Genomic DNA, 57,025 nt, shown 5'->3' on the forward strand with positions numbered 1-57,025 from the left:
AGGTGTCGGCGGCCAGGGTGTCGAGGGCCCGCTGCCAGCCGTCGATGTCGTTGTTGCCCAGGAACAGGTGGGTGGCGTGGTAGACGAGGTCCTGGGCGACCAGGATGCCCTGCTCGGGCAGTCGGACGACGAGTTCGTCGGCCGCCTCGCCGCCCGTCACGGCCTCGAAGACGAACCGCACGCCGTCGATGACCTCGGTACCGGGGCTGATCCCGACGGTCGGCGTGACGTCGGTGACCGGGACGAGCGTGCCGGTCGGGTCCTGGGCGTCACCCTGGGCGGCGATCTGGTCGCGCACGGCGGGCAGCGCGTGCACGGGTGCGCCGAAGCGGGCCGCGCCGTGGAAGTGGTCGGGGTGGGCGTGCGTGACGATCAGCCGGTCGATCGGCTTGCCCAGCCCCCTGGCGTAGGCGACGACCTCGTCGGCGTACCCCAGCGCGTACTGCGCGTCGACGGCCACGATCCGGCCGGGGGTCTCGATCAGCTGGGTGGTGACATTCAGACTGTCGTCCGGTGCCATGTAGCTGTGGACGCGGACCGTGCCCCTGTCGATGACCGTCACCGTGCCGTTCATGCCGCTCTACTTCCTGTTCAGGCGGTATCCGAAAACCGTCGTTGCCCCCACTGTCGCCCGCGGGTCATGGCCCGGGCGAGATACGCTGGAGACTCCTGATGGTCAAAGACGGACATGAGCGGGGTTTCCCATGTCGGCCTCCGATGTCGCCGCCGCCACCCGTGACGGGTCGATCCCCGGGTTCGGCTTCAACCCGCCCACCGCGCCGGTCGCCGGGTTCGAGCTGACCGAGCTGGCCGCCCTGCACGAGCGGATGGCCGACGGCAGCCTCCAGCGGGTCCACCGGGTCGATTTCCACACGGTCACCCTGATCACCGAGGGCAGCGGGGAACACACCGTCGACTTCGTCACCCACCCCTGCCGCCCCGGCACACTGCTGTGGATCCGCCCCGGCCAGGTCCAGCGCTTCGACCGCCCCGGCACCATGACCGGCACCCACCTGCTGTTCACCCCGGCCTTCCCGCCCCGCCCGGCCGGCGCCGACCGCCTCGGGCGCGAGTGGTACGGCCCGGTCTGCCGGCAACTGGGCACCGGCGAGGACCACGCCGCCCTGTCCGCACTGCTGGACAGGGTGCGCGCCGAGTTCACCCGCCCGGACGGCAGCGTGTCGCGGGAGATCCTCCGGCTTCTCCTCGGCGCGGTGCTGTTGCACATCGATCGGCTGCCGCAGCCGGAGGCGGACGGCGACCCGCACGCCGGTGGCGAGGTCTACGCCCGTTTCCGCACCCAGCTGGAACACTCCTACGCCACCACCCGGCGCGCCGAGGACTACGCCCACCGTCTGGGCTACACGGTCAAGACCCTCACCCGCGCCTGTCTCGCCGCCACCGGACAGCCCGTCAAACAGGTCATCGACGCCCGCGTCGCCCTCCAGGCCCAGCGGCTCCTCGCCCACACCGACGAACCGGTCGCGGTCATCGCCCGCCGCCTGGGCTTCTCCGAACCCACCAACTTCGGCAAGTTCTTCACCCGCCACACCGGAACGACACCGGGCGCCTTCCGCCGCCTCCACCACACCACCCGGTGAACCGTCACGGGCCCCGGCCCAGGCCCCGGAGCAGCGGTCCGCCCCCTACAACCCCACGATCGTGTTCCAGCGCTTCGCGAACTCCACCCGTTCCGTCGACGTGATGTCCCGGGCGACCGCGAGCCGCTTGCGCATCGCCGTGTTCGGGAAGATCAGGGGGTTGTCGGCGAGGGCCGCGGTGTCCTTGTCCTTGGAGTCGGCGAGGACCTGCTGGGCGGCCGGGACGGGGCAGACGTAGTTGACCCAGGCGGCCAGTTCGGCGGCGACCTCGGGCTCGTAGTAGTAGTCGACGAGGCGTTCCGCGTTGGTCTTGTGGACGGCGCGGTCCGGGATCATCAGGGAGTCGGACCACAGCTCCGCGCCCTCCTCGGGGACGACGAAGCGGATGTCGGGGTTGTCGGCCTGGAGCTGGATGACGTCGCCCGAGTACGCCTGGCAGGCGAGGACGTCGCCGCTGACCAGGTCCTTCGTGTAGTCGTTGCCGGTGAAGCGGCGGATCTGGCCCCGGTCGACCTGCTGCTGCACCTCTTCGCAGACGGCGTAGAAGTCGTCGGCCGTCCACGTGGTGATGTCCACGCCGTTGCCCTGCATGAGCAGCGCGAACGCCTCGTCGAGGCCGGAGAGCAGCGTCACCCGGCCCTTGAGGTCACTGGCCCACAGGTCCTTGACGTGCCGGATCTCGCGGCCCAGCTTCTTCCGGTTGTAGGCGATGCCGGTGATGCCCGACTGCCACGGCACGGTGTAGAGGCGGCCCGGGTCGAAGGCGGGCGAGCGGAGCAGCGGGTCCAGGTACTTCGCGACGTTCGGCTGGTGGGCGCGGTCCATCTTCTGGACCCAGCCCAGGCGGACGAAGCGCGCGCACATCCAGTCGCTGATGACGATCAGGTCGCGGCCGGTGGACTGGTGGTTCATCAGCGCGGGGCTGATCTTGCCGAAGAACTCGTCGTTGTCGTTGATCTCCTCGATGTAGTCGACGGAGATCCCGGTGCTCTTCTCGAAGGCGTCGAGGGTGGGCCGCTTGTTCGGGTTGTCGTCGTCCACGTCGATGTACAGCGGCCAGTTCGCGAAGACCAGCCTGTGGTCCGTGGCGGACAGGTCGGTCACGGCACGGTCGCCGGCCTTGACGTAGGCGGCGGGCACCCCGCAGCCCGCCAGCGCGCCGAGCGCGGCGGTGCCGCCGAGCGCGCGCAGCAGGGAGCGACGGGAGAGCGCAGGCGTTCGAGAGGGATTCTGGGGCACCTCTGAAGCATGTCCCGCCAACCCGCCACCGGGCAATCGACGCTGCGTCGAGCGACCTGACGCGGACCGGACACCCTGTCGACTCCGCTCAGCGCAGCGCCCCTGAGGGGCGCGGGGAACTGCGCGACCAGCCCCTACGCACCCGCAGCCGAACTACCGCCTACGACCGCCGCCTACGACCTACGCGTCCAGCGACGTCATCACGTGCTTGATCCGCGTGTAGTCCTCGAACCCGTACCCGGACAGGTCCTTGCCGTACCCGGACTTCTTGAACCCGCCGTGCGGCATCTCCGCGACCAGCGGAATGTGCGTGTTGATCCACACGCAGCCGAAGTCCAGCTTCTTGGACATCCGCATCGCCCGCCCGTGGTCCTTCGTCCAGACCGACGACGCGAGCGCGTACTCGACTCCGTTGGCCCACTCCACGGCCTGGTCCTCGTCCGTGAAGGACTGGACGGTGATGACCGGCCCGAAGACCTCGTTCTGGATGATCTCGTCGTCCTGCTTCAGCCCGGAGACGACGGTCGGCGCGTAGAAGTAGCCCTTGTCGCCGACCCGCTGACCGCCGGCCTCGACCTTCGCGTGCGCCGGGAGCCGCTCGATGAAGCCGGAGACCTGCTTGAGCTGGTTCGGGTTGTTCAGCGGTCCGAACAGCACGTCCTCGTCGTCCGGCTGGCCCGTCTTCGTCTCGGCCGCCGCCTTCGCGAGCGCGGCCACGAACTCGTCGTGGATCGACTCCTGGACGAGGACCCGGGTCGCCGCCGTACAGTCCTGCCCGGCGTTGAAGAAGCCCGCGACGGAGATGTCCTCGACGGCCTTGGCGATGTCGGTGTCCTCGAACACGACGACCGGCGCCTTGCCGCCCAGCTCCAGGTGGACCCGCTTGAGGTCCTTGGACGCGGACTCGGCGACCTGCATGCCGGCCCGCACGGAGCCGGTGATGGAGGCCATCGCCGGGACCGGGTGCTCGACCATCGCACGGCCGGTGTCACGGTCGCCCGTGACGACGTTGAAGACGCCCTTCGGCAGGATCCCGCCGATGATCTCGGCCATCAGAACGGTCGACGCCGGGGTGGTGTCCGACGGCTTCAGCACGACGGTGTTGCCCGCGGCGATCGCCGGGGCGAACTTCCACACGGCCATCATCATCGGGTAGTTCCAGGGCGCGACCTGCGCGCAGACACCGACCGGCTCACGGCGGACGATGGAGGTCATCCCCTCCATGTACTCGCCGGCCGAGCGGCCCTCCAGCATCCGGGCCGCACCGGCGAAGAACCGGATCTGGTCGACCATCGGCGGGATCTCCTCGGAGCGGGTGAGCCCGGTCGGCTTGCCGGTGTTCTCCACCTCCGCCGCGATGAGTTCCTCGGCCCGCTCCTCGAACGCGTCCGCGATCTTCAGCAGGGCCCTCTGCCGCTCGGCGGGCGTGGTGTCGCGCCAGCCCGGGAAGGCGGCAGCCGCGGCCGTCATCGCCGCGTCGACGTCGGCCTCGCCGGACAGCGGCGCGGTGGCGTACGCCTCGCCGGTGGCGGGGTTGACCACCTCGGTGGTCCGCCCGTCGGCGGCGTCCCGGAACTCACCGTCGATGTAATTGCGCAGACGACGCAGCTCGGTGCTCACTGCCGGCCCTCCAAGTTCGGGTGTCCAATCACTGAGACACCCACAGTAATCCGAGATCCCACGTTTTCAACAGCCCCACCGCCGCCAAGTCTGCGAAATCCGCAATCCAGGCCACCTCAAACAACGAATTTCATCGATGCGGCCTTGCGGAACCGTCGAGACGTCGTGCACAGTGAGGTCGTGGCCAGTCGAAGCGCAGACCAGAGGGACTCCTCCCGCGAGTCCAGGAACGGCACCCCGCAGTTGGACGCCGTTTCCCTCGCCATCATCCAGCAGCTCCAGGAGGACGGCCGCCGGCCGTACGCCGCGATCGGCAAGGCCGTCGGCCTGTCCGAGGCGGCCGTGCGCCAGCGCGTCCAGAAGCTGCTGGACCAGGGCGTCATGCAGATCGTCGCCGTCACGGACCCGCTCACCGTGGGCTTCCGCCGGCAGGCGATGGTCGGCATCAACGTCGAGGGCGACGTCGAGTCGATCGCGGACGCGCTGACCGCCATGTCGGAAGTCGAGTACGTGGTGATGACCGCGGGCTCGTTCGACATCCTCGCGGAGATCGTCTGCGAGGACGACGACCACCTGCTGGACGTCATCAACAAACGCATCCGGGCGCTGCCCGGCGTGCGCTCCACCGAAAGCTTCGTTTATCTGAAGCTGAAGAAGCAGACCTACATGTGGGGAACCCGATAACCGTGACCCAGAAGGACCTCAGCCGCACCGCGTACGACCACCTGTGGATGCACTTCACCCGCATGTCCTCGTACGAGAACTCGCCCGTCCCGACCATCGTCCGGGGCGAGGGCACCTACATCTACGACGACAAGGGCAAGCGCTACCTCGACGGTCTCGCCGGCCTGTTCGTGGTCCAGGCCGGTCACGGCCGCACCGAACTCGCCGAGACCGCCTTCAAGCAGGCCCAGGAGCTGGCGTTCTTCCCGGTGTGGTCGTACGCCCACCCGAAGGCCGTCGAGCTCGCGGAGCGGCTGGCCGACCACGCCCCCGGCGACCTGAACAAGGTCTTCTTCACCACCGGTGGCGGCGAGGCCGTCGAGACCGCCTGGAAGCTCGCCAAGCAGTACTTCAAGCTTCAGGGCAAGCCGACCAAGTACAAGGTCATCTCCCGCGCGGTCGCCTACCACGGCACCCCGCAGGGCGCCCTGTCGATCACCGGCCTGCCGGCGCTGAAGGCCCCCTTCGAGCCGCTCGTCCCCGGTGCCCACAAGGTCCCGAACACCAACATCTACCGCGCCCCGATCCACGGCGACGACCCGGAGGCCTTCGGCCGCTGGGCCGCCGACCAGATCGAGCAGCAGATCCTCTTCGAGGGCCCCGACACCGTCGCCGCGGTCTTCCTGGAGCCGGTCCAGAACGCCGGCGGCTGCTTCCCGCCCCCGCCCGGCTACTTCCAGCGCGTGCGCGAGATCTGCGACCAGTACGACGTGCTGCTCGTCTCCGACGAGGTCATCTGCGCCTTCGGCCGCCTCGGCACGATGTTCGCCTGCGACAAGTTCGGCTACGTCCCGGACATGATCACCTGCGCCAAGGGCATGACCTCGGGCTACTCCCCGATCGGCGCGTGCATCGTCTCCGACCGCGTCGCCGAGCCGTTCTACAAGGGTGACAACACCTTCCTGCACGGCTACACCTTCGGCGGCCACCCGGTCTCCGCGGCGGTCGGCCTCGCCAACCTCGACCTGTTCGAGCGCGAGGGCCTGAACCAGCACGTGCTCGACAACGAGGGCGCCTTCCTCTCCACCCTGCAGAAGCTGCACGACCTGCCGATCGTCGGCGACGTCCGCGGCAACGGCTTCTTCTACGGCATCGAGCTGGTCAAGGACAAGGCCACCAAGGAGTCCTTCAACGACGAGGAGACCGAGCGCGTCCTGTACGGCTTCCTCTCGAAGGCCCTGTTCGAGAACGGCCTGTACTGCCGTGCCGACGACCGCGGCGACCCGGTCGTCCAGCTCGCCCCGCCGCTGATCTCCAACCAGGAGACCTTCGACGAGATCGAGCAGATCCTGCGCGCCACCCTCACCGAGGCGTGGACCAAGCTCTGATCATCGGATCAGCGGTCTGACCATCCGGCCCCGGCGCCGCCCGTTCGAGTGAGAACGGCGGCCCGGGGCCGCGTGCTGTCCGGGCTCCGCCGCCCGGCCTGCCTAGCGTGCACGTGACCGATCGGCCCAGCCTTTCGTTCCCCCGGACGTGGGAAGGCACGGCAAAACGGATCAGAACCGAGGTGTTACGCCCATGGAGGCCCCGCCGGACAACGACGTGCTGTGGGCACGCGCCCTGCACTTCCGCCACCAGGACGGCTCACCGGGTGTCACCGGCATCTCCCTGGGCGTGCGCGAGGGCGAGATCCTCGCCGTCAGCGGCCCGCGCGGCTGCGGCAAGACGACGCTGCTGAGGTGCCTGGCCGGTCTGGTCCCGGCGCAGGACGGCGAGGTCTGGTTCAACAGCAAGGCCGTGCACCGGATGGGCCCGTTCGCCCGCGAGCGGCTGCGCCGCGACCGCTTCGGCTGGATCGACCCGGCCCCGACCCTCGTCCCCGAGCTGAACGTCTGGGAGAACACGGCCCTGCCCCTGATGCTGCGCGGCACCGGCCGCCGCCGGGCCAAGGTGGCCGCGCTGGAGTGGCTGGAGCGCCTCGACGTCGGCGACAAGGCCCGCAGACACCCGGCCGAGCTCAAGCAGTCCGAACGCCAGCGCGTCGCCATCGCCCGCGCGCTCGCCCCCGCCCCCACGGTCCTCTTCGCCGACGAGCCGACGGCGCCCCTGCACCGCGCCGACCGCGCGCACGTGCTGCGCACGCTCACCACGGCGGCCCGCTCGCACGGCATCACGGTCGTCCTGGCCACGCACGACGCGGAGACGGCGGCCCTCGCCGACCGCAAGGTCGACCTCCTGGACGGCCGCCGGGTCAACACCGTCCACCTGCCGCCGGTCCCCGAAGCGGAGGGCCGGGCCGAGTGCTCAGTCTCCGTCTGACCGGCGCCGCCCGCCCGACCGTGCACCTGCGCCGCCTCCTGGTGGCCGCGGCTGCCGCCGGCACGGGCTTCCTGCTGCTGTCCGCCCTCGGCTACGGGCTGAGCCACCCGACCCACTCGACGGCGGCGCTCCTGCGCCTGTCCTGGTGCGCGATCCCGCTGGCCACCACGGTGCAGCTCGCGGTCGCGGTCGCCCGCACCGACCCCGGCGCCAAGCCGCGCCCCGGCCTCTCCGCCTTCGGCCTGGGCCCGGCCCGCCTGATGGCCGTGGCCGCCCTCAACACGGCCCTCGCCTGCACCCTGGGCTCCCTGCTGGCCCTCCTGGTCTTCCTCCACCTGCGCGGCGACCTCACGGGCATGCCCTTCGACGGCGCCGCGAAGGACTTCCTGGCGGCCGACAGGTCCCTGCCCGTCCCGGCGGCCCTGACCCTCCTGGCCACCCTCCCGGTCCTCGCCTCCACGACGGTCGCCCTGGCCCTGCGCCCCCGCGACCTCCCCCACCCCGACACCCGCACCCCCCGCGGCTACGGCCGCTTCGGCGCCTACGGCAGAACCCCCACCCCCGAAACCTTCGGCACCTACGGCCGCTTCGGCGCCCGCTTCTTCCGCGGCCCGACACCGGGCACCCACCCACCACTTCAGCCCACGAACGCCCCCCACCCACCGCTTCACCCCGCGGACGGCCCTCAGCCACCGCTTCACCCCGCGGACGGCCCTCAGCCACCGCTTCACCCCGCGGACGGCCCTCAGCCACCGCTTCAGCCCGCGGGCAGTCGTGCCGCTGGGGCGGCACGGGTGGGCGCGGACGGCACCCTGCAAGCGCCGGTAAGCGACACCCCGCCCCCGCCCCCGCCGGCCCCGGCCGACCGCACCGCCGACACCCCGGCCCCGCTGCCCGACCTCCCCGCCGCCCCACCCTCAGGGCTCCCCTGGGGCATCGCCGTCCTCGCCGCGGGCCTCGCCGTGGAGTCCTACGCCGGCGCCACCGAAACCGCCCCGCACACCACCCTCCCCGGCGGCCTGGCCACCGGCCCCGCAGGCGTCCTCGCCGGCTGGGCCCTCACCGCCCTCGGCCTGATCCTCGCCGCCCCCGGCCTCACCCACCTCTGCGGTCGCCTCCTCCAGTCCGTCCGCCCCGGCGCCCGCCGCCTCCTCGCCGGCCGCGTCCTGATGGCGGAAGCCACCCGCATCGGCCGCCCCCTCGGCGTCGTCTGCGCGGTGGCGTCGGCGGCCTTCGCGGCCACCGCCCTCCACGGCGGCGACGGCAGCGCCCCCGCCTTCGGCCCCCTCACCGTCCTCGGCGGCCTCGTGGTGGCCGGCTGCGCGGTCGGCACCCTCCTCACCGCCGCCGTCGAGGCCCGCCAGTCCCGCGCCGACACCACGGCGGCCCTGCTCCGGCTCGGCGCTCCGGCGACCGTGCTGCGCACCGCGGCGGCCCTGCGCACCGGTGCCCTGCTGGCACTCTTCGGCCCCCTCACCCTGCTGATCGCGGAGCTCGCCGCACTCCCGCTCGCCCGCTGAAAGTCCGTACGAAAAAACCCGGGACCCGGCGATGACTTTCGCCGAGTCCCCTGGTCTATCCCCGCGAACGGCACGACACCCGAGGGAGAGACCCCATGTACCAGCAGATGATCTTCGTGAACCTGGCCACCGACGACGTCGCCGCGTCCCGGAAGTTCTTCACGGAGCTCGGCTACTCGATCAACCCCCAGTTCAGCAACGACGACTGCTCCTGCGTCGTGATCAGCGACACGATCATCGCGATGTTGCTGAGCAAGCAGCGCTACGCCGACTTCACCAAGAAGGAGATCGCCGACTCGACGAAGACCAGCGAGGTGCTGATCTGCCTGAGCGCGGAGAGCCGCGAGAAGGTCGACGATCTGGTGGCGAAGGCGGTCGCGGCCGGCGGCACGGCGAACGACGACGTCCAGGACCAGGGCTTCATGTACGGCCGCTCCTTCGAGGACCTCGACGGCCACAGCTGGGAGGTCGTGTGGATGGACCCGGCCGCGGTCCAGGGCTGACGCCTACAGTGGGCGGGTGCATCCGACACCCGCCCAGCCGAACCCCCCGCAGCACCGGGCCGCCCGCGACCGTGAGATCGAGTCCCTCGCCGAGTTCGACGAGGTCGTCGCCGCGCACGGCACGCTCGCCCAGTACCGGGTCCAGGCCGTCGATCTGACGGACCGTACGGACGTCCTGCTGGCCACCGACACCACCGGCGCCGTCTTCCTCGGCTGCCCGATGTCCCCCGAGGCCGCCGCCCGGGCCGGCGCGTCCGGCGCCCTGGTGTTCCCGCCGGTCCCGGACCTCCCCTTCGATCCCTACCGCGCCTTCGTCTACACGCCCGCCGAGCTCTTCGACTCGCTCGACGCGGGGTACGAGGCGACCCCGGACGCCCGCTCGTACGCCTGGTTCCAGCAGACCAGGGCGGACGGCGACATATTCGGCTCGATGCTGCGCTCGATCCACGACGACGCGGTCTCCGACGCGCTGGACGAACTCCTCGTCGGCGCCCGGGTGGTGGGCGTGATGGGCGGCCACGCGATGGCCCGCGGCACGGCGGAGTACGCCGGTGCCGCCCGGCTCGGCCGGGAGCTCGCGCGGGCCGGCTTCACGGTGGCGACCGGCGGCGGCCCGGGCGCCATGGAAGCGGCGAACCTGGGCGCGTACGCGGCGCCCTTCGACGACGGGATGCTCGACGAGGCGCTGGAACTCCTCGCCAAGGCACCGTCGTTCCGGCCGTCCGTCACCGACTGGGCGCGCGCCGCCTTCGAGGTCCGCGAGCGCTGGCCGGACGGTGGCCCGTCGGTCGGCATCCCCACCTGGTTCTACGGCCACGAGCCGCCGAACGCCTTCGCCGCGCACATCGCCAAGTACTTCGCCAACGCCACCCGCGAGGACGGCCTGCTGGCCCGCTCCAACGCCGGTGTGGTGTTCCTGCCGGGCGCCGCCGGGACCGTCCAGGAGATCTTCGACAACGCGACGCCCAACTACTACGAGTCACGCGGCGAACCGACCCCGATGGTGCTCGTGAACGAGGCGCACTGGAGCGAGAAACTGCCGGCCTGGCAGCTGCTGACCTCGCTCGCGGGGGAGCGCGCGATGGCGTCCCGTATCGCCCTGGTTGACCGGATCGAGCAAGCTTCACAGGCGCTGAAACGTCTCAGCGATTAATGAGCAGGTAAAGTCAACGCCCGTGGACCGCATATGCATTGACACTCCTTACGGAGCACTTATAGACCTGTGAGTCTCTTGGGGAATCTGATGCCTGACCTCACGGTTGCGTCAACTCCCTCTCACCCCCCCGAAGTTATGCACTCAGTAAGGACAAACGTGTCCATATCCCGCCGCAGTGCACGTCGTTCCGTGCGCATCCTGGGTGTTGCCTCCGCGTCGGCCGCGCTGGCCCTGGGCGTCTCCAGCAGCGCCTTCGCGTGCAACATCTCCGAGTTCTCCGCCGAAGCCACCTGCGACGGCTCCAACGGTGTGATCAACGTCAAGGACGTCGACGCCTCAGGTACTCCGGCCACCATCACCGTCTTCCTCGAGAGCAACGGCGCCGACGCGAAGCAGGTCGGCGACGCCCAGACCGTCAAGGGCTCCAAGGCAGGCACGACGGTCAGCTTCTCCGAGGACTGGGCGCCCGACGCGACGTACCGCGTCCACGTCAAGGTCGACAGTGGCAAGATCCAGATCGACACGGACATCACGCCCAACCTGACCACCCCGTCGACGGCGTGCAAGTCCGACGAGAGCTCCAGCCCCTCCCCCTCGGACACGACCACCCCGTCGCCGTCCGCCACGGAGACCACCCCGGCCGAGTCGGACTCCCCGACCCCGTCGGCCTCGGACAGCACCACCGCCCCGGCGACCACGTCGGACAACGCCCCGTCCCCGGCCGTCGGTGAGTCGAACCTCGCCGAGACCGGTGCCAACTCCAACACCGGGCTGATCGCCGGTATCGCCGCCGCGCTCGTGGCGGTCGGCGGTGGCGCCGTCTGGTTCGGCATGCGCCGCCGTGGGGCGCACAGCGGCAACTGACGCGCCGCTCACCCGTACACCGTCGAGGCCCGTCCCCGTATCCCCGGGGGACGGGCCTCGGCCGTACCGGCGGAGCCCTCAGTCCAGTACGACGGTCTCCGCCGCGTCGAACTCGACGCCCACCGCGTCCCCGGCCTCCGGCGCCGCCCGCAGCGCGCAGGCGGCCTCCAGGCGGGGCCCGTCCTGGGGCTGGAGGTGGACGGTGACATGGGTGCCCTGGAAGGTGCGGGCGGCCACCGTGCAGGGCAGCCCCGCGTCGGCGGCGACGAGCCGTACGCCCGCCGGCCGGACCAGCAGCGTCCGCGAACCCTGCGCCGAGCCCTCGGGCACCGGCACCTTCCCCCACGGCGTCACCGCGACCGTGCCCTCGACAATCGCCGCGACCACGTTGCCGAAGCCGAGGAAGCGGGCGACGAACTCGTCCGCGGGCCGCTGCCAGACGTCGAGCGGCGTGCCTGACTGGGCGATCCGCCCGTCCCGCATCACCACCACCCGGTCGGCCAGCGCGAACGCCTCGCCCTGGTCGTGCGTCACGGCGAGCACGGTCGTACCCAACCGCCCGAACAGCTCCCGGAGTTCGACCACGAGCCGCTCCCGCAGCGAGCGGTCGAGCTGACCCAGCGGTTCGTCGAGCATCAGCAGCCGGGGCCGGGGCGCCAGTGCCCGGGCGAGCGCGACCCGCTGCTGCTCACCGCCGGAGAGCCCGGCGACGGCCCGCCGGTCCGCGCCCGGAAGCCCCACCAGCTCCAGCAACTCACCGACCCGCTCGGCCTGTTGCGCCTTCCCGGCGCCACGCATCCGCAGCCCGAAGGCCACGTTCCCGCCGACATCCCGTTGCGGGAACAGCTGGTGGTCCTGGAACATCAGCCCGACGCCCCGCCGGTGCGCCGGCATCCGCGCCTGGTCGTCGCCGTCGAGCAACACCCGCCCGGAGTCGAGCGGTTGCAGTCCCGCCACCGTCCGCAGCAGCGTCGACTTGCCGCTCCCGCTCGGCCCGAGCACGCACACCACCTCGTGCTCGGCCACCTCCAGGCCGACGCCGTCGAGCACGGCCCGCCCGCCGAACCGCACGGTGGCCTGCTCCAGTTCGAGAAGCGGCATCAGAACTCCCCCGTCCGGTCCGTCCGCAGCCGCTCAAGGACCAGCAGGGCCACCGCGCACACCACCATCAGAATCGTGGAAAGGGCCATCGCCTGGCCGTAGTTGAGGTCACCGGGGCGGGACAGCAGCCGGGCCACGGCGACCGGCAGGGTCGGGTTGTCGGGCCGTGCGATGAACACCGTCGCCCCGAACTCGCCCAGCGACACCGCGAACGCGAACCCCGCCGCGATCAGCAGCGCGCGCCGCACCAACGGCAGATCGACCTCCCGCCACACCCGCCAGGGCGAGGCCCCGAGCACGGCCGCCGCCTCCCGCAGCCGCTCGTCCACGGCCCGCAGCACGGGCAGCATGGTCCGCACGACGAAGGGCACGCCGACCAGCGCCTGCGCGAGCGGGACGAGGATCCAGGACTGGCGCAGGTCCAGCGGCGGCTTGTCGAGCGCGATCAGGAACCCGAAGCCGACGGTCACCGCGGACACCCCGAGCGGCAGCATCAGCAGCGCGTCGAACCCCCGTACGAGGCGCCCCGCGTCCCGCCGGGCCAGCGCGGCGGCGGCGAGCCCGCCGATCACCACGGCGACGGCGGTGGCGACGACGGCGTACTGCAGCGAGGTGACGACCGACTCGATCGGCGCGACCAGGAAGGTCCCGCCGTCGGCGTCGCCCAGCGCCCGGTAGTACCCGAACCCGCCGTCGAACGACCGCCGTACCAGCACGGCCAGCGGCAGGACGAGGAGGAACGCGACGGTGGCGAGGACCCCGCCGAGCAGCGCCCACTGCCCGGCGCCGCGCGGCCTGCGGGCCGTCACCGCCGGGTCCACCAGCCTGAGCGCGCTCTCCCGCCGCCGTACCGTCCACGCGTGCACGGCGAGGATCGCGCCGACCGCGGCGAACTGGACGAGGGTGAGGACGGCGGCCGTGGAGAGGTCGAAGATCTCCGAGGTCTGCCGGTAGATCTCCACTTCGAGGGTGGAGAACGTCGGCCCGCCGAGGATCTGCACCACGCCGAAGGAGGTGAAGGTGAACAGGAAGACCATCAGCGCGGCGGCGGCCACGGCGGGCGCGAGCGCCGGGAGGGTGACCTTGCGCCAGGCGGCCAGCGGGGAGACGCCGAGCATCCGGGCGGCCTCCTCCTGCCGCGGGTCCAGCTGGGCCCAGAGCCCGCCCACGGTCCGTACGACAACCGCGTAGTTGAAGAAGACGTGCGCCAGCAGGATGGCCCAGACGGTGGTGTCGAGCCGTACGCCCCACAACGCGTCCAGCAGGCCGCCGCGTCCGACGAGTGCGAGGAACGCGGTCCCCACGACCACCGTCGGCAGTACGAAGGGAACCGTCACCACGGCCCGCAGCACCTGCCTGCCCGGGAAGTCGAGGCGGGCGAAGACGTAGGCGGCGGGCAGCGCGGCCAGCAGGGTGAGCGCGGTGGAGGCGAGCGCCTGCCAGGTGGTGAACCAGAGCACGTGCCGGATGTCGGACTGGCCGAGGACGTCGGCGATCCGCCCGAACCGCCACACCCCGTCGACCTTCAGCCCGCGCGCGACGATCGCCGCGACCGGCCAGGCGAAGAAGACGCCGAAGAACGCGACGGGCCCGAGCATCAACCCGAGCCGCGCCGCACTTCCGCGCCCGCTCCCGGCCGCTACTTCAGTACGAGTGACGTCCACGTCTTGACCCACTGGTCACGGTTGGCGGCGATCTTGTCGGGCGCCATGGTCTCGGGGTCCTGGGCGGCGGGACCGTACTTGGTGAACTCGGCGGGCACGCTCGCGCCCTTCACCACCGGGTACACGAACATGTTCAGCGGCATGTCCTCCTGGAACTCCTTGGAGACCAGGAAGTCGATGAGCGCCTTGCCGCCCTTGGTGTTCCCCGCGTTGCTCAGCAGCCCGGCGAACTCGATCTGCCGGAAGCAGGTGCCGGTCGCGACACCGGTGGGCGCGGTGCTCGGCTTCGGGTCGGCGTAGATGACCTCGGCGGGCGGCGAGGAGGCGTACGACACGACGAGCGGCCGGTCGCCGCCGGCCTTCCTGCCGCCGGCCGAGCCGGAGAACTCCTCGTTGTAGGCCTGCTCCCAGCCGTCGACGACCTTGACACCGTTGGCCTTGAGCTGCTTCCAGTAACCCTGCCACCCGCTGTCGCCGTACTGGGCCGCGCTCCCGAGCAGGAATCCCAGCCCCGGCGAGGAGGTGGACGCGTTCTCGGTGACGAGGAGGTTCTTGTACTGCGGCTTGACGAGGTCGGCGTACGACGTCGGCGGGGTCAGCTTGTGCTTGCTGAAGTACGCCTTGTCGTAGTTGACGCAGATGTCGCCGTAGTCGATGGGCGTGACCCGGTGCTTGCCCGCGTCGAGCTGGTAGTCCGTGCCGACCTGGTCCAGCCCCTTGGCCTCGTACGGCTGGAAGAGCCCGTTGTCGAGGGCGCGGGACAGCAGGGTGTTGTCGACGCCGAAGAAGACGTCGCCCTGCGGGTTGTCCTTGGTCAGGATCGCCTTGTTGACGGCCTGCCCGGCGTCGCCGTCCTTGAGGACCCTGACCTTGTAGCCGGACTGCTTCTCGAAGTCCTGGAGCACGTTCTTGGAGACGGCCCACGAGTCGTGGCTGACCAGGGTGACGGTCTTGGAGTCGGCCTCGGAACCCGACGACGACGAGCACGCGGACAGCGTGACGAGGCCGAGCCCTACGGCCGCGGCCAAGAAGGTCCTTGTGTGCACTGGTGTTTTCCTCCTGGGGTTGACCAGGAAGAGACGCGGCCCTGCCCGCGGTGTGCGGGCAGGGCGCAACAGCTTGAGTGATGACCGAACTTCCTACCCAGAATGACCTGGGCGAGGTTCAGAGGGTCTGCGGCCCGATTGCCGCACTCTCAGCGCTGTGGCGCTCCCCTGTCGGAATATGAAGATGTGAGTACGGCCCTCAGATTACCTCTCGGTGGCCGCGAGCTGACCACAGGCGCCGTCGATCTCCTGGCCACGGGTGTCCCGGACCGTCACCGGTACACCGTGCGCCTCGATCGCCTCGACGAAAGCCTTCTCGTCCTCCGGCCGCGACGCGGTCCACTTCGAACCCGGCGTCGGGTTCAGCGGGATGAGGTTGACGTGCACGGGCTTGCCCTTGAGCAGCCGCCCGAGCCGGTCGCCCCGCCACGCCTGGTCGTTGATGTCGCGGATGAGCGCGTACTCGATGCTGAGCCGCCGCCCGCTCTTCTCGACGTACTCGAACCCGGCGTCGAGGACCTCGCGCACCTTCCACCGCGTGTTCACGGGGACGAGGGTGTCGCGCAGTTCGTCGTCGGGGGCGTGCAGCGAGATCGCCAGCCGGCACTTGAAGCCCTCGTCGGCGAACCGGTGGATGGCCGGGACCAGTCCGACGGTCGAGACGGTGATCCCGCGCTGCGACAGCCCGAGCCCGTCCGGGGCCGGATCGGTGAGCGCCCGGATCGCCCCGACCACCCGCTTGTAGTTGGCGAGCGGCTCGCCCATCCCCATGAAGACGATGTTGGAGAGCCGCGCGGGCCCGCCGGGCACGTCCCCGTCCCGGAGCGCCCGCATCCCGTCCACGATCTGGTGGACGATCTCGGCGGTCGACAGGTTCCGGTCCAGTCCCGCCTGCCCGGTCGCGCAGAACGGGCAGTTCATCCCGCACCCCGCCTGCGAGCTGATGCACATGGTCACCCGGTCCGGGTACCGCATCAGCACCGACTCGACGAGCGTGCCGTCGAACAGCCGCCACAGCGTCTTGCGCGTCGTCCCCTCGTCGGTCGACAGATGCCGCACGACCGTCATCAGCTCGGGGAACAGCGCCTCCCGCAGCTTGTCCCGCGACCCGGCCGGGATGTCGGTCCACTGCTCGGGGTCGTGCGCATACCGCGCGAAGTAGTGCTGCGACAGCTGCTTGGCACGAAACGGCTTCTCCCCGACCTCGGCCACCGCATCCTTGCGCTCGGCAGGCGAGAGATCAGCGAGATGCCGCGGCGGCTTCTTGGCTCCGCGCGGCGCGACGAAAGTGAGTTCTCCGGGCTTGGGCATGGTGGTACCAGTGTCGCAGATCCACTTGGGTGACCTGCGGCTCACGACCTGGACTCCTGTCACCGACGGTCGTCATCTGTCGTCGCCGATCCCCCTCGGACGGCCCACAGACGGCCCGGCCGACGAAGCCAGGCTCTTGAACCGCTCACAAACGGATCACGTCGCCCACCCTCTGAGCTGCGGCTCAGCGTGCGAGGACGCTCGGTGTTCGGTCGGCGGATGCTGCTGAGGCGGCTGCTGGTCCCTGCGGTGGTTGTGACCCCCGCCTCAGGGGCACTTGGCCAGTGACGTGGAGGTATCGAGATGAGTGCCGGAGAAAGAGCCAAGGCAAAGGCCGAACAGGTCGTCGGAAAGACTGTGCGGAAGGCAGCGCACGCGGTGCACAAGGAAACCCTCGCCGCAAAAGGCGCCGCTCTCGAAGCGCGGGGCAGGGTGCGGGGCGCGAAAGAGCGGACCAAGGGCTCCTTCAAGGGCTAACAAGGTCATGACATCGGTGCACCGTCTACAACGCGATGCCCATCCGGCGAGCCGCAGCACAAGGGGCCGTATCCGTGTCCAGGCCAGCCAACGGGGCGCCGCCCATGGTTTGGGGACGGCGCCTCGCCTTGGCCACAGGATGTGAAATCTGGCCTCATCCTTATCAGGTCGATCAAGGCGTACCAACGGGCCTGGTGCTCGGGCGCTGGGCAGTTGAACGTTGGTCGCTGAGGTCCACCCCGTTCCACCTCCGTACGCGGCTGTTGGTGTCAACCGCTGATGTCAGCCCGCTAGCGGCCCGTAGGGCTCGTGTGCCTCGGGGTGACAATCTTCCTCCTGTTGCTATGAGGACTGAACCTCGACGACCACATGTCAAGCCCCCACAGCTAGACGCTTCCGTTCGGAGACCACAAGCGCAACGTCATACAAGCAGCTCAACCCACTACTTACCCAAGCTCCCAGCCCGTCTGCCGTCGGCCCACACACCGTGGAGCGGGCGTGGTTCAGGGCGTCCAGGTGGAGCGCGCCACTGTACGAACGACCTGGACGCCCTGGGCCGCGTCTGCTCGGCTCCGCCTGGGTCGTGACGATCAAAGTCGAGAGATACCGGGATGACGCGGTAGCCCTGCTACAACGCCACCTTGGTAACGACCTCACGATCGGCTCCGCGCCCGTCTCTCCTCAGGCACTAGGCCCCGCGCCGCCTGCGGCGCAGCCCAGTCCCCCGGCGGCACATATCCGCCGTGCGACAAGACCGGTTGCCCTCCCGCCTCTCTCCCTCAGCGAGGACCTGGCGGGGAACCGACCCGGAGCCAGTCTCCTGGGCATGTTCGCTGGACGTGGTCCCTCAGCTACCCAACGACTGCGAACGAAGCTCCTGCGACAGTCCTCGGAGTGGGACAGCTGGTACGCCGGCCTGGAGGGAGAACGACGAGTGGGGCGTGAGCTGGAACGCCTGTCCTCATTCGGCTGGCGGGTCCTCCACAGCGTGGAGAAGATCAACGGCGGTGACATCGACCATCTGCTGATCGGACCGGGAGGCGTGTTCGCCATCAACACCGAGGCCAACTACGTGCGGGAAGTGCTCGGGCGATACTGCGACTTCGCCGTCCCGGTTGAACCAGCCCTGGTCTTTGTCGGCGTCGCATCCTTGAAACGTGCCGCTACGCAGTACGCCGTCCGTCGCTCGGCCCGCTCACCGGCAAGCTCACCACCGAACAGGTAGAACGGGCGTACGCAGTGGCTCGTCACCGCCGCGTCTGGCTCAAGTCCTGATCCTGACCCTGCACGTCTCGCAACAGCCGGCTCGTGAACCCTCGCTTACACAGCCGCTGATAAGCATCGATCACATCGGCCGGTACCTGCTGGCTGATCATGAAGCCCTGTTCCGGGTAGACCAACAGTCGCTGGAGCGCGCCAACAAGCATGTCGATCACCAAACGGGCGTCCCCGATGGAGTCGACGTACTCGTTCAAGGTCATCGGGCTGGAAGCGCTGACGATCTCGACTTCGGGCCACAGCTTGCGCGCCGTGGCGTACGCCCGCCTCTCCTCGTACGGCTTGCTGATCAGCAGGACCGAGGACACGTCCACGCCGGCCTTCTCCAACAGTTCGCGGGAGAAGCGGATGTTCTCGCCCGTGTTCCGGGCCTGCGGCTCCACAAGAACGGCTGAGCTGGGGACTCCGAGCTCAAGCGCACGTTCTCGGTAGTGGACCGCCTCACCCCGGGGCATGCGTTCTCGCGTCGTGGGGCTGGTGGCGCCGGTGAACACGAGGAGTGGAATCATCCCGCGTTTGTACAGGTCGACGGCAGTGTCGGCGACTCCCAGGTCGTGGCTGCCGAGTCCGATCGCGACGGAGCAAGGACGGGGCGTGTGACCCATCTGGTGGTACTCCCACAGGCGTCGCGTGTCCGCCCGATCCTGCGTCGAGATCACTGCTGGCCTTCCCCGTCCTGCGCTGAATCCGACACCTGTACGCGCATCTGATGCCGTCGAGTCAGCCACAGATCCACTGAGGTGGCTTGCGACCGAAGGTCCGGCAGGGGGCCCGGGGCTCAGCTCGTGGCCGTCGTGATGATGGCGAAGAGGGCGCCGGAGGGGTCGAGGAACATGGCGAAGCGGCCGATGCCGGGGGCTTCGGTGACCGACATGAGGACGGTGGCTCCGGCCTCGGTAGCCCTTGCGGAGGTGGCGTCGCAGTCGGTCACCTCGAAGTACGGGTGCCACTCCGGGGTGGATCCGGCGTCGAGGTTGGCCTGGGGCAACTGCATCAGGCCGCCGTGGGCCCCAGCCGGGCCCGCGCCGGCCGGGGTGAGGATCGTGTAGGTCAGGCCCGGGCCCATCGGGACGTCCCGCGTCTGCCAGGAGAAGACCGACTCGTAGAACGCCTTCGCCCCGTCCCCGTCGGTGGTGTAGAGCTCCGTCCTGGCCAGGCTGCCGGGGACCGCCACGAGGTCCAGGCCCTTGGTCTCGCCCGGCTGCCAGACCGCGAAGTCCGCGCCGGCGGGGTCGACGAAGGCCGCCGCCCGGCCGAAGGCGAAGACGTCCGCCGGGGCGATCCGGACGCTGCCGCCCGCCTGCTCGACGGCCTTGGCGGTGGCCTCGGCGTCCGGGGTGTGGAAGTAGACCCGCCAGGACGGGCTCGCGCCCTCCGCCGTGAGCGGGCCGATCCCGGCGACCGTGCCGCCGTCCTGCTCGAAGAAGCCGTAGCCGCCCGCCTCGGGGCCCGCGGACCGGTGCCGCCAGCCGAAGACGGCCGAGTAGAAGGCGGCGCTCGCTTCGGTGTCCGTGGTGCCCAGGTCGAGCCAGTTGGGGGCGCCGGGGACGTAGGTGGTCGTCAGCATGGTGGGGTTCTCCTCGGTCCTCTCCGGCCCTCGCCGGTCACCAGGTCACGGGCAGCGTACGCGGTCCGCGGATCAGGCCCTGGCACTGGAACCCGACCTCCTCGGGAGGTACGGCCAGCCGGATGCCGGGGAAACGGGCGAGCACCGAGCCGATCATGACCTCGGCCTCCATACGGGCCATGATCGCGGCCATGCAGTGGTGGGGGCCGTGGCCGAAGGCGATGTGCGGGCCGTCGGCACGGTCGAAGTCCAGGTCGTCGGGGTCGGTGAAGACGGCGGGGTCGCGGTTGGCGGCGACATAGGCGTTGTAGACGACGTCACCGGCCCGGATCAGCCGGCCGCCGACCTCGACGTCCTCGACGGCGACCCGCGGGATGCCGACGCCGTTGCGGTGCGGGACGTAGCGGAACAGCTCGTCCACCGCCCTGGGGAGCAGCTCCGGCTCGCGGCGCAGCCGGTCCAGGTGCCCGGGGTGGGTGAGCAGCGCGTACATCATCGAGCCGCTGTTGTTGCGGACGGCGTGGCCGCCGCTGACCTGGATGGCGGTGGCCAGGGAGATCGCCTCGTCGTCGGTGATCTCGCCGTCCGCGGTGGCCTGGGCCAGCACTCCCGCGAGATCCTCACGGGGCTCGTCACGGCGGCTTCGCAGCAGCTCGGCGATCCGGGCCCGGGTGGTCCGGGCGGCCTCCCGGGCGCGTTCCTCGGCGTCGGAGCCCGCGGAGAGCAGCGCCTCGCCGGTCGCCGCCCAGCGGTGCCAGTCCTTCTCGTCGACGCCGAGGAAGTCCCGGATCACGGCGATCGGGAAGGGGCCGTGCAGCTGCTCCATGAGGTCGGCAGGCGGGCCCGCCGCCTCCATCGCGTCGAGGAGTTCGCCGGCCCTGCGCTCCGCCATCGGCCGCAGCCGCTGCATGGCCCGCCCCGTGAAGGCACGGGCGACGACCCGGCGCAGCCGGTTGTGCCCGGGCGGGTCGATGTACTGCAGGCCGGCCGTCTGGGAGGCCACGGGGGCCGGGCGCATGCTGGTGATGTCACGGCCGACGACCAGTTCCCGGGAGAAGCGCGGGTCGGAGGTGACGAAGCGGACGTCCTCGTAGCGGGTGACCAGCCAGGCCTCCCCCGCGCCGTACGCGAGCCGGATCCGGGTGACCGGCTCCTCGCGCAGCATCTCGTCCAGGAACGGGTCGGGGTCGAGCGCGGGCAGGTCGTCGACCGGCCAGAACCGCACCGGCGGAAGCGGCGGGACGGGAGACGGGCCGGAGGCCGGAGCCGGGTCGAGGGGCATGGGCACACTCCCTGCGCGTCGGCGGAGACCTCGGAGGAGACGTCGGCGGAGACCTCGGAGGGGACAGCGGAGGAGACGGCGTCCTCACGGGCAGTCTGCCTCCGCCGGGAACGACCCTGCGATTTCTGCTGCGTCATCCGGGGCCGACATGCCGACGGGCCCCCGCCCTGCGAAGGACGGGGGCCCGGCTACGCCAGCTGTACGTCAGCCGAAAGCAGGGGTCCGAGTGGCTCAGCCGCTGCCCACGAACAGCACCATCAGCAGCCACACCACCGGCGCCGTCGGCAGCAGGGAGTCCAGCCGGTCCATGATGCCGCCGTGGCCCGGGAGGAGGGTGCCCATGTCCTTGATGCCCAGGTCCCGCTTGATCATGGACTCGCCGAGGTCGCCGAGCGTGGCGCTGGCCGCGACCGCGAGGCCCAGCAGCAGGCCCTGCCACCAGGTGCCGTCGTCGATCAGGAACTCCATGCACAGCGCGCCCGCGACCATCGCGAACAGCACCGCGCCGACCAGGCCCTCGCGGGTCTTGCCGGGGCTGATGCGCGGGGCGAGCTTGTGGGTGCCGAAGCGCCAGCCGACCGCGTAGGCGCCGGTGTCGCTGACCACCGTGAGGAGCAGGAAGGTCAGCACCCGGAGGGGGCCGTCCTCGGCGGTGAGCATCATCGCGACGAACGTCGCCAGGAACGGCACGTAGAACGCCGCGAAGAGGCCCGCCGTGACGTCCTTGAGGTAGCCGTCCGGCGGTTCCGTCATCCGCCAGACGAGGACCGCGAGGCCGGTGAGCGCCAGGGCGACCCAGGCGCCCTCGGCCCCCCGCGCGTACCCGGCGACCACCATCGCGGCGCCGCCCAGCGCCAGCGGGACCAGGGGCGCCTTGATGCCCTTGCGCTCCTGGAGCCGGCTGGTCAGTTCCCACAGGCCCACCACGACCGCGACCGCCACGACACCGACGAAGACGGCCTTGACGACGAACAGGGACGCCACGATCACGACGCCCAGCCCGACACCCACCCCTATGGCCGCACCCAGGTCGCGTCCCGCGCTCTTCTTCTGCGGCGCGGGGGCCGGCTGTGGGGCGTCGGGCATGGGCTCCGGATTCTGCGGCGCCGCCGCATGGGGCATGGGCTGCGCCGACGGTGTGTCGTTGCGGAACGTCTCGTCTCGGAACGTGGGGCCGCCCAGCCGAGCGGCCCCCCTGTCACCGTCCTGGTCCGAGCCGTACGCGGGTACGTCGTCGGGCACGATGGGCATGGGGCGAGTCTGCTGCGCGTTCTGCGCATCGTACGCGGGACCCGCCGGAGCGGCTCCCCGGACATGCCCCTGGTCGTAGCCGTGGGCGCGACCGAGGTCGTACCCCTGGCCGGGACCCTGGGCAGGGCCTGTGCCCGTGCCGTACGCCTGGCCGGAGCCGTGGGCGAGACCGGGGCCGTATCCCTGGCCTGGGCCGAGGTCGTACCCCTGGCCGGAGCCGTCGTCGTACCCCTGGCCGGTGCCCTGATCGGTCGGTCCCCAGTACCCGGCCGGTGCTCCGGCCTGGCCGGCGGGTGATCCGGCCTGCCCGGGCTGCGGCCCGGCGTGCGGCGGGGCTCCCCAGGATGCGTCGTTCATCAGACTTCGAGAAGCTCCGCTTCCTTGTGCTTGAGGAGCTCGTCCACCTGCGCGACGTACTTCGCGGTGGTGTCGTCGAGCTCCTTCTCGGCGCGGCGGCCCTCGTCCTCGCCGACCTCGCCGTCCTTGATCAGCTTGTCGATCGCGTCCTTGGCCTTGCGGCGGACGGAGCGGATGGAGACCTTGGAGTCCTCCGCCTTGCCCTTGGCGACCTTGATGTAGTCGCGGCGGCGCTCCTCGGTGAGCTCCGGGAACACCACCCGGATGATGTTGCCGTCGTTGCTCGGGTTGACGCCGAGGTCCGAGTCGCGGATCGCCTGCTCGATGTTGCGCAGGGCCGTCTTGTCGAACGGGGTCACGACCGCCATGCGCGGTTCCGGCACGGAGAACGAGGCCAGCTGGTTGATCGGCGTCGGCGCGCCGTAGTAGTCGGCCACGATCTTGTTGAACATCGCCGGGTGCGCACGGCCGGTGCGGATCGCGGCGAAGTCCTCCTTGGCGACCACGACGGCCTTCTCCATCTTCTCCTCGGCTTCGAGGAGGGTCTCTTCGATCACCACTTGCTCCTGCGTGTCTTGAGTAAGGCCCGGCTGCGGTGCCGCCCGGGGGCGGTGGCCGGCTGCGTCGCGTCTTCTTTCCCTGACGGTTCCCGACCGGCAGGACATTGTCCATCCCCCGGTCAGGGTCCGTCAGGCGGTGCCGGTCAGTCCCGGCTGCCCTGGTCGCCCACCAGCGTGCCGATCTTCTCACCCTTGACGGCGCGCGCGATATTGCCCTCCGCCAGCAGCTCGAACACCAGGATCGGCAGCTTGTTGTCGCGGCAGAGCGTGATCGCGGTGGCGTCGGCGACCTTGAGCTCGCGGGTGATGACCTCGCCGTAGCCGAGGGAGTCGAACTTGACCGCGTCGGGGTTGGTCTTGGGGTCGGAGTCGTAGACCCCGTCCACGCCGTTCTTGCCCATGAGGAGCGCCTCGGCGTCGATCTCCAGGGCGCGCTGGGCGGCGGTGGTGTCGGTGGAGAAGTACGGCATGCCCATACCGGCGCCGAAGATGACCACGCGGCCCTTCTCCAGGTGGCGCACGGCACGCAGCGGGATGTAGGGCTCGGCGACCTGCCCCATGGTGATCGCGGTCTGCACCCGGCTGTCGATGCCCTCCTTCTCCAGGAAGTCCTGGAGGGCGAGGCAGTTCATCACGGTGCCGAGCATGCCCATGTAGTCGGAGCGGGCCCGGTCCATGCCGCGCTGCTGGAGCTCTGCGCCGCGGAAGAAGTTGCCGCCGCCGATGACGACGGCGACCTCTGCGCCGTCGCGGACGACGGCCGCGATCTCACGGGCGATCTTGTGCACCACGTCGGGGTCCACGCCCAGGCCGCCGCCACCGGAGAAGGCCTCTCCGGACAGCTTCAGCAGAAACCGGCCGCGTACTTTGCCGTCGTCGCTCTTCTGGGCCTTGGTGGTCATGGAGATCCCGCCTCTTTCACGTGGTGCACATACAAAGAAGGCCATTGCCGGTGGGGTCGCTTTTCGCTGCCCATGCGCGGCAATGGCCTCCTCGTCAGATCTGCCGCCGTCCGTCACGCCCCTGGGTGTGGCGGTGTGCGCGGACGACTGCTGTCGACCGACCCTATCGGGATTTCCCCGCGGGTCGCGCGTCGATCGCGGTACGGACTCAGATGCCGACCTTGATGCGCGCGAAGCGCTTCAGGGTGACACCGGCCTCGTCCAGGACCTTCTGGACCGACTTCTTGTTGTCCAGCGCGTACGGCTGGCCGAGCAGCGTGGCGTCCTTGAAGAAGCCGTTGAGGCGACCCTCGACGATCTTCGGCAGGGCGGCCTCGGGCTTGCCCTCGGCGCGGGTGGTCTCCTCGGCGACGCGGCGCTCGGTCTCGACGACCTCGGCCGGCACGTCCTCCTTGGCGAGGTACTTCGGGGCGAACGCGGCGATGTGCTGCGCGATGCCCTTGGCGACCTCGGCGTTCGGCTTGTCCAGCTCGACGAGGACACCGATCTGCGGGGGCAGGTCGGGCATCGTGCGGTGCATGTACGCGGTCACGTAACCGTCGGCGTACTGCGCGAACCGGTCCAGGACGATCTTCTCGCCGAGGTTGGCGTTGGCCTCGTCGACGTACGCCTGGACGGTCTTGCCGGGCTCGATCTCGGAGGCGAGCAGGGCCTCCAGGTCCGCGTAGGAGGACTTGGCGACGTGCTCGGCGATGGTGTTGGCGACGGCCTGGAACCGGTCGCCCTTGGCGACGAAGTCCGTCTCGCACTTCAGCTCGACGAGGACGCCGGAGGAGTTGTCGTCGGCGATGATCGAGACCACGGCGCCGTTCTCGGCGGAGCGGCCCTCGCGCTTGGCGACGCCCTTCTGGCCCTTGATGCGGAGCGCCTCGACAGCCTTGTCGACGTCGCCCTCGGCCTCGTCCAGGGCCTTCTTGCAGTCCATCATGCCGGCGCCGGTGAGCTCGCGGAGCTTCTTGACGTCAGCGGCGGTGTAGTTCGCCATGAGTCGTTAAGTCTTTCTCGAAGTCGGGAGATCTGCCCGATCCACGAACCACACGTAGATGTGGAGCGCGAATCTATGGGTGAACGGCGGGGGCGTTCGGGATGTCGCCGCCCCCGCCGTCAACGCTGACGGGTCAGGCCTGCTCGGCGTCCGCGGCCGGAGCCTCGGCGGCCGGAGCCTCGACAACCGGAGCCTCGGCAACCGGAGCCTCGACAGCGGCCTCGGCGGCGGCCGGGGCCTCGGCCTGCTCGGCGTCGGCGACCTTCTCGGTCTCGGCGGAGGTCTGGACCTCGGCGTCGTCCGCCTTCTTCTCGCCCTCGAGCAGGTCGCGCTCCCACTCGGCGAGCGGCTCGCCCGCGGCCTTCTCGCCCTTGTCACCGGTGGCGACGCGCGAGCGGCTGATGAGGCCCTCGGCGACGGCGTCGGCGATCACACGGGTGAGCAGGGTGACGGAGCGGATCGCGTCGTCGTTGCCCGGGATCTTGTAGTCGACCTCGTCGGGGTCGCAGTTGGTGTCGAGGATGGCGACGACCGGGATGTTGAGCTTCCGGGCCTCGCCGACCGCGATGTGCTCCTTCTTGGTGTCCACGATCCAGACGGCGCTGGGCACCTTCTGCATCTCGCGGATACCGCCGAGGGTCTTCTCCAGCTTGGCCTTCTCGCGCGACAGCACGAGAAGCTCCTTCTTGGTCAGACCGGACGCGGCGACGTCCTCGAAGTCGATCTGCTCGAGCTCCTTGAGGCGCTGCAGACGCTTGTAGACGGTCGAGAAGTTGGTGAGCATGCCGCCCAGCCAGCGCTGGTTGACGAAGGGCATGCCGACGCGGGTGGCCTGCTCGGCGATGGCCTCCTGCGCCTGCTTCTTCGTGCCGACGAACATGACCGTGCCGCCGTGGGCGACGGTCTCCTTGACGAACTCGTAGGCGCGGTCGATGTACGACAGCGACTGGAGCAGGTCGATGATGTAGATGCCGTTGCGCTCGGTGAAGATGAAGCGCTTCATCTTCGGGTTCCAGCGACGGGTCTGGTGACCGAAGTGGACGCCGCTCTCCAGCAGCTCCCGCATCGTGACGACGGCCATGGCCATCTCCTTGAATTTCTCGGTTGTGCCGCGGATGCCGGACGGCTCCCGCGCCTGACGCCCGGGTGCGCTGTGCCGCGAAGGACCGAGAAGCGCTGACACCTGCTGGTGAGGGCCAGGTGTCGGGGCGTGCGAAGTCGACCCGGTGACCCGGATCGCCAAGGAAAGTGTACGGGACCGGGGAGGTGCCGGGTGACGCCGCTGTCCACAACTCGGGAGTAATCCACAGGTACCGGCCATGATCGGCGCGGATGCGGGAGCGTTCGGCCATGTTGGTCATGCGACGCGCGAGGCGATGGATGTGGGCGGCGACGGTGGTGCCGCTGGCCCTGGGAGCGACCGCGGCCCGGGCCTGGGTCGGTGCGGAGGGCCCGCCGCCGCCCCCTGCCGGGCCGCCCGGCCCACCCGTGCCGGCACTAGCCCGGGTCTGGCCGGTGGGGGTACGGCCGCCGGTCCTGCGCGGCTGGGAGCCGCCCGCGACGGTGTACGGCGCCGGGCACCGCGGGGTCGATCTGGGCGCGGCCCCCGGTGCGCCGGTACGGGCGGTGGCCGCCGGCCGGGTCTCCTACGCGGGGCGGGTGGCGGGGCGGGGCGTGGTGTCGGTGACCCTGACGGGGACGGACCTGCGCACGACGTACGAGCCGGTGACGGCGACGGTGGGGAAGGGGCAGGCGGTGGCGGCGGGGGAGGTGGTGGGCACGGTGGAGCCGGGAGGCGCGCACTGTGGCGCTCGCGCGTGTGTGCACTGGGGGTTGCTCAGGGGGGAGGCGTATCTGGACCCGTTGCTGCTGTTGCCGCCGTGGCTGCTGGACGGGGGGCCGCCGAGGTTGTTGCCGGTGTTGGGGGTGCCGCTGCCACCGGGGTGAGCCGGGGTTTCCGTTGCTGGAGGGGTGGCGGGGTCGGTCGTGCGACCGCGGGCCGGTGGGGGCTGGTCGCGCAGTTCCCCGCGCCCCTCACGGGGCGCTGCACGCACCCGGCAAGCGCCCCCGGCCCCCTCAGCCCTGGACACCCCGGAGTGCCATCGCCACGGCCGCCTCGGTGATGATCGCCGGGTCCTCCGCCGCGCCCAGCTCGATCCGCCGTACCGCCGCGTCCACGACCCCCTGCACCAGCATCGCCGCCAGCCGGGGCTGGCCGTGCCCCAGCTCCCCCAGCGCCTCCACGATCATGGCGACCAGCCCGCCGTGCGCGGCCCGGATCTTCTCCCGCGCCCCCGCGTCCAGCTCGCTCGCCGAGATCGCGACCACCGCGCGGTGCCGCCGGTCCCCGACCAGCGCGAGCTGCTGCCGCACGTACGCCTCGACCTTGCCCTCGGCGGAAGCCGCCCGCTCCATCGCCGTGGCGACCTCCGCCGCCCAGACGGGGAAGTCGACCTCGCACAGCTCCTCGACCACGGCGGCCCGGGAACGGAAGTACTCGTAGACGGACGACCGCGCGAGCCCCGTGCGCTCGGCGAGCGCGGGGAACGTCAGGGCCTCCGTCCCGCCCTCGGACAGGAGGGACCGGGCCGCGTCCAGCAGGGCGGCTCGCTGCATCGACCGGTGCTCGGCCACGGAGGCCGCTCGAATCCTTGGCACGTCGACCACTGTACGGACGCGCCGGACGGGAGGCAGCACGACCGAGAGGCGGGCCGCCGCCCCCGCTCAGCGGCCGAAACTCGCCAGCTTCGCCCGCAGTTGCAGCACCGACTTGGTGTGGATCTGGCTCACCCGGCTCTCGGTGACCCCGAGCACGTTCCCGATCTCGGCGAGCGTGAGCCCCTCGTAGTAGTAGAGGGTCACCACGGTCTTCTCCCGCTCCGGCAGCGTGTTGATCGCGCGGGCCAGGAAGCGCCGCAGCTCCCGGTCCTCGGCCACCTCCACGGGGTTGTCCGCGGCGGTGTCCTCCAGCGTGTCCATGACGCTCAGGCCGTCGCCGCCCTCGGCGCCGACGTGCAGCAGCTCCTCCAGCGCCACCACGTTGGCCAGCGACAGCTGGCTGAAGACGGCGTGCAGCTCGTCCACCTCGATGCCCAGCTCGGCGGCCACCTCACCCTCCGAGGGCGTGCGCCGCAGCCGCGCCTCCAGGGTGGCGTAGGCCCGCTCCACGTTCCGCGCCTTCTGTCGGACCGAGCGCGGGATCCAGTCCAGCGCCCGCAGCTCGTCGATCATCGCGCCCCGGATCCGGGTGATCGCGTACGTCTCGAACTTGATCTCCCGGTCGACGTCGAACTTCTCGATCGCGTCGATGAGCCCGAACACCCCGGAGGAGACGAAGTCGGCCTGCTCCACGTTGGGCGGCAGGCCCACGCTCACCCGCCCGGCCACGTACTTGACGAGCGGCGAGTAGTGCAGGATCAGCTGTTCCCGCAGCCGGTCGTCCCCCGTCGCCTTGTACGACCGCCACAGCTCGTCGAGCGTCGAGGGAGCGGGCGGTCGCACGCTGCCACCGTCGCGGGCGGCTGGGGGGATCGCCGCCCGGTCGGACCCGGAGGTGTGCTGGGGCATTCGTCGCCTTGTGCCGTTCTGCCGTGAAGTGCCAGGAAGTGCCGTGTCGTGCCATGGAGCGGGGCGGGCGGAGGTGAAGAGCGAAGGTGGGGCGGGGTGTCGGTCTCGTGGCGGTTGGCGCGGTCTGCGCCAGGCCTTTCGTGAGCGTAGCGTGACTGAGGAGTCGCGGTGTGCGAACAGTGGGGCTCCACCCCTGCGCGAACCCCCTGCACGGCGCGCTCCGCCACGCTCGGCGCGTCGCTCCGCGTGATCGGCCGAAAGCGTCAACTCCGGGAATTCCCAAGGGCGTCGGGAGTTCCCCCGGACGGCCGAACACGCTCGGTCAGCACCGGCTCCGACCGGCCCGGACCGAGATCATCGCCTGGCGTGTCAACTTCCAGCCATCGCCGTGTCGTTCGACGTAACCAAGTGCTCGGAGTTCGTACAGTCTCGCGACCGCCTCGTCCTCGGACGTCTGCGCGCCGCGTGCCACCTCTTCGGGTGAGGCGGGCCGGTTGCCCGGCAGGGCGGCGAGGACCTGCCGGACGACGGGTTCCAGCAGGTCACGCGGGAGGACCGGGCCGTGTCTGGCCGGGGCCAGCTCACCCATGTCCCCCACGAGCTCGACGACCTCCGCGGCGTCGGTGACCAGCACGGCCTCCCCGCGCAGCAGCTCGTGCACCCCGGCCGAGAGCCCGCTGGTGGCCGGTCCGGGCACGCCCATGGTGAACCGGCCGAGCCGCTGTGCCGCCCGCGCGGTGACCAGCGAGCCGCTGCGGTGGGCGGCCTCCACGACGACGGTGCCCGTGGTGAGCGCGGCGATGACCCGGTTGCGGAGCACGAACCTGCTCTGCGTCGGGTGCTCGCCGGGCGGCAACTCCCCCACCACAAGGCCCTGTTCGGCGATCCTGTTGATCAGCTCGGTGTGGCCCCGCGGGTAGGGCCGGTCGACCCCGCAGGCCAGCACGGCGACGGTGGCCCCGCCGGCGGCGAGGGCTCCGCGGTGGGCGGCGCCGTCGACTCCGTAGGCGCCGCCGGACACCACCACCCAGCCGCGCTCGGCGAGCCCCGCGGCGAGGTCGGCCGCCATGTGGGCGCCGTACTCGGTGCAGGCCCGGGCCCCGACGACGGCGACGGCCCGGAGCGCCCACATCCGCAGACTGGGCCGGCCGCGCACCCACAGGCCCAGAGGGCGGGCGTCGCCGAGGTCGTCGAGCCGGCCGGGCCACTCGGCGTCGCCGGGAGACACGAACCGCGCGCCCGCCTCCCGGGCGACGGCGAGGTCGGCCCGGGGGTCGGCCCGTGCCGCGCGGGCCAGCAGGCCCGCCCACCGCTTGGCACCGACGCCGGGCAGCGGCGGCCCGTCCTCGCGCAGCCGGTCCGCCACCTCGTGCACGCCCCGCTCGCGCACCCACCGCCCGGCCGCCTCGTCCCCGGGCTCGACGACCCGGGCCAGGAAGACCCGGGCGAGCAGCTCGGTGCCGCTCACGGGGCGATCCCTTCCAGGACCGCGCCGCGCCGGACGCCGGTGCGCAGCTCCAGGGCCAGGTTGACGTCGTTGACCGAGGGCCGGTCGCGGCCCGCCAGGTCGGCGAGGGTCCAGGCGACCCGCAGCACCCGGTCCAGGCCGCGGGCGGTGAGCAGGCCCCGGTCGAGGTCCAGCTCGGCCTTGAGCAGCGCGCCCGGCTGGACGTGCCAGCGGGTGCGCAGCTCGTGGCCCGGGACCTCGCTGTTGGTGCGCCAGGGCAGCCCTTCGTAGCGGCGGGCGGCCCGCTCCCGTGCCGTGCGGACCCGGTCGGCCACGGCGGCGGAGGGCTCGGCGCCGGTGTGCAGCCGCAGCAGTTCCTCCCGGGCGACCGGTTCCACGGCGACCCTGAGGTCCACGCGGTCCATCAGGGGGCCGGAGAGCCGGGCCCGGTACCGCTTGATCGAGGAGGGCCGGCACTCGCAGACGTCACCGGGGGTGCCGTGACGGCCGCAGGGGCAGGGGTTGGCTGCCAGGTTATGACGAGTTGTTTTCTGTGTCCGTTGTCCGCCCGGGCCAGCAGTCGAAACCGATGCTGGCCCACGGACGAACAGTCGTGTCACTCCCTCCGGGGCCTCGCCAGCGCACTGTGAATCTGCGACTTGATCCGCCTCGGGGAGATGATCTGCAGGATCGTGGCGAGGGAAAGTCCACCGGTCAACCAACGTGATGACTCGTCGTGCGTAAGGATGGAGACGACAGCGACCATCGCCAGGATGGCCAGCGCGATGATCGAGTGATGCGCGACATCGACACGTGGCCTTGCCGAGGGGAGGGGGTCCTCGTCGTGTAGGTCCCGTGTCCCTGTGCTCGGTTGCTGTGCCTCTGACGAGGCCGCGTTGACGACGTTGTGAACATGTAGCTGAACAGGCGCCGAGTCGGTCGCTTGCTCTTCGTCCACTCTGGCCATGATCGCGTCAATGCGCTCGGCTTCAGCGGGATCTGCATGCATTCGGTGGAGAGCTGCCTCAAAGCCAGAGACGTGATGGTCGCCGGTTGCCTCATGCGACACCATATGCGCGGCTGTGACGATGTGCCCGCTAACGGACATCCCGGAGCCCCCAGTGAAGGACACGTAGGCCCTGTCCGCCGCCAGAACCTCGCCTTGCCGAGCGTCCTCTTCTCGTGCGTTCATCGCTCCTCCTCTCCTGGGATGTGGGTTTCGTCCTGCAGCGTTCTTCGCAGCGTTCGCAGGCCAAGGAAGGCTTGGGATCGAATCGTGCCCGCAGAGACACCCAATTCCGCTGCTGCTTCGTCGGCGGTTAGTTGTTGGAGATATCGAAGCTCGACTGCCCGCCGTTGCCCTTCGGGAAGTTTGTCCATCGCCTCCCGAAGCATGAGGCGGTCCAGCACTGCTGCGTAGTCATCACGGTCGGTGGTCGCCGCCATGGGTAGATCTTCGACACCGTGGAACTTCTCGTGACCGGACGGCTGGCCTCTCCAGTGCGCAATACGCAAGTTGTCCGCGACCCGATAGGCGTAAGCCATCGGTTTTCCATCACGGATCTTTGGGTCAACCCACTTCCTTCTCAGGACCAAGAAGGCGTCGTTAACAATTTCTTCCGCTGACTCCTTGGGGATGCCGCGTCGCACTAGCCACTGCCGCATAGCTCCTGAATGCATCTTGTAGAGGGCCACGATCTCCTCATCGTGATCGCGGCTCTCTTCGTCCTGAGCAAGGTATGGGCTCACCCGGGGAGCTCACCCGTCACGTCATCGCGGGTGAAGGTAACCACGGTTGGGGTGCCCATCGGCCTCAGCGCCATCCGGATCTCTCGGTGTCGGCCATGGGGTGTGTCCCACTCCTTGAGCTCGGCATCGGACGGAAGCAACATGATCACGTTTGCGGTCGCCGAGTTGCGCTCACGTTCCAGCTCGACAGCTGTCCGGGCCCTCACCCGCTCTGTCAGGTAGTGCCAAAGTCCCCCGCAACTGCGGACGACGCGCCCGAACACGGATGCGATCACCATCATGCTCGCCCTCGTCTCCCTTGCTCACTCGGTGCGTTCAGCCAATACAAGGGCTGAGCAGTTCTCCGCGTTGGAGCGTCGGGCAAGATTTTCTAGGAGGGGTCTCCGTGCGAGGTCCGGTGTCAGAGACTGTCGGGACGGTAATCGCTGAGCCGGACCACTCCAAGGTGTTGTGCAAGTTCTTGAGTCAGCCGCGCGTTCTCGATGGTCAGACGGCGGATGTGGTCTTCGTAGATGTGCAGGTGGCGGGTGAGTTCGTCCTTCTCCCTGCGGAGTCGGGCGATGGTTTCGCGGTCTCTGGTCGGGTCTTTGGGCGGCCGTGGTTGGCGGGTGCGTCGTGCGGCGTCTCGTGACAGGAAGTCGGTGACAGTGGGGCCGAAGTCGCGGTAGAGAGTCTGGCGTTGGACGCCGAGCTGGTTCGCGAGAGCGGTGACGGTGGCGGCTTTTCCGTTTTGGGTGGCCTGGGCCAGAAGGCCTTCGACGGCTTCGGCGACCGTCTCGGTGGTCAGCGTGTGCTTTCTCATGTCGAGGCTTCCGCGGGTTCGAGGACACCGGCCCGGGTGAGGAAGTCCCGGATTTCAGCGCGGTCCTCTTCGAGGCGGACGCGGACGCGCGGGGCCAGCACGTCGACGGCTTGGAGTCGTGCGTCCTGTTCGGCCAGGCGCTGGAGCCATGCCTGGATGTTGGAGTTGGTCAGGGCGACGTTGCGGCAGTTCAGGGGCTTGCACTGGCCGGGGTCTGGGGTCATGTCGTTCTCTCCGGGAAGGCGGCAGAGCCGGCGGTTGGGGTTGTCGGTGCAGGTGACGAACCGGCCGGGATAGATCCGGGGGTCGTTTCGTTCCATGAGCTTCTTCATCTGGTCGTCGTCGGGCGTCTTGCCGAGGTAGCGGACGCGGTCGCCGAACTTGTCCAGGCGGACGCGGGCTTCGTCGGCGGAGGGGCCGCGGAGGTGTTCGTGCTCGTGGCGGTCGACCATCAAGGAGAGCCCTTCGCCTCGGGCGAGGAGGGCTTCCTGCTGGGCTTCGGCCCGGAACCCGGACTTGGAGGTGCCGGCGTATCCCTCGAACATCTGGATGCTGAGATGGCGGTATTGGATGGCGCCGGCGATGCTGCCGCCGGGGCGGCGGCCGATGAACCAAGCCAGGGTCCGGCGGAACTGGGCCGTGCTGAGCCGCCACGGACGTTTGCTGACGTCGGGGAAGTGGTCAGTGCGGTCGTGCCGGCGGCAGTAGTCGTTGATCCAAGTGACCATCAGGTTGAGGTCGTTGTTGGTGGCCTTGGTCGTCTTCGCCCCGGTGGTGCGGGGCTTCTTGTGGAGGTGGGAACTGGGCGGGACCGCGAACAGCCAGCGCTGTCGCTTGGGCTGGAGCCGTTCGAGGACTTCGACGGCCCTGGCGACGGGACGGCCGACGACCCAGGTGGCCTCGACTCCCAGCGGGGTGCCCTCGCCCTTGAAGGCCATGCTGGTGATCTTCCGGCGGGTGATCCTGCCGGTGCGGTCCGCGTCGGTGGTCAGGCAGCTGCGTCGGAGGTGCTTAACCTCGCTGTCTCTCATGCCGGAGAGATAGGCGACGAGGGTGTAGGCGGCCGCGGTCAGGATGCGGACGAGGACGGTCAGGTCCTCGTCGTAGGAGATCCGCTTCAGCCAGGGCTCACCGTCGAGCAGACCGCGGATCTCGGTCCGCAGGTAGGTGGAGTCGTCGACGCCGACGTCCTGGCGGGCCTGTTCGATCAGCTCCCAGGAAGCGGGGGCCATCAGCGACTGCCGGTCGCAGTCGACCTCACGGGCCAGGTGGCGGATGTTGATCCCGTGCTGTCCGCCGGTGCCGCCGGGCAGCGGCCTCCGTTCGGCCTGGTATCGACGCATGAGGGCGGCGAGCCGGCGGCGGGCGCCGTGGCCGTTGTGCGAGTCGCGGCGGGTCTTCTTCTGCAGGGCGAGCCACTCGTCCTGGGCGGCAAGGATGTCGTTGGCGAAGTCGTCGACGAACCTGAGCGACCAGACCACGAGGGGGCTGATGACCTGCTCGGGGATGCGCGGGTAGGCGTTCTCCCGTTTGCGGGAGCGGGAGTTGTCCTCGTTCCAGTCGTCCCCCAGCCGATCCGGGTCGACAGGGAGGTGATCGTCAGCGAGGTGTTCGCGCCAGAGCCAGAGCAGGCGGACGGAGCGACGGTGGTTGGCCCGCTGCCCGGACGAGGCGACCGTGGCCAGCAGGTGCTTCTGGAACTGGCGGAGGTCCTCGGGGGTGAGGGAGGAGAAGCGGTCGTGGTGCTGCGGGTCCAGCCAGTCGAGGAATTCCTTGAAGGCCTGGAAGTAGCCGTGGATGGTCACCACCCCGAGCCGCTGTTCCCCGGCCGGGGGCTTGTTGTTCAGCAGGGCAAAGAACAGCAGCTTGACGTCGCGCCGGAAGCGGGCCGGGATGGCCAGGAAGTTCAAGATCAGCGCTGACTGCTGGCGCTGGTGCAGTACCGGTGCCAGCCGCCAGATGTCATCACAAAAGCGCGAGGTGTCGCTGCGACGGAAACCGGAGCGAAGGCGGCGCCGTCCCAGCACGAAGGCGTCCGGGCTGACGGGCGTGTCGGTCAGGGGACGTTGGGTCAGACCCATGTGGTGTCCTCCTCGCTGGGGCCGTCGAGAAGAGGAAGGACCCGGTCTGCGGGTTTGGAGGCCTCGGCGGCGGCCCGCTCCTGCGGAGTGAACCGGGGCAGGATGTCTTCGTTGATGGCCAGCCAGGCTTGTCCGAACCGGCGCCACCATGTCTCGCGGTCGGTTCCCTCCCAGAGATCGGCGAGTTCGTCGAGGAGGGCGAGCTGGGCGGGCAGGTGGCTGGCGGTGGCGACCGCGTTGCGGCAGGCGAAGCAGGTCAGGAACGAATCGCGGCAGTCATCGGTGGTCTTGGTGCAGGCCGCGAACGCGGTGTCCCTGTCGCCGTCGAGGACCTCGCGGACCGTCTCCTCGTCCAGGCCGATGCGGGCGGCGATGCCCGCATCGCGGCGGGCCTCGTCGACCGGGCCGGTGAGGACCTTCAGCTCACCGGTGGCCCTGCGGGCCTGCCGGTAGGCGGTGCGGGCAGCATCCTCGGCGTCCTCCAGGGCCTCGGTGACCACGTCCTCGGCCCAGTCCTGGACGTCCGGGTCGCCGGCGAGGTAGTTGCGGAAGAGGACGTCCTGGGTGTTCGACCGCGTCGAGGACGGCAGGTGCCCGCCCGCGGCCCGGGTGTTGATCCGGTCCACCGTGGTCTTGAGCCGGTTCAGATCGAGGACGAAATCCGGAAGGTCACGCAGCTCAGGCCGTGTCCTCACCCAGTCGATCAGGGTGGAGGTGAAGTTAAGCCGGATATCGAAGGGGTTCTTGTGACCGCCGGTGACGCCCTTGCCGTTCTTCGTGCCGTTCGTCCAGACCGACCAGATCAGTGGTGATCGGCTGAACTGCCGACCGCGGCGGGCCAGCCGTTCGCAGAACAGGTAGTAGCCGCCGGCGGACTTCAGCCGGTCGCTTGGGCGGCCGATGTCCCAGGTCACCTCCTCGAACCAGCGATCGGCCCCGCGGCGGCGTTTGACGATCTCCAGGGCGACCGCCTGCCCGTCGAGGAGACGATGCTCGACGGGGAGTTCTTTGATCGTTTCCGCGTTGCGTCCGGTGACGGCAACCCCGAACACGACCAGCGGGATGATGTCGTCGTGGTGGAGGAACAACTGCCGTGCGGTCCGTACTCGGGCCGCGTTGTCGGGCAGGTTCGCCGACCGCCAGTTGTCACTGATCTGCGGAACGTGCGGGACGCGGCCGGTGCGGGCGATCTCGGCAAGTTCCGCCCCGCGGGCGAGTTCCTCCCCGGTCAGCTGGGCGGGATCGCTCTCGATGCGGGCCACCAGCCTCTCGCCCTCACGGATGCGCTGGTAGATGTCCACGACCGAGCTGCGGGCCGCGGTCACGATCTTGTGGAACGTCGCGTCGTCGTAGCCGGGCTTGCTCCGGACCCTGCGCTGGTCGACCCGCTCGACCTGCCAGATCGCGTCCAGGACCTCGGGCCGCAGCTGGTCGGCGGGGATCTTCCGCAGCAGGGAGTGCACCAGCTTGAAGTGCTCGAACAGCGACCGGTCGTTCATGCCCGCCTGGACGTGCATCCGGTAGCGCTTGAGCTGGGCGCCCGTCAGGCGTGACAGGCTCCGCGGCGGGCAGGGCAGGGTGCCCAGGAACCGCACCAAGCGCAGGATGACGGTCCACTGTCCGTTGGCGCTGGCGACGGTGTTGAGCTGGTTCTTCCCGAAGCGTGCCGCGAATGCGCGGGCCAGATCCTCGTGGAGCTCGGGCAGGGGAAGTCCCTCGAAAGAGAACTCCGCCGTGCGGTGGTCCTTGCCCGTGAAGTGGACGACGATCGCGCCGTCGGCCGGAGCCTCGACCATCGGTGGCGGCTCGTAGATATCGTCCGGCTGGACCGTGCCGCGGCCGGGCGCCGTCCTGGGCGCCGGCAGCTGGGTGTCCGGGCTGGTAGTCATGCCCACTCCTCCGCCAGGAAGCTGTCCTCGTTCCAGGCGTCCTCGATGGTGCGGCATTCCTCGGCCTCCACCGCCTTGGCCATCTCCTCCAGGTATTGCCGGTCGGGGTGTTCCCAGAGGTCGGGAACCAGCAGCAGACGGGTCTGCATCTCCAGTTCACGCAGGGTGTGGAGGTATTGCTGAGTGGTCTCCAAGCTCGCGTGACCGAGCCTGATGCGGACCCAGTCCAGCGGGTCGCCCCAGATCATCCGGTAGTGACGGCGCTGAGCGGCTTCCATCTGCGCCAGCGACTCCAGATGGGCCCGCTGGAGCTGTTCCAAGGTCACCACGGCGAAGCTGTGCCGCAGGGCGTGTGGATGGCAGTGGATCTTCACCCCGAGCCGGCGGCAGCGGCGGCTGGCCTCCCTGAACACCCACTTCCAGGCGTGCAGCGTCAGCGGCATGCCGTCCTCGGCGAGCCAGAGGGCGGCCGGCTCCAGGCCGTGCTCGGTGCGGGTGAACAGCCGCAGCCTCTCCTCGGCGTCCAGGTCCGCGACCTGGTGCCACTCGTCGCCGACGCGGACCAGGTCGGTCCCCGGCTCGATGAGCAGCTTGTCCTCGACCGCCTCGTAGCGGCCCGCAGCCTGGGCCCGGGCCACTGCGCCGGCCCGGTCGATCTCGACATAGTCGACGACCGAGCGCAGGCCGCCATCAGGAATGTAGATGTCGCGGCAGGACCCGCCCTTTGCGATCTCCTCCGGCAGCCAGAACCGGTAGTAGGCGCTCAGCCCGTCGTGGTCAGGCAGCTCGAACAAAGTCAGGGCCGACTGTTCCTCCAGCCGCAGCCCGGTGCGGACCATCAGATCGCTGTAGGCGGCGTTCCGGGCCGTGCGCTTGCCCCGGAAAGCCTGGTCCTTCACCCCCGACGGCAGGTAGCCGCGGATCCCGACGTCCCGCCAAGTGCGGTATTGCTCCGGGGTCAACCAGACGACCTTCTTGCGGCGGGCGTTCGGCCGCTTGTCCGCCGCCGTTTCCCCCGTCTCCCCGCCCTTGCGGCGACGGCGGCCCGATTCGCCCGTCCGCCTCCGGCTCGGCCGTTGCTCGATCGGGTTCTCGTCCGCGTACTTGCGTCGGGGATCACAGGCCCACTTGTAGAAGCCGTCGGCCATCGTCACCGCGTGGTTCCAGGACGAGCCGACCAGCCTCGATCCTCTCGGGTCGTCGCACCGCCAGAACTCGTAGACCTCCCGGTCCCGGACCGTGGCGTCCCGCCAGCCCCGCGGCCGCACGACTGCCTCGGAATCCGCTCCTTCTGCCCCTGCCGGGACGGGCGGCCGGTGGTTCCAGAGGAAGTCGCAGAACGTACGCATCTCCCGCGCGGAACCCCACTTCGTGTGCCGAGAGGCGCCGGCCATCCGAGCCGAGATCCAGTGGCCATTCATCTCGACGTCGTACGTAGCGTCGGGCGCGATCAAGAACGGCGTACCCTCTGCGATCCCCTCGGCGTCCAGCCACGCGGCCATCTCCGCTGTACCGAACTCCTCCAGCAGCTCCTGCAGAAGCGGACGAGGCTCCCGAGGAAGCTGACGCTTCCGCCTCGTCACCGCCATACGCCACTTCGGTCGTTCCTCTCCCACGTGGAATACAACGACGGCGGACGTGTCTGGACACCGTCCACCAACGCATAACCAGCCACCATGAGGAACCTGGCGGGCATGCGCAGTATCCCGGCGGCCCGGGCGATGACGACGTGCCCCGACTCCAGGGGCTGGCGCAGGGCGTCCAGGACGCTGGCGTGGAACTCTGCGGCCTCGTCCAGGAAAAGTACGCCGTTGTGGGCCAGGGAGACCGCTCCGGGGCGTGGCATGCCGGTTCCGCCGCCGACCAGGGAGGCCATGGTGGCCGAGTGGTGCGGGGAGCAGTAGGGCGGCCTGTCGACCAGGGGGTGGCCTGCCGGGAGCATCCCGGCGACCGAGTGGACGGCGGTGACCTCCAGGGACTCCTGCCGGCCCAGCTCGGGCAGCAGCCCCGGCAGCCGCTCGGCGAGCATGGTCTTGCCGGCGCCGGGCGGGCCCTTGAAGAAGACGTGGTGGCGTCCGGCCGCGGCCACCTCCAGGGCGGCCCGGGCGACGTGCTGGCCGGCGACGTCCGCGAGGTCGGGCGCGTGGTCGCCGGTGGCCATGCCGGTGCCGAGTCCCATGCCGGGCAGGGCGAGCCCGGCGAGGAACGGGTCGGGGCGGATCTCGCCGGGGACGGGCTCCTCGTCGGGCACCGGTTCGTCGGTGAGGACCGCGATCAGCTGGCGCAGGCTGCGGACGCCCAGCACGGACACCCCCGGCACCAGCGAGGCCTCCGGCACCGCGTTCTCCGGCACGACCACCTGCTCGTACCCGGCGTCGGCGGCGGCCAGCACGGCGGGCAGGATGCCCCGGACCGGCCGGACCCGGCCGTCCAGGCCCAGCTCCCCGATCATCACGATCTCGGCGAGCACCCGGGGATCGATCCGCTCGGCCGCCCCGAGCACGGCCGCGGCCACCGCGAGGTCGAAGCCGCTGCCGCTCTTCGGCACCGAGGCCGGGCTCAGCCCGACGGTGAGTTTCTTCGAGGGCCAGGCGGCGCCCGAGTTCACCACCGCCGCCCGGACCCGGTCCCGGCTCTCCGTGAGGCTCTTGTCCGGCAGCCCCACCAGGGTGAAGGCCGCCACCCCCGGCTCCAGGTCGGCCTGCACCTCCACCACCACGCCCTCGACTCCCACCAGAGCCACCGAGCAGGTCCGCGCGAACCCCATCTCAGGCCACCCCCCGGACGTGCTCGACCACGGGCGCCCCGCGCTGCGGCAGGAGCACGCCGACCACGTCGATGCGGACGCCGCCCGGGGGTGCCCCGCCGTGTGCGTGGATCCAGTGTTCGGCGAGGCCGCGCAGGCGCTGCGCCTTCTCCGGGGAGACCGCGGCCATGGGATGCTCGAAGACACCCGCCCGCCGGGTCTTGACCTCGCAGACGACCAGGACGTCCCCCTCCCGGGCGACGATGTCGATCTCGCCCGTCCTGCCGCAGCGCCAGTTGCGCTCCAGGACGGTCAGACCGGCCTCGGCCAGCCGCCGTGCGGCCAGCGTCTCGCCGTACCTGCCGAGCGCACTGCGAGCCAGGTTCGTGCGCGGCTGATTCGTCGGTGACTGATGCGCCTGTGACTGATGCGTGCGTGACTGATGCGTGCGCGGCTGGTTCGTGCGTGACTGATGCGTGTTCATGTCGGCATCACCTCCGATGCCAACGGTCACGCACGGACCGCCAAGATGTTGATCTTGGTGGGTTACTCAGCGGTTGTGGACAACTCCATCACCCACACGAGCGACCCACCCCGGCGTCAACAGCCCGCTCAGCCGCCCGGAAGCTCCAGGTCGGTCTTGTTCAGCTCCTCGATGTTCACGTCCTTGAACGTGAGGACACGGACCTGCTTCACGAAACGGGCCGGCCGGTACATGTCCCAGACCCAGGCGTCCGCCATGGACACCTCGAAGAACACCTCGCCCTGGACCGAGTGCACCTGCATCTCGTAGTCGTTGGTGAGGTAGAAGCGCCGCTCGGTCTCGATCACGTATTTGAACAGACCGACGACATCGCGGTACTCCCGGTAGAGCTTCAGCTCCATCTCGGTCTCGTACTTTTCGAGGTCCTCGGCGCTCATGGCATGTTCCCCTTCAGCCGTGCGATCCCACCATTGTGCGCCAGTCCCGCGCGCCCCTAGACGATTTCCGTGTCAAGGGTGACGGGCCCGACGGGGGGACCTTCGTCGAGCAGCCTACGGAACAGCTCGGCGAGTCTGGTCGGATACACCGTCTCATGCGCCCGGGTCAGTTCCTGGCACGTCCACCAACGTGCTCCGGCCACACTGCGCCGCTCCAGCTCGGTCAGGGCCGTGGCCTCGGTGACCGTCTGCGTCGTACGGGCCAGGTAGTACCACTCGTCCTGGTCCCAGCGGCGGCCGGCGAACGGGAAGGAGCACGTCCGATGCCACAGCACCGGACCGAGGTCGACGTCCGTGATGCCGGTCTCCTCGGCGAGTTCCCGCAGGGCGGCCTGCTCCCGGGTCTCGTCGCCCTCCAGGCCGCCGCCGGGCGTGAACCACCAGTCGTCGGCCGGGTCGTCGGGCTCGTGGCCGTGCAGGAGCAGGATGCGGTCCTCGGGGTCGAGGAGGACCACCCGGGCGACCTTGCGCAGGCCGCCGCCCTCCGGCACCTCCGGCAGCGCCTCAGCGGGCACCGGCGGACTCCGTACGGGCACGGGAGCGGGAGCGGCCCAGCAGGTTCGCGACCGGGCCGTAGGCGCCGCCCGCGAGGACCAGCACGCCACCGGCCACGATCAGGAACTCGATGAGGCGCAGCGGGCCCGGCTGGGAGAGGGAGCCCAGCGTCTCGAAGCCGGTCGGGCGCTTGAGCTGGCCCTTCATCGGCCAGATCACGGCGTCCACCCGGGCCCTGACGGCGGTACGCGCGACCGTGCCCTGCGCCGCGTCCGACAGGTGGGCGGTGGAGTCGAGGGAGCCCTGGCGCTCGTCGCCGAGGAGGAAGAGCCTGCCCTTGGGGACGGTGACGGTCGGGAAGCCCTGGAGCTCGGCCGCGGTGCCGGCCGGCAGATACGGCTCGTCGATCTGCTTGCCGTTGACGGTCAGCTTGCCGTCGGTGCAGCAGGAGACGGTGTCCCCGCCGACCGCGACCACGCGCTTGACGACGTCCGCGTTGGTGACCCAGCTCTTGTCCTTGAAGACGACGACGTCGCCCCGGCGCACGTCGCTGCCGTCGATGCGCTGGCCGAGGACCCGGTCCCCGGCGTCGATCGTCGGTGTCATGGAACTGGTGGGCACGGTGTAGGGGCGGTAGGTCACCGCCGCCCAGGCGAATCCGCCGAGGAACATCACGATGCCCAGCGCGACGGCGATCCCGGACAACCGCTGTCCGAGCCTGCCGCCGGTCTGTGCCGCGCTCGTGCTGGTGCCTGCGCCGCCGCGCGGAGCCGTACGTATCGTGCTGTCGCCCATGAGGCCGCACCCTACCCGGCGGTACCGGGCAGGGGCAGCCCTTCTTCGGCGCCCCTGGTCACAAGCTCCCCAAGGGCTTCACACGACTGGGTCAGCACGGGCGCGCGGTGGCCGGTCAGCGCTTGCCCGCGGCCACGCGCTTGTCGAACTTCCGCTCGATGCGGTCGCCCCGGCGGCGCCATACCGCGACCGGGAGGACGGCGGCGACGGCCACGCCCTGCGGCGCCACCGTGAGGGAGGCCGCGGCGGACGACTGCGTGTTGATGCCGCTCTGGTCGAAGGTGTCCGGGACCGGCAGCGTGCCCCAGCGGTTGATCGGCCAGGCCTTGACGATGGCGCGGCCGACGACCTCCTTCACCGGAACCATGCCGTGGTGCTTGTCGGACTGGTTGTAGCGCGAGTCCCGGGAGTTCTGCCGGTGGTCGCCCATCACCCAGATGTACCCCTTGGGTACGTGCACCGTGAACTGGCCGCCCTGGTCGTCGACGCTGCACGGGGTGTTGCCCGGGTACACATAAGGCTCGTTCAGCGCATGGCCGTTGACCATGAGCGGGCCGCTGCCCTTGCAGGAGACGGTGTCGCCGCCGACGCCGACGACGCGCTTGATCAGGTCCCGCTCCTCGGCGGACGGCATCAGGCCGATCCAGCTGAGGAAGGTCTGGATCGCGTTCGGCTGGGCGGTGGGCTCGCCCGCCAGCCAGTCGTCCGGGTCGTGGAAGACGACGACCTCGCCGCGCTCCGGCTTGGACCCGAACCACGGGGTGAGCTTGTCGACCAGGACGCGGTCACCCTGCTGGAGGGTGTTCTGCATCGAGTCCGACGGGATGGAGAACGCCTGCACCAGGAACGTCTTGATCAGCAGCGCCAGCACCAGGGCGATGACGACCAGGATCGGCAGCTCCTTCCAGAAGGAGCGTGGTTTCTTCGGTGCGGGCGCCGCCGACTCACCCGGGTCCCCGTCCGTGCCCCCGCCGTCACCGCCGGAGTACGGACCGTCTGCCGGGGTGCCGTCCCCGCCAGGCCCGGTGCCGTTCCCGGAGGTCGAGGCGCCGTCTGAGGGGGGGACATTCTCCACGGGGCGCCCGCTGTGCTCCTCGCCGTCGTGTCCCGACCGTGCGCCAACCGCCACATCCCCCACGCCAACTCCTTACTCCGTGCCGCCGCCTGCGCCAAACCCGGCGCAGGCCCACCACTCCCATAACGAGCGGGAGTTCCGCAGGGGTCGGGAGTTGGATGTATCCGTTCGGATCGTCGGAGGCAACCCTATGCGACAGCTGGGGGGCCGCGGTCGACCCCGACCCGGAGTCAGAAACGCTTGCGAAGGTTTTAGGTTCGTCGAGCCTGGTCCAGTGGCCGACGGGCCATCCGATCATCATGGCGCGGCCCACCACCGAGGTCACCGCCACCGTGCCGCCGTAGTCGGTGTCCTGGTGGGCGCGGGAGTCGGCGGAGTTGCCGCGGTGGTCGCCCATCACCCACAGCCGCCCCTTCGGCACGGTGATGTCGAACGGCTGGGCGGAGGGGACGTTCCCGGGATACAGGTAGTCACCCTCGGTCAGCGGTACGCCGTTGACGGTCACCCGGCCCTGGGCGTCACAGCACTTGACGTGGTCGCCGCCGACGCCGATGACCCGCTTGATGAGGTCCTTCTCGTTGGCGGAGGGCAGCAGGCCGATGAAGGTGAGCCCCTCCTTGACCTGCTTGACCCCGACGGGGTCGTTCGCCTTGGTGGTCTGCTCGTCGGCCAGCCAGCCGCCCGGGTCGTGGAAGACGACGACGTCCCCGCGGTGCGGCTGCCACCCGAACCAGGGGGTGAACTTGTCCACCAGGACGCGGTCGCCGATCCGGATCGTCTGTTCCATGGAGCCGGACGGGATCACGAAGGCCTGGACGAGGAACGTCTTCAGTACGAGGGCTATCAGGACGGCCACACCGACCAGCAGCGGTATCTCCCGCACTGCACCGCGCCGGCGCTTGCGCTTGACCTTGCGCTGCAGCTTGCGCCGCTCCGCGCGGGACCGGCCGCCGGACGGGCCGGAGGTGCGCCGGGCACCGGTGGGCAGCAGGTTGGCGGCGCCGTCGGTCGGTACGCCGCGCGGCCTGCCCCGGTTACCCATGGGACGCTCCGGCGGCCGGCACGCGCGCGTAGGCGGCGGGACGGGTGAGACGGGTCCAGTGGGCGTACGGCCAGACGATCCAGTCGGCCCGGCCGACGACCCTGCTGACGGGGATCATGCCGCCGCCGGGCGAGCCGAGGTGGTCGCGGGAGTCGCTGGAGTCGCTGCGGTGGTCGCCGAGGACGAAGAGCGTGCCGTCGGGGACGTCGACGTTGAAGGGCACGGTGGAGGGGGTGTCCCCGGGATAGAGGAACGAGGTCTCGTCGACCGGCCGGCCGTTCACTTCGATCCTCCCCTTCTTGTCGCAGCAGACCACGTGGTCTCCTCCCACACCGACGACGCGTTTGATGTAGTCGGCGTCCCCGAAGTACCCGGAGCCGTCGAACACCACGACATCTCCCCGGCGCGGCCCGGCACCGAAACGGTACGCCAACTTATTTACGAGAACGCGGTCCCCGATCCTCAATCCCTGTTCCATGGATCCGCTGGGAATCTGGAATGGTTGCGCCACGAAAGTGTTGAGGACGAGCAAAAACGCCAGGCAGGCGAAGAGGGTGAGGGCGATCCAGCCGCCCGGCAGCCAGTCGGCGACCCGCTCGGCGGCCCGCCCCACCAACGCGAAACGCGACCGGTCCTCCGCGGCCTCCGGTTCGGGGCGGGAGGAGCGGTCGCGCTCCGTGTGCTGTGCTTCGGTGTCCATCGGGGCCAGATGCTATCCGGCCCCGATAAGAACCCCGTTCGCGAGATCAGTTCTCGCGCTTCTCCTTGATCTTCGCGGCCTTGCCGCGCAGCTCGCGCAGGTAGTACAGCTTGGCGCGACGCACGTCACCGCGGGTGACGAGCTCGATCTTCTCGACGATCGGGGTGTGCACCGGGAAGGTGCGCTCGACGCCGACGGAGAAGGAGACCTTGCGGACCGTGAAGGTCTCGCGGACACCGCTGCCCTGGCGGCGGATCACAACGCCCTTGAACTGCTGCACACGGGAGCGGTTGCCCTCGATGACGCGGACGTGGACGTTGACGGTGTCACCCGGGCGGAAGGCCGGGACGTCGCTGCGCAGCGACGCGGAGTCGACGGTGTCGAGCAGGTGAGACATTTCGTCTGCTTTCCTCGCTGATGCCACAGGTCATCAACGGAAACTAGGTGTTCCATGGGGTCTGCCGTGGCGGGTCGGGGCGGGCGTCGTGTCCCCCTGCGGCAGGGGCGCACGCCGGACGGGCGCACAACAGCGGCCTATTCTTCCACGCCCTGTGGCCTGCGCCAAAATCGGCCGTGGGGTTCGCCCTCCGGGTCCGGGGCCCAGCCCAGGATGGAGAGCATCTCGCGGTCCTTCTTGTCGAAGGCCTTGGGGTCGCAGCGCTCGATCAGGTCGGGCCGGTGGGCGGTGGTCCGCTTCAGGGCCTCGTCGCGGCGCCAGCGGGCGATCTTGCCGTGGTGGCCGCTGAGCAGCACGTCGGGGATGTCCTGGCCGCGCCAGACGGGCGGCTTGGTGTAGACGGGGCCCTCCAGGAGGTTCGCCATGGCGCCGGGCGCGAAGGAGTCGTCGCGGTGCGACTCGGCGTTCCCGAGGACCCCGGGCAGCAGCCGGGCCACGGCCTCCGTGATCACCAGTACGGCCGCCTCGCCGCCGGCGAGGACGTAGTCGCCGATGGAGACCTCGTGGACCGGCATCCGGGTGGCGTACTCGTCCATGACCCGCCGGTCGATGCCCTCGTAGCGGGCCGGTGTGAAGATCAGCCAGGGGCGCTCGGAGAGCTCGACGGCGAGTTCCTGGGTGAAGGGACGGCCGCTCGGAGTGGGGACGATCAGCGCGGGGGCGTGCGCGCCGGTCTCGTAGCCGTCGGCGAGGACGGTGTCGAGGGCGTCGCCCCAGGGCTCGGTCTTCATGACCATGCCGGGCCCGCCGCCGTAGGGCGTGTCGTCGACCGTGTTGTGCCGGTCGTACGTCCATCCGCGCAGGTCGTGCACGTGGACGCCGAGCTGCCCACGCGCGCGTGCCTTGCCGACCAGGGAGACGTTCAGGGGTTCGAGGTACTCGGGAAAGATGGTGACGACGTCGAGCCTCATGCGTCGTCGTCCCTGGCCGAGGCGGTCTCCGCGCGGTCGTCGATCAGGCCGGGCGGCGGCGCGACGACGGCCCGCTGCTCCTCCAGGTCGATCTCGGTGACGATCTCCGCCACGAACGGGATCATCACCTCGCTGCCGTCGGGCCGCTCGACGATGAAGAGGTCCTGGGAGGGCAGGTGCGAGATCTCGGTGATCCGGCCGACCTCGGTGCCGTCGACGGTGACCACGTCCAGGTCCATGAGCTGGTGGTCGTAGTACTCGTCCTCGCCCTCGGGCAGTTCCTCCGGGTCGATCTCGGCGATCAGGAGGGTGTTGCGCAGGGCCTCGGCGCCGGTGCGGTCCTTGACGCCCTCGAAGCGCAGGAGCAGGCGACCGCTGTGCACGCGGCCCGTCTCGATGGTGAGCGGTCCCACGCCGGCGGGATCGGTGGCGAGTACGGCGCCGGGCCCGAGCCGGAGCTCCGGTTCGTCGGTACGTACCTCCACGGTGACCTCGCCCTTGATGCCGTGGGCGCGGCCGATCCGTGCGACTACGAGCTGCACTGTGCCTGTTCTCCTGTCATCTCCTGCTCGGCCTGCTCCTGCTGCGCAACCTGCTCATACGACTGCGGGCCGGGGACAGCCGGTTACGGCCCTCCCCGGCCCGAGCCGGTTGCGATGAAGCGTCAGCGGACGTGGTCGACGTCGACGAGGTCGACGCGGACTCCACGACCGCCGATGGCGCCCACGACGGTGCGCAGGGCACGCGCGGTGCGGCCGTTGCGGCCGATCACCTTGCCGAGGTCGTCGGGGTGCACCCGGACCTCCAGCACGCGCCCGCGGCGCAGGTTGCGCGAGGCGACCTGCACATCGTCGGGGTTGTCGACGATGCCCTTCACGAGGTGCTCAAGCGCCTCTTCGAGCATGCTGCTCAGGCCTCGGTCGACTCGGACTCAGCCGCGGCCTCGTCCTTCTTCTCAGCCTTCTTCTTCTGGGTGATCGCCTCACCCTTGCCCTCGTCGTCACCGCCGAGCGCCTCGAACGTCGGACGCGTGGCCTTCGGAGCGGCCACGAGCAGCGGAGCCGGGGCGGGCTCGCCCTTGAACTTCTGCCAGTCGCCGGTCTTCTTCAGGATGGCGAGCACGGGCTCGGTCGGCTGGGCGCCGACGCCGAGCCAGTAGGCGACGCGGTCGGCGTCGACCTCCATGACCGACGGGTTGTAGGTCGGGTGGTACTTGCCGATCTCCTCGATCGCACGGCCGTCACGGCGGGTGCGGGAGTCGGCGACGACGATGCGGTAGTGAGGCGAACGGATCTTGCCCAGACGCTTCAGCTTGATCTTGACTGCCACGGGAGTGGGTTCTCCTGGTTTTGACGTGTTTGGGCACGGCGAGATTGCCGCGTGGGGTTGCGGTACCCGAGTGCCCGATGGACGCGTCAGCCGGAGGAGAGAGGGGTCCTGTGCGGCTGTCGAGTACAGCTAGCCATTGTGCCACACCCTGCGGGTCGCTCCGGCCGACGGTCGGGCGGGAGCGCGGAGGCATGCCGGAGAGGCACCCGGCGTGGAGGTGAGGTCACGTCGGGTGCGCTGACCGGCGCCGTCGGCCCGGGGGTGTGGGACGAACAATGGCTGCGGCTGCCACGAGCAGCCGTGGCCTATGCCGCTCCCACGACCTCCGGGATCCGGAACGGCTTGCCGCAGCCGCCGCAGACGATGGGAGCCTGCGCCAGGACCGACGGGACCACCCGGACGTTGCGACCGCAGTCGCATACCGCCTTGACGCGGACGCCACCACCGGAGGAGCCGTGCCGGGCGGCCGGTCCGCGGAAGGTGCGGGAGGTGTCGGCGGACGTGGCCACCGTGTGCGCCTTGAGAGCGCGCTGCAGTCTCTCGATGGTCGGGCGGTAGCGTCGCTTCGCCTCGGGGTTGAGCGTGACCAGCGAGAAGCCGCTGCTGGGATGCGGCTCGTCGGGGTGGTCCAGGCCCAGCTCCTCGGCGATCGCGAGGAATCGGCGGTTGTGGTAGCGGCCGGCCCGGGAGGTGTCGCGGACTCCCCGGGACGCGGCGATGCCGTGGACTGCCTCATGGAGCAGCCGTTCGAAGGAGAGCTCGTGACCGCACGCGGACGACGACTCCCCGATCAGGGACTCTGGCGCGGCAAGGTCCGGCAGCTCGGGGTGGTACCGCTGAATGTCGGCCCACGCCTCTGCCAGCTCTGCGGCGAGAACAGGTGGTGTCTGTGTCGTGCTCACGTAATGAGAACGAGCGGGAGGGCCCCTGTGTTCCTATTCCGGGGCATCCCAAATAATTTGCACGTACCCGTCAGTTGCCGCTGATGCGCGGAGACGACCACGGGTGCGCTGATCTGCGGAGAAGCCTCACAGCTCATACCAAGCCGGTGCGTAGTCTGACGTACGACCCACCACGTACCCCTGGTCCGGACGCCTGGACGCCGGAGGTCGGCGGATGCGCAAGAGACGTTTCGGTCGCTCTCGTGGCCGGGGCCCCACCCCGCTCAGCGTCCGCGGCGGCCCCGGCGTTACCCGCGGCCCGCGGTCGTCCGGCACCGGCCCGTCCCCGGACGACGGGACTCCCTACCGTCACCGTCCCGGCCGACCATGGCCAGAACCGCCGTGTCGTGGGTCCGATGGTAGAGCCCCAAGTTGCCGGGATGTGAAATCTCGCCACAGTCATAGTCCATGCACAAGCGGGGACCCGCGACCTCTGGACGCCATCGCGAGCCCGGAGTTATGTGGCATAGGTGGGAAGTGCGAGCGCACGGCACGGGGGCCACGGAATCGGTCAGTGCGTATCTCTCTGCGGATTGGGGCGCTTACCTATGACACCTACGCTCGTGCGGCACCACCTTTCTCACGCGGGCTCACCACCCCGTGTGAACCTGGGCGCACGCGCGCGTGACTGGTCCGAGATCCAGGAGCGGATGCTGGTACCGCTCTACGAGACCGTCCACGAGCGACTCGAAGTGGGCCCGGCCACCCGGCTGCTCGGCCTGCGCTGCGGATCCGGTCTCGCCCTGCTGATGGCGGCGGCCAGAGGGGCCGCGGTCACCGGAGTCGACTCCTCCCCCGAACGGCTCGCCCTCGCCCGTGAGCGCCTGCTGCCCGACCCGGCCCCCGGTGCACGCGCGCGTGGGCGTGCCGCCCGGATGATCGTCGAGGGCACGCCCCGGGACGCGGCGGACGCGCAGGCAGCGGCGTACAACCTGATCACCGCCTTCGACCCGATCGGCTGCCTGGCCGGCGACGCCGGACTCCTCGGTGACCTGCTGGCCGAGGCGACTCCGCTGGCGGAGCGCGGGGCGGCCGTGGTGCTGGCCGGCTGGGGTCCGCCGGAGCGCTGCGCGACCTCGTCCGTGCTGCGGGTGGCGGCGAGATTGGCTGATCCTTTGCGGAGCGCGGGGAGTTGGCGCCCGACGCGCCGGGACGATCTGGAGGAGGTCGCCCAGCGGGCCGGCCTGCGGATCGACGGGTCCGGGCGGGTCTCCTGCCCGTTCGGGTACGCCGACGCGGACAGTGCGGTGCGGGGGCTGTTGTCCACCGGGCTGTTCGACGCGGGGATCCTGGCGACCGACGAGGAGCAGGTCGGCAAGGAGCTGGCCGAGGCGCTGCATCCGCATCAGCGGGCGGACGGCACGGTGTGGATGCCGAATGTGTTCCGGTACCTGATTGCGCGGGTGCGCTGACACCGGGTCTCGGCCGCCGTGTCCGGGTGCGGCACCGTGGGGGCTGGTCGCGCAGTTCCCCGCGCCCCTCTGGGGCGCTCAAGCGAGGGCGCTCGAACGCGGGGCGCTCGGATGCGGGGCGCTCAGGCCTCGTCCAGGTCCTTGGTCAGGCGGGTGATGCCCGCGATGCGGTAGGCGTCCGCCTCCTCCAGGGTCTCGTTCTCCAGGAGGGCCTGGGCCAGGGCGTCCAGTTGGCCGCGGTGGTCGACGAGTTTGCGGCGGGCCTCGGCGTAGCACTCGTCGACGATGCGGCGCATCTCGGTGTCGATGGCGTCGAGGGTCTGGGGTGCGGCGGCGAGGCCGTAGGCCTGCTGGGCGTCGCTCGGGAGGGCGGAGAGGCGGCCGACCTCCTCGCTCATGCCCCAGCGGGAGACCATTCCGCGGGCGATGTTGGTGACCTGCTCCAGGTCGCTCTCCGAGCCGGTGGTGATCACGCCGTAGACGACCTGCTCGGCCGCCATGCCGCCGAGGGCACCGATGATCCGGCCGCGCAGGTACTCCTCGGTGTACGCGTACTTGTCGGCGTCCGGCGTGGAGAGCGTGACGCCGAGGGCCCGGCCGCGCGGCACGATGGTGATCTTGCGGACCGGGTCGGCGCCGGGCTGGAGCATGCCGAGCAGGGCGTGCCCGCTCTCGTGGTAGGCGGTGCGCCTGCGCTCCTCCTCGGGCATCACCAGCGGCCGTTCGGCACCCAGTTGGACCTTCTCCAGTGCCTCCGAGAGGTCGGACTGGGTGACCTGGTCCTGCTTGCGCTTGACGGCGAGGAGGGCGGCCTCGTTGGCGAGGTTGGCCAGTTCGGCGCCGGTCATGCCCGGGGTGGTGCGGGCGACCTGGGCGAGGTCGACGCCGGGGGCGAGCGGGATCTGGCGGGTGTGGATCTCCAGGATGGCCTCGCGCCCCGTGCGGTCGGGGGGTGAGACCTGGACGACCCGGTCGAAGCGGCGGGGCCGGGTGAGCGCGGGGTCGAGGATGTCGGCACGGTTGGTGGCCGCGATGACGATGACGCCCTCGGAGCCGGAGAAGCCGTCCATCTCGGTGAGGATCTGGTTGAGGGTCTGCTCGCGCTCGTCGTGGCCGCCCATCGAGGCACCGCCGCCGCGGGCCCGGCCGATGGTGTCGATCTCGTCGATGAAGATGATGGAGGGGGCGACCTTGCGGGCCTCGGCGAACAGCTCCCGCACGCGTGAGGCGCCGACGCCGACGATCATCTCGATGAACTCGGAGGCGGAGGCCGAGAAGAACGGCACCCCCGCCTCGCCGGCGACGGCCCGCGCGAGCAGCGTCTTGCCGGTGCCGGGCGGGCCGGCGAGCAGCACACCGCGCGGCATCTTGGCGCCCATCTTCCGGTAGGCGTCGGGGTTTTTCAGGAAGTCGACGACGTCGTTGAGCTCGCCCTCGACCTCGTCGATGCCGGCCACGTCCTCGAAGGTGGTGCGCTGCTGGCCGGGCTCCAGTTCGACCGGCTTGGGCGGCGCCTTGCGGCCCAGCATGCCGCCCGCGCCGCCTAGGCCCGCGCTCATCCGGCGGGCGATGAAGACCCACACCGCGACCAGGATGATGATCGGCGCCAGTGAGATCAGCAGGTTGGCGAGAAAACTGCGGTGCTGGACGACCGGCTCGGCGGTGACCGTCACGTTGTGCTTGGTCAGGCTGGTCCAGAGGTCGTCGCCGGCGAAGGAGGGGCGCTCGGTGTTGAACTTGGTGTACTTCTGGCCGCCCTCGGGGTTCTTCTGCTCCTTCTTGAGCTGGCCCTGGATCGAGTCGCCCTTGGCGTAGATCTTCTCGACGTTGCCCGCGTCCACCTGCCTGCTGAACTCGGTGTACGAAATCGTCGGCTCGTTCTCCTGGTCGAAGTAGGACAGCACCAGGTTGGCCAGCAGGTACACCACAAGGGCGGTGACGATCAGCCGCCACCAGCCGCCGTGCATCCGCCGCCCGCCGTTCGGCGGCTTCGGGGGCTCCTCGGGAGCGCCCTCGGTACGCCAGGGCTGGTCGGGTGACTTGCGCGGCGGCGCGGGGTTGGTCATATGCGGACCGTACGACACGGACCAACCCCTGGCACCCGCACAGGTGAACTCAGCCCATGAACTTCTTGAACTCGTCCGGCAGCTCGAAGTCCTGAGCGCCCTGCTGCGGCAGGCCGAAGGCGCCGCCCTGGGCCGCGGCCTCGCGGCGCTGGGCCTCCTCCAGCTCCTGCTGCTTGCGCTTCATCGGGTTGCCGGAGCGCTGCTTGCCCTTGGCCTGCTTCGGCTGCTTCTTGGTACGGCCGGGGCCGCCGCCCATGCCCGGCATCCCCGGCATGCCCGGCATCCCGCCGCCCTGCGCCATGCGGGACATCATCTTGCGGGCCTCGAAGAACCGCTCGACGAGCCCCTTGACCGCGCTGACCTCGACACCGGAGCCCTTGGCGATACGGGCGCGGCGCGAGCCGTTGATGATCGTCGGGTCCTGGCGCTCGCCCGGGGTCATCGACTTGATGATCGCGGCGGTGCGGTCGACGTCCCGCTCGTCCAGGTTGTTGATCTGGTCCTTGATCTGGCCCATGCCCGGCAGCATCCCGAGGAGCTTCGAGATGGAGCCCATCTTCCTGACCTGTTCCATCTGGGCCAGGAAGTCGTCCAGGGTGAAGTCCTGGCCCTTCTTGGACGCCAGCTTGGAGGCCATCTTCTGGGCCTCTTCCTGGCTGAACGTCTTCTCCGCCTGCTCGATCAGGGTGAGCAGGTCACCCATGTCGAGGATGCGGGAGGCCATCCGGTCCGGGTGGAACGCGTCGAAGTCGTCGAGCTTCTCGCCGTTCGACGCGAACATGATCGGCTTGCCGGTGACCTGGCGGATGGAGAGCGCGGCACCACCGCGGGCGTCACCGTCGAGCTTGGAGAGGACCACGCCGTCGAAGCCGACGCCGTCGCGGAAGGCCTCGGCGGTGGTGACGGCGTCCTGGCCGATCATGGCGTCGACGACGAAGAGGATCTCGTCGGGCGAGACGGCGTCCCGGATGTCGGCCGCCTGCTGCATCAGCTCCTGGTCGATGCCGAGCCGGCCGGCGGTGTCCACGATCACGATGTCGTGGACCTTGGACTTCGCGAACTCGATGGAGTCCTTGGCGACCTTGACCGGGTCGCCGACGCCGTTGCCCGGCTCGGGTGCGTAGACCGCGGCACCGGCGCGCTCGGCGACCACGCTGAGCTGGTTGACGGCGTTGGGGCGCTGGAGGTCGGCGGCGACGAGCAGCGGGGAGTGGCCCTGCTCCTTGAGCCAGTGGGCGAGCTTGCCCGCGAGGGTGGTCTTACCGGCACCCTGGAGACCGGCCAGCATGATCACGGTGGGCGGCTGCTTGGCGAACCGGAGCCGCCGGGTCTCGCCGCCGAGGATCGTGACCAGCTCGTCGTTGACGATCTTCAGGACCTGCTGGGCCGGGTTGAGCGCCTTGGAGACCTCGGCGCCGAGCGAGCGCTCCTTGACGTTCTTGATGAACGTGCGGACGACCGGAAGGGCCACGTCGGCTTCGAGCAGCGCGATGCGGATCTCCCGGGCCGTGGCGTCGATGTCCGCTTCGCTCAGACGCCCTTTGCCGCGCAGATTCTTGAAGGTCGCTGAAAGGCGGTCGGAGAGAGTGTCGAACACGGCGGCGTCGGTCCTCGGAGTCGGGGGCGGTGAGCGTCTTCCAGGGTATCCGGCCGCGCAAGGAAGTGGTCCCCGCCGTGCACGGCCGTGCGATCAGCCCCTCAGGGTCTCCTCCAGCTTGCGCGCCACGGAGGCCGCCTCCTCCGCGGGCAGCGGCGCGTCGTCGGTGCCGGTCACGTAGAAGGCGTCGACGGCGTTGGAGCCGAGCGTGCTGACGTGCGCGCTGCGCACCCGTACCTCGGCGTCCTCCAGCGCCCGTCCGATCCGGAACAGCAGGCCCGGTGCGTCCTGGGCCCTTACCTCGAACACGGTGGCGTGCCGGGAGGCCGCGGAGGCCACCGTGACGCGCGGCGGCGGGGCCACCCAGCCGCGGCGCCGCGGGTAGGCCGCGTCCCGCTCCGCGAGGCGCCCCGCGATGTCCAGGGAGCCGTCCAGGGCGCGGACCAGGTCGGCGCGGAGCCGGGCGGCCTGCGGCAGGGAGCCGTACTCGGCCGCGACCCGCCAGTCGAGCAGCAGGACCGTGCCGTCGTCGACGTCGTTGGGCAGTTGCAGGGCGCGCAGCTCGGCGGTGCGGACGGTCAGGCGGTGCACGGCGAGCACGCCGGAGACGGCCGGGAGCACGCCCGGCTGGTCGGGTACGGCGATGAGCAGCTCGACGCCGAGCGGTTCGGGTTCGCCTGCGGGCTCGTCGTCGGTGGCGGCCGGCTCGGTCTGGGCGCGCAGGGCGAGGACCGGGGCGCCGGTGCGGAAGGCCTCGATGGCCAGCCGCTCCTGCTCGGCCGTGGGCGCGCCCGGCTCGGGCTCGTCGGCGCCGTCCCCGGCGAGGACGGCCGAGACCCGCTTCACCAGGTCGGTGACGAGCGAACCGCGCCAGGAGGACCAGGCCGCCGGTCCGGTGGCCAGCGCGTCGGCCTCGGTGAGGGCGTGCAGCAGCTCCAGGGTGCCCTGGGTGCCGACCGCGTCGGCGACCAGGCGGACCGTGGCCGGGTCGTCCAGGTCGCGCCGGGTGGCGGTCTCGATGAGCAGCAGGTGGTGGCGGACGAGGGTGGACAGGACCGCCACGTCGGCCCGGTCGAAGCCGATCCGGGCCGCCACGTCCTTGACGATGATCTCGCCGGCCACCGAGTGGTCGCCGGGCCAGCCCTTGCCGATGTCGTGCAGCAGGGCGGAGACCAGCAGCAGGTCGGGGCGGTGGACGCGGCGGGTGAACTCGGAGGCGCGGACGGCGGTCTCGATGAGGTGCCGGTCGACGGTCCAGACGTGCACGGCGTTGCGCTGGGGTCGGCAGCGGACCCGCTCCCAGTCGGGCAGCAGCCGGGTGATCAGGCCCTCGGCCTCCAGCGCCTCCCAGACCTCGACGGTGGGGCGGCCGGAGCCGAGCAGGGTGACCAGCTGCTCGCGGGCCTCGGCGGGCCAGGGCGTGGGCAGGGGGCGTGCGGTGGCGGCCATGCGCCGGACGGCGTGCAGGGAGAGCGGGAGGCCGGCCTGGGCGGCGGCGGCTGCGGCGCGCAGCGGGAGCACGGGGTCGCGTTCGGGGCGTGCGGCGCGGGCGAGGACCACCTCGCCGTCCTGCTCCACGACCCCTTCGGCGAGCGGGGAGCGCTCGGTGACCGGCTTGCCGCCGCCCAGCATGGCGCGCAGGCGCGGGCGGACGGCGCGTGAACGCAGTACGCGCCCCACTTCACGCCAGGTGACGTCACTGGCGTACGAGATGACGCGGGCGGACTCGTAGACCTGGCGCAGCAGGGTGTCGGCGTCGAGGAGGTCCAGTTCGGCGGCGACCTGGTCCTGCTCCTGGAGCGCGAGGCGGTCGGTGGCGCGGCCCGTGGTCAGGTGCAGGGCGTCGCGGACGTCGAGGAGGCGCCTGCGGGCGTCGGCGAGGCCCTCGCGCGGGGCGTCGGCCAGCCAGGAGGCGGCGACGGCGCGCAGCGCGGTGGCGTCGCGGAGGCCGCCGCGGGCCTCCTTGAGGTCGGGTTCCAGGAGGTACTGGAGCTCGCCCTGGCGTTCGGCGCGCTCGGCGCACAGCTCCTGGAGTTCGGGGAGACGTTTCGGCGCCTGGTTGCGCCAGTCGGCGAGGATCGCGGTGCGCAGCCCGGAGGTGAGGCCCAGGTCGCCGGCGATGTGCCGGGCGTCGAGGAGGCCGAGCTGGACCTTGAGGTCCTCGCCCGCGGTCCTGCGGGCCTCGGCGGGGGTGCGCACGGAGTGGTCGAGGGCCAGGCCCAGGTCCCAGACGGGGTACCAGAGCCGGTCGGCGACGGCGGCCACCGCGCCGGAGTCGGCGGCGTCGTGCAGCAGCAGGAGGTCGAGGTCGCTGCGTGGGGAGAGTTCGGCGCGGCCGTAGCCGCCGACGGCGACCAGGGAGACGCCGCCCCTGATGCCCTCGGTGGCCGCCGCGAACAGCCCGGTCAGCCATTCGTCGGTCAGCTCGGCGAGGGCGGTACGGCGCGGCGGCCCGGACCGCGCCCCCTCGGTGAGGAGGCGCAGCCGGGCCGCCGCGTAGCCGCTGGGTCCCGTGTTCTCTGCGTCGTTCCGAACTTCCGTACCCGTCACCCAGCGACTCCTGCCTGTATTCAGATGGTTCTGTTCTACAGTGCGTCCGGTCCGCGCTCGCCGGTGCGGACCCGTACGGCGGTCTCGACCGGGAGCGACCAGACCTTGCCGTCACCGATCTTGCCGGTGCGGGCGGCCTTGACGATGACGTCGATCAGCTGCTCGGTGTCCTCGTCCTCGGCCAGCACCTCGATGCGGATCTTGGGCACCAGGTCGACCGTGTACTCGGCACCACGGTAGACCTCGGTGTGGCCGCGCTGCCGACCGTAGCCGCTGGCCTCGGTGACCGTGAGACCGTGGACGCCGAAGGCCTGGAGGGCCTCCTTGATCTCGTCGAGCCGGTGGGGCTTCACGACGGCGGTGATGAGCTTCATGCGTCCACCTTCTTGCTCGAACCGGCCAGGGCCGAGGCGGAGACCGCGCCGATGACACCGCCGCCCGTGCCGCTGAAGTCGTATGCAGTCTCGGCGTGCTCGGCCTGGTCGATGCCGGAGACCTCCTCGTCCTCGCTGACCCGCATGCCGATGGTCTTGTCGAGGAGGAAGGCGAGGACCGCCGAGGCGACCAGGGAGTAGGCGAGGACCGCGCCGACACCGGCGAACTGCTTCCACAGCTGGGTGAAGGAGTGGTCGCCGTAGAAGACGCCGGTCGCGGTGGACTGGCCCTTGCCGGTGGCGAAGAAGCCGATGAGCAGGGAGCCGATGATGCCGCCGACCATGTGGACGCCGACGACGTCCAGGGAGTCGTCGTAGCCGAACTTGAACTTCAGGCCGACGGCCGCGGCGCAGGCGACACCGGCGATGGCGCCGACGGCGATCGCGCCGAGCGGGGAGACCGCACCACCGGACGGGGTGATGGCGACCAGACCGGCGACCGCGCCGGAGGCGGCACCGAGGGTGGTGAACGCGCCGTGCCGGATCTTCTCGTAGGCGAGCCAGGCGAGCATGGCGGCGGCGGTGGCGACCTGCGTGTTGACGAACATCAGCGCGCCGACGCCGTCGTCGTTGCCGAGCCAGGAGCCGGCGTTGAAGCCGAACCAGCCGAACCACAGCAGACCGGCGCCG

54 protein-coding genes, 2 pseudogenes and 1 riboswitch (2 of these 57 cut by a window edge) are annotated in these 57,025 nt (G+C 70.5%); of the genes and pseudogenes, 11 read left to right on the plus strand and 45 right to left on the minus strand.

Translation table 11 applies throughout. The annotated features are described in order from the left end of the window. On the minus strand, positions 1-574 hold the 5' portion of the coding sequence (locus AB0D74_RS11265; RefSeq protein ID WP_362583360.1) for an MBL fold metallo-hydrolase. It extends 212 nt beyond the left edge of the window; only the first 574 of its 786 coding nucleotides appear in the window; its start codon is at positions 572-574; its stop codon lies beyond the left edge, outside the window. 130 nt (positions 575-704) lie between these two features. Between AB0D74_RS11265 and AB0D74_RS11270 the strand changes: the two genes are divergently transcribed. After that, a complete protein-coding gene (locus AB0D74_RS11270) occupies positions 705-1,601 on the plus strand; it encodes an AraC family transcriptional regulator (RefSeq protein ID WP_362583363.1) in 897 nt (298 codons plus the stop codon). Between the two features lie 45 nt (positions 1,602-1,646). Here the strand turns inward: AB0D74_RS11270 and AB0D74_RS11275 are convergent, their stop codons facing one another. Together AB0D74_RS11275 and AB0D74_RS11280 are read right to left on the minus strand one after the other, a co-directional pair. Continuing rightward, positions 1,647-2,840, minus strand: coding sequence for an extracellular solute-binding protein (locus tag AB0D74_RS11275; protein WP_362583366.1), 1,194 nt, complete (start codon positions 2,838-2,840; stop codon positions 1,647-1,649). Between the two features lie 180 nt (positions 2,841-3,020). Further along, a complete protein-coding gene (locus AB0D74_RS11280) occupies positions 3,021-4,460 on the minus strand; it encodes a gamma-aminobutyraldehyde dehydrogenase (RefSeq protein WP_362583369.1) in 1,440 nt (479 codons plus the stop codon). A 165-nt stretch (positions 4,461-4,625) separates the two neighbouring features. Here AB0D74_RS11280 and AB0D74_RS11285 point away from each other — a divergent pair, with 165 nt between their 5' ends. From AB0D74_RS11285 to AB0D74_RS11315, 7 genes are all read left to right on the plus strand, one after another. Next, positions 4,626-5,144 (plus strand): Lrp/AsnC family transcriptional regulator, encoded by a 519-nt coding sequence (locus AB0D74_RS11285; protein ID WP_093498818.1) that lies wholly within the window; start codon positions 4,626-4,628, stop codon positions 5,142-5,144. Further along, complete coding sequence (locus AB0D74_RS11290; protein WP_362583372.1) at positions 5,129-6,511, plus strand: aspartate aminotransferase family protein; 1,383 nt, start codon at positions 5,129-5,131, stop codon at positions 6,509-6,511. The genes AB0D74_RS11285 and AB0D74_RS11290 overlap by 16 nt, the downstream gene beginning before the upstream one ends. Before the next feature lie 193 nt (positions 6,512-6,704). After that, positions 6,705-7,445: an ATP-binding cassette domain-containing protein gene (locus AB0D74_RS11295; RefSeq protein WP_362583374.1), complete on the plus strand. Its 741-nt coding sequence runs from the start codon at positions 6,705-6,707 to the stop codon at positions 7,443-7,445. Beyond that, entirely contained in the window at positions 7,427-8,965 is a 1,539-nt protein-coding gene (locus AB0D74_RS11300; RefSeq protein ID WP_362583376.1) for a DUF3824 domain-containing protein, read from the plus strand. The genes AB0D74_RS11295 and AB0D74_RS11300 overlap by 19 nt, the downstream gene beginning before the upstream one ends. A 95-nt stretch (positions 8,966-9,060) precedes the next feature. Next, complete coding sequence (locus AB0D74_RS11305; RefSeq protein ID WP_362583377.1) at positions 9,061-9,468, plus strand: VOC family protein; 408 nt, start codon at positions 9,061-9,063, stop codon at positions 9,466-9,468. 16 nt (positions 9,469-9,484) lie between these two features. Further along, positions 9,485-10,621, plus strand: coding sequence for an LOG family protein (locus tag AB0D74_RS11310; RefSeq protein WP_362583379.1), 1,137 nt, complete (start codon positions 9,485-9,487; stop codon positions 10,619-10,621). A 159-nt stretch (positions 10,622-10,780) separates the two neighbouring features. After that, entirely contained in the window at positions 10,781-11,488 is a 708-nt protein-coding gene (locus tag AB0D74_RS11315) for an LAETG motif-containing sortase-dependent surface protein (RefSeq protein WP_362583382.1), read from the plus strand. A gap of 78 nt (positions 11,489-11,566) precedes the next feature. Here AB0D74_RS11315 and AB0D74_RS11320 read toward each other — a convergent pair whose 3' ends face one another. The 4 genes from AB0D74_RS11320 to rlmN all read right to left on the minus strand — a co-directional run bounded on the left by AB0D74_RS11320 (position 11,567) and on the right by rlmN (position 16,610). Beyond that, complete coding sequence (locus AB0D74_RS11320; RefSeq protein WP_362583385.1) at positions 11,567-12,589, minus strand: ABC transporter ATP-binding protein; 1,023 nt, start codon at positions 12,587-12,589, stop codon at positions 11,567-11,569. After that, positions 12,589-14,187 carry an iron ABC transporter permease gene (locus AB0D74_RS11325; protein ID WP_362583388.1) on the minus strand — a complete coding sequence of 533 codons (1,599 nt, stop codon included), beginning with the start codon at positions 14,185-14,187 and terminating at the stop codon, positions 12,589-12,591. Before AB0D74_RS11325 ends, AB0D74_RS11320 begins: the two co-directional genes overlap by 1 nt. 41 nt (positions 14,188-14,228) lie before the next feature. Then, entirely contained in the window at positions 14,229-15,299 is a 1,071-nt protein-coding gene (locus tag AB0D74_RS11330) for a thiamine ABC transporter substrate-binding protein (RefSeq protein WP_362583391.1), read from the minus strand. A gap of 72 nt (positions 15,300-15,371) precedes the next feature. After that, positions 15,372-15,479, minus strand: a riboswitch (TPP riboswitch). A 24-nt stretch (positions 15,480-15,503) separates the two neighbouring features. Then, positions 15,504-16,610: a 23S rRNA (adenine(2503)-C(2))-methyltransferase RlmN gene (rlmN, locus tag AB0D74_RS11335; RefSeq protein WP_362583394.1), complete on the minus strand. Its 1,107-nt coding sequence runs from the start codon at positions 16,608-16,610 to the stop codon at positions 15,504-15,506. Between the two features lie 1,303 nt (positions 16,611-17,913). Between rlmN and AB0D74_RS11340 the strand changes: the two genes are divergently transcribed. Beyond that, positions 17,914-18,312 carry a nuclease-related domain-containing protein gene (locus AB0D74_RS11340; RefSeq protein WP_362583397.1) on the plus strand — a complete coding sequence of 133 codons (399 nt, stop codon included), beginning with the start codon at positions 17,914-17,916 and terminating at the stop codon, positions 18,310-18,312. A gap of 22 nt (positions 18,313-18,334) precedes the next feature. Here AB0D74_RS11340 and AB0D74_RS11345 read toward each other — a convergent pair whose 3' ends face one another. The 8 genes from AB0D74_RS11345 to rpsB form a co-directional block, all read right to left on the minus strand. Then, entirely contained in the window at positions 18,335-19,024 is a 690-nt protein-coding gene (locus AB0D74_RS11345) for a YdcF family protein (RefSeq protein ID WP_362583400.1), read from the minus strand. 119 nt (positions 19,025-19,143) lie between these two features. Continuing rightward, complete coding sequence (locus tag AB0D74_RS11350; RefSeq protein ID WP_362583403.1) at positions 19,144-19,932, minus strand: VOC family protein; 789 nt, start codon at positions 19,930-19,932, stop codon at positions 19,144-19,146. Positions 19,933-19,969: 37 nt separating this feature from the next. Beyond that, a complete protein-coding gene (locus AB0D74_RS11355; protein WP_362583405.1) occupies positions 19,970-21,214 on the minus strand; it encodes a cytochrome P450 in 1,245 nt (414 codons plus the stop codon). A 231-nt stretch (positions 21,215-21,445) separates the two neighbouring features. Next, positions 21,446-22,822 (minus strand): phosphatidate cytidylyltransferase, encoded by a 1,377-nt coding sequence (locus AB0D74_RS11360; protein ID WP_362583408.1) that lies wholly within the window; start codon positions 22,820-22,822, stop codon positions 21,446-21,448. Further along, positions 22,822-23,379: a ribosome recycling factor gene (frr, locus tag AB0D74_RS11365; protein WP_089098486.1), complete on the minus strand. Its 558-nt coding sequence runs from the start codon at positions 23,377-23,379 to the stop codon at positions 22,822-22,824. Before frr ends, AB0D74_RS11360 begins: the two co-directional genes overlap by 1 nt. Before the next feature lie 146 nt (positions 23,380-23,525). Beyond that, positions 23,526-24,284 carry a UMP kinase gene (pyrH, locus tag AB0D74_RS11370; RefSeq protein WP_093498830.1) on the minus strand — a complete coding sequence of 253 codons (759 nt, stop codon included), beginning with the start codon at positions 24,282-24,284 and terminating at the stop codon, positions 23,526-23,528. A gap of 208 nt (positions 24,285-24,492) precedes the next feature. Then, complete coding sequence (gene tsf, locus AB0D74_RS11375) at positions 24,493-25,329, minus strand: translation elongation factor Ts (protein WP_362583413.1); 837 nt, start codon at positions 25,327-25,329, stop codon at positions 24,493-24,495. Between the two features lie 133 nt (positions 25,330-25,462). Next, entirely contained in the window at positions 25,463-26,410 is a 948-nt protein-coding gene (gene rpsB, locus AB0D74_RS11380) for a 30S ribosomal protein S2 (protein ID WP_362583416.1), read from the minus strand. Positions 26,411-26,679: 269 nt separating this feature from the next. Between rpsB and AB0D74_RS11385 the strand changes: the two genes are divergently transcribed. Continuing rightward, a complete protein-coding gene (locus AB0D74_RS11385; protein ID WP_362583419.1) occupies positions 26,680-27,276 on the plus strand; it encodes a M23 family metallopeptidase in 597 nt (198 codons plus the stop codon). 129 nt (positions 27,277-27,405) lie between these two features. On the opposite strand, the gene AB0D74_RS11390 is transcribed toward AB0D74_RS11385, so the two are convergent. The 25 genes and pseudogenes from AB0D74_RS11390 to AB0D74_RS11510 all read right to left on the minus strand — a co-directional run bounded on the left by AB0D74_RS11390 (position 27,406) and on the right by AB0D74_RS11510 (position 48,297). Next, complete coding sequence (locus AB0D74_RS11390) at positions 27,406-27,963, minus strand: helix-turn-helix domain-containing protein (protein ID WP_362584213.1); 558 nt, start codon at positions 27,961-27,963, stop codon at positions 27,406-27,408. A gap of 90 nt (positions 27,964-28,053) precedes the next feature. Then, positions 28,054-28,896: an RNA polymerase sigma factor WhiG gene (gene whiG, locus AB0D74_RS11395; protein WP_362583422.1), complete on the minus strand. Its 843-nt coding sequence runs from the start codon at positions 28,894-28,896 to the stop codon at positions 28,054-28,056. Positions 28,897-29,218: 322 nt separating this feature from the next. After that, positions 29,219-30,364 carry a DNA-processing protein DprA gene (dprA, locus tag AB0D74_RS11400; protein ID WP_362583425.1) on the minus strand — a complete coding sequence of 382 codons (1,146 nt, stop codon included), beginning with the start codon at positions 30,362-30,364 and terminating at the stop codon, positions 29,219-29,221. Continuing rightward, positions 30,361-30,876 (minus strand): annotated as a pseudogene (locus AB0D74_RS11405) (ATP-binding protein); the annotation flags it as partial. The gene dprA and the pseudogene AB0D74_RS11405, both read right to left, overlap by 4 nt. A gap of 83 nt (positions 30,877-30,959) precedes the next feature. After that, positions 30,960-31,535 (minus strand): hypothetical protein, encoded by a 576-nt coding sequence (locus tag AB0D74_RS11410; protein ID WP_362583428.1) that lies wholly within the window; start codon positions 31,533-31,535, stop codon positions 30,960-30,962. Further along, entirely contained in the window at positions 31,532-32,038 is a 507-nt protein-coding gene (locus AB0D74_RS11415; protein WP_362583430.1) for a sigma-70 family RNA polymerase sigma factor, read from the minus strand. The genes AB0D74_RS11410 and AB0D74_RS11415 overlap by 4 nt, the downstream gene beginning before the upstream one ends. A 50-nt stretch (positions 32,039-32,088) precedes the next feature. Further along, positions 32,089-32,373, minus strand: coding sequence for a hypothetical protein (locus AB0D74_RS11420; protein WP_362583433.1), 285 nt, complete (start codon positions 32,371-32,373; stop codon positions 32,089-32,091). A gap of 119 nt (positions 32,374-32,492) precedes the next feature. Then, positions 32,493-32,894, minus strand: coding sequence for a hypothetical protein (locus AB0D74_RS11425; RefSeq protein ID WP_362583436.1), 402 nt, complete (start codon positions 32,892-32,894; stop codon positions 32,493-32,495). Continuing rightward, positions 32,891-34,975 (minus strand): hypothetical protein, encoded by a 2,085-nt coding sequence (locus tag AB0D74_RS11430; protein ID WP_362583439.1) that lies wholly within the window; start codon positions 34,973-34,975, stop codon positions 32,891-32,893. The genes AB0D74_RS11425 and AB0D74_RS11430 overlap by 4 nt, the downstream gene beginning before the upstream one ends. Further along, on the minus strand, positions 34,966-36,864 hold the full coding sequence (locus AB0D74_RS11435) for a hypothetical protein (RefSeq protein WP_362583442.1): 1,899 nt from the start codon (positions 36,862-36,864) through the stop codon (positions 34,966-34,968). The genes AB0D74_RS11430 and AB0D74_RS11435 overlap by 10 nt, the downstream gene beginning before the upstream one ends. Beyond that, positions 36,861-38,132 (minus strand): integrase, encoded by a 1,272-nt coding sequence (locus AB0D74_RS11440; RefSeq protein WP_362583445.1) that lies wholly within the window; start codon positions 38,130-38,132, stop codon positions 36,861-36,863. The genes AB0D74_RS11435 and AB0D74_RS11440 overlap by 4 nt, the downstream gene beginning before the upstream one ends. A 407-nt stretch (positions 38,133-38,539) precedes the next feature. Continuing rightward, positions 38,540-39,631, minus strand: a pseudogene (locus AB0D74_RS11445) (ATP-binding protein); the annotation flags it as partial. A gap of 1 nt (position 39,632) precedes the next feature. Next, positions 39,633-39,992, minus strand: a complete 360-nt coding sequence (locus AB0D74_RS11450) for a YraN family protein (RefSeq protein ID WP_362584216.1) — start codon at positions 39,990-39,992, stop codon at positions 39,633-39,635. A 230-nt stretch (positions 39,993-40,222) separates the two neighbouring features. Next, positions 40,223-40,531, minus strand: coding sequence for a DUF2469 domain-containing protein (locus AB0D74_RS11455; protein WP_008745401.1), 309 nt, complete (start codon positions 40,529-40,531; stop codon positions 40,223-40,225). 56 nt (positions 40,532-40,587) lie between these two features. After that, positions 40,588-41,106 (minus strand): NUDIX hydrolase, encoded by a 519-nt coding sequence (locus AB0D74_RS11460; RefSeq protein ID WP_362583449.1) that lies wholly within the window; start codon positions 41,104-41,106, stop codon positions 40,588-40,590. After that, on the minus strand, positions 41,096-41,881 hold the full coding sequence (gene lepB / locus AB0D74_RS11465) for a signal peptidase I (RefSeq protein WP_362583452.1): 786 nt from the start codon (positions 41,879-41,881) through the stop codon (positions 41,096-41,098). Before lepB (AB0D74_RS11465) ends, AB0D74_RS11460 begins: the two co-directional genes overlap by 11 nt. A 115-nt stretch (positions 41,882-41,996) precedes the next feature. Further along, positions 41,997-42,956 carry a signal peptidase I gene (gene lepB, locus AB0D74_RS11470; RefSeq protein WP_362583455.1) on the minus strand — a complete coding sequence of 320 codons (960 nt, stop codon included), beginning with the start codon at positions 42,954-42,956 and terminating at the stop codon, positions 41,997-41,999. After that, entirely contained in the window at positions 42,856-43,998 is a 1,143-nt protein-coding gene (gene lepB, locus AB0D74_RS11475; protein ID WP_362583458.1) for a signal peptidase I, read from the minus strand. Before lepB (AB0D74_RS11475) ends, lepB (AB0D74_RS11470) begins: the two co-directional genes overlap by 101 nt. After that, positions 43,991-44,698, minus strand: a complete 708-nt coding sequence (gene lepB, locus AB0D74_RS11480) for a signal peptidase I (RefSeq protein ID WP_362583461.1) — start codon at positions 44,696-44,698, stop codon at positions 43,991-43,993. Before lepB (AB0D74_RS11480) ends, lepB (AB0D74_RS11475) begins: the two co-directional genes overlap by 8 nt. Before the next feature lie 46 nt (positions 44,699-44,744). Beyond that, complete coding sequence (rplS, locus tag AB0D74_RS11485; protein ID WP_046727833.1) at positions 44,745-45,095, minus strand: 50S ribosomal protein L19; 351 nt, start codon at positions 45,093-45,095, stop codon at positions 44,745-44,747. A 137-nt stretch (positions 45,096-45,232) separates the two neighbouring features. Next, positions 45,233-46,066 carry a tRNA (guanosine(37)-N1)-methyltransferase TrmD gene (gene trmD / locus AB0D74_RS11490; protein WP_362583466.1) on the minus strand — a complete coding sequence of 278 codons (834 nt, stop codon included), beginning with the start codon at positions 46,064-46,066 and terminating at the stop codon, positions 45,233-45,235. After that, positions 46,063-46,608 carry a ribosome maturation factor RimM gene (gene rimM, locus AB0D74_RS11495; protein WP_362583470.1) on the minus strand — a complete coding sequence of 182 codons (546 nt, stop codon included), beginning with the start codon at positions 46,606-46,608 and terminating at the stop codon, positions 46,063-46,065. Before rimM ends, trmD begins: the two co-directional genes overlap by 4 nt. Positions 46,609-46,730: 122 nt before the next feature. After that, entirely contained in the window at positions 46,731-46,970 is a 240-nt protein-coding gene (locus tag AB0D74_RS11500; RefSeq protein ID WP_003973401.1) for an RNA-binding protein, read from the minus strand. A 5-nt stretch (positions 46,971-46,975) separates the two neighbouring features. Next, positions 46,976-47,395 carry a 30S ribosomal protein S16 gene (gene rpsP, locus AB0D74_RS11505; protein WP_351323544.1) on the minus strand — a complete coding sequence of 140 codons (420 nt, stop codon included), beginning with the start codon at positions 47,393-47,395 and terminating at the stop codon, positions 46,976-46,978. 305 nt (positions 47,396-47,700) lie between these two features. After that, on the minus strand, positions 47,701-48,297 hold the full coding sequence (locus AB0D74_RS11510; RefSeq protein ID WP_093498845.1) for a hypothetical protein: 597 nt from the start codon (positions 48,295-48,297) through the stop codon (positions 47,701-47,703). A gap of 587 nt (positions 48,298-48,884) precedes the next feature. On the opposite strand from AB0D74_RS11510, the gene AB0D74_RS11515 reads away from it, so the two are divergent. After that, positions 48,885-49,748, plus strand: coding sequence for a class I SAM-dependent methyltransferase (locus AB0D74_RS11515; protein WP_362583475.1), 864 nt, complete (start codon positions 48,885-48,887; stop codon positions 49,746-49,748). A gap of 122 nt (positions 49,749-49,870) precedes the next feature. Here the strand turns inward: AB0D74_RS11515 and ftsH are convergent, their stop codons facing one another. The 5 genes from ftsH to AB0D74_RS11540 form a co-directional block, all read right to left on the minus strand. Then, positions 49,871-51,814, minus strand: a complete 1,944-nt coding sequence (ftsH, locus tag AB0D74_RS11520; RefSeq protein WP_362583478.1) for an ATP-dependent zinc metalloprotease FtsH — start codon at positions 51,812-51,814, stop codon at positions 49,871-49,873. A gap of 49 nt (positions 51,815-51,863) precedes the next feature. Beyond that, positions 51,864-53,411 carry a signal recognition particle protein gene (gene ffh, locus AB0D74_RS11525; protein WP_362583482.1) on the minus strand — a complete coding sequence of 516 codons (1,548 nt, stop codon included), beginning with the start codon at positions 53,409-53,411 and terminating at the stop codon, positions 51,864-51,866. Positions 53,412-53,504: 93 nt separating this feature from the next. Further along, positions 53,505-55,961, minus strand: coding sequence for a [protein-PII] uridylyltransferase (locus AB0D74_RS11530; RefSeq protein ID WP_362583485.1), 2,457 nt, complete (start codon positions 55,959-55,961; stop codon positions 53,505-53,507). Between the two features lie 35 nt (positions 55,962-55,996). After that, positions 55,997-56,335, minus strand: a complete 339-nt coding sequence (locus tag AB0D74_RS11535) for a P-II family nitrogen regulator (RefSeq protein ID WP_362583488.1) — start codon at positions 56,333-56,335, stop codon at positions 55,997-55,999. Then, positions 56,332-57,025, minus strand: the 3' portion of a protein-coding gene (locus tag AB0D74_RS11540; protein ID WP_362583491.1) for an ammonium transporter. The gene runs 647 nt beyond the window's last position; the window shows 694 of its 1,341 coding nt (coding positions 648-1,341); its start codon lies beyond the right edge, outside the window; it ends in the stop codon at positions 56,332-56,334. The genes AB0D74_RS11535 and AB0D74_RS11540 overlap by 4 nt, the downstream gene beginning before the upstream one ends.

It is taken from the genome of Streptomyces sp. NPDC048278 (assembly GCF_040652195.1).
Taxonomy (GTDB): Bacteria; Actinomycetota; Actinomycetes; order Streptomycetales; family Streptomycetaceae; genus Streptomyces.

Coding starts and splice junctions, on each gene's coding strand:
- AB0D74_RS11270 (WP_362583363.1), top strand. CDS start 705: ATGTCGGCCTCCGATGTCGCCGCCGCCACCCGTGACGGGTCGATCCCC.
- AB0D74_RS11295 (WP_362583374.1), top strand. CDS start 6,705: ATGGAGGCCCCGCCGGACAACGACGTGCTGTGGGCACGCGCCCTGCAC.
- AB0D74_RS11305 (WP_362583377.1), top strand. CDS start 9,061: ATGTACCAGCAGATGATCTTCGTGAACCTGGCCACCGACGACGTCGCC.
- AB0D74_RS11320 (WP_362583385.1), bottom strand. CDS start 12,589: ATGCCGCTTCTCGAACTGGAGCAGGCCACCGTGCGGTTCGGCGGGCGG.
- AB0D74_RS11325 (WP_362583388.1), bottom strand. CDS start 14,187: ATGCTCGGGCCCGTCGCGTTCTTCGGCGTCTTCTTCGCCTGGCCGGTC.
- rlmN (WP_362583394.1), bottom strand. CDS start 16,610: ATGCCCAAGCCCGGAGAACTCACTTTCGTCGCGCCGCGCGGAGCCAAG.
- AB0D74_RS11340 (WP_362583397.1), top strand. CDS start 17,914: ATGTTCGCTGGACGTGGTCCCTCAGCTACCCAACGACTGCGAACGAAG.
- AB0D74_RS11350 (WP_362583403.1), bottom strand. CDS start 19,932: ATGCTGACGACCACCTACGTCCCCGGCGCCCCCAACTGGCTCGACCTG.
- AB0D74_RS11355 (WP_362583405.1), bottom strand. CDS start 21,214: ATGCCCCTCGACCCGGCTCCGGCCTCCGGCCCGTCTCCCGTCCCGCCG.
- AB0D74_RS11360 (WP_362583408.1), bottom strand. CDS start 22,822: ATGAACGACGCATCCTGGGGAGCCCCGCCGCACGCCGGGCCGCAGCCC.
- pyrH (WP_093498830.1), bottom strand. CDS start 24,284: ATGACCACCAAGGCCCAGAAGAGCGACGACGGCAAAGTACGCGGCCGG.
- tsf (WP_362583413.1), bottom strand. CDS start 25,329: ATGGCGAACTACACCGCCGCTGACGTCAAGAAGCTCCGCGAGCTCACC.
- rpsB (WP_362583416.1), bottom strand. CDS start 26,410: ATGGCCGTCGTCACGATGCGGGAGCTGCTGGAGAGCGGCGTCCACTTC.
- AB0D74_RS11385 (WP_362583419.1), top strand. CDS start 26,680: ATGTTGGTCATGCGACGCGCGAGGCGATGGATGTGGGCGGCGACGGTG.
- whiG (WP_362583422.1), bottom strand. CDS start 28,896: ATGCCCCAGCACACCTCCGGGTCCGACCGGGCGGCGATCCCCCCAGCC.
- AB0D74_RS11410 (WP_362583428.1), bottom strand. CDS start 31,535: ATGAACGCACGAGAAGAGGACGCTCGGCAAGGCGAGGTTCTGGCGGCG.
- AB0D74_RS11420 (WP_362583433.1), bottom strand. CDS start 32,373: ATGATGGTGATCGCATCCGTGTTCGGGCGCGTCGTCCGCAGTTGCGGG.
- AB0D74_RS11425 (WP_362583436.1), bottom strand. CDS start 32,894: ATGAGAAAGCACACGCTGACCACCGAGACGGTCGCCGAAGCCGTCGAA.
- AB0D74_RS11430 (WP_362583439.1), bottom strand. CDS start 34,975: ATGGGTCTGACCCAACGTCCCCTGACCGACACGCCCGTCAGCCCGGAC.
- AB0D74_RS11435 (WP_362583442.1), bottom strand. CDS start 36,864: ATGACTACCAGCCCGGACACCCAGCTGCCGGCGCCCAGGACGGCGCCC.
- AB0D74_RS11455 (WP_008745401.1), bottom strand. CDS start 40,531: ATGAGCGCCGAGGACCTCGAAAAGTACGAGACCGAGATGGAGCTGAAG.
- lepB (WP_362583452.1), bottom strand. CDS start 41,881: ATGGGCGACAGCACGATACGTACGGCTCCGCGCGGCGGCGCAGGCACC.
- lepB (WP_362583458.1), bottom strand. CDS start 43,998: ATGGGTAACCGGGGCAGGCCGCGCGGCGTACCGACCGACGGCGCCGCC.
- lepB (WP_362583461.1), bottom strand. CDS start 44,698: ATGGACACCGAAGCACAGCACACGGAGCGCGACCGCTCCTCCCGCCCC.
- rplS (WP_046727833.1), bottom strand. CDS start 45,095: ATGTCTCACCTGCTCGACACCGTCGACTCCGCGTCGCTGCGCAGCGAC.
- trmD (WP_362583466.1), bottom strand. CDS start 46,066: ATGAGGCTCGACGTCGTCACCATCTTTCCCGAGTACCTCGAACCCCTG.
- AB0D74_RS11500 (WP_003973401.1), bottom strand. CDS start 46,970: ATGCTCGAAGAGGCGCTTGAGCACCTCGTGAAGGGCATCGTCGACAAC.
- AB0D74_RS11515 (WP_362583475.1), top strand. CDS start 48,885: ATGACACCTACGCTCGTGCGGCACCACCTTTCTCACGCGGGCTCACCA.
- ftsH (WP_362583478.1), bottom strand. CDS start 51,814: ATGACCAACCCCGCGCCGCCGCGCAAGTCACCCGACCAGCCCTGGCGT.
- AB0D74_RS11535 (WP_362583488.1), bottom strand. CDS start 56,335: ATGAAGCTCATCACCGCCGTCGTGAAGCCCCACCGGCTCGACGAGATC.